Source organism: Streptomyces sp. NPDC019937 (assembly GCF_040631655.1).
Taxonomy (GTDB): Bacteria; Actinomycetota; Actinomycetes; order Streptomycetales; family Streptomycetaceae; genus Streptomyces.
The window spans coordinates 1-48,132 of record NZ_JBEYAL010000038.1; the positions used below are offsets into that span (position 1 = coordinate 1).

14 protein-coding genes are annotated in these 48,132 nt (G+C 74.1%); 7 read left to right on the plus strand and 7 right to left on the minus strand.

Going from position 1 to position 48,132, the window contains the following annotated elements; translation table 11 throughout:
- The 4 genes from ABZ562_RS31265 to ABZ562_RS31280 all read right to left on the minus strand — a co-directional run.
- On the minus strand, positions 1–2,258 hold a 2,258-nt coding region (locus tag ABZ562_RS31265), incomplete at its 3' end, for an AAA family ATPase (protein WP_361485981.1).
- Positions 2,255–3,415: an exonuclease SbcCD subunit D gene (locus ABZ562_RS31270; RefSeq protein WP_361485983.1), complete on the minus strand. Its 1,161-nt coding sequence runs from the start codon at positions 3,413–3,415 to the stop codon at positions 2,255–2,257. The genes ABZ562_RS31270 and ABZ562_RS31265, both read right to left, overlap by 4 nt.
- 142 nt (positions 3,416–3,557) lie before the next feature.
- Positions 3,558–5,288: a SulP family inorganic anion transporter gene (locus ABZ562_RS31275; RefSeq protein ID WP_361486088.1), complete on the minus strand. Its 1,731-nt coding sequence runs from the start codon at positions 5,286–5,288 to the stop codon at positions 3,558–3,560.
- Between the two features lie 284 nt (positions 5,289–5,572).
- Entirely contained in the window at positions 5,573–6,175 is a 603-nt protein-coding gene (locus tag ABZ562_RS31280; RefSeq protein WP_361486091.1) for a carbonic anhydrase, read from the minus strand.
- A gap of 175 nt (positions 6,176–6,350) precedes the next feature.
- Here ABZ562_RS31280 and ABZ562_RS31285 point away from each other — a divergent pair, with 175 nt between their 5' ends.
- Together ABZ562_RS31285 and ABZ562_RS31290 are read left to right on the plus strand one after the other, a co-directional pair.
- Positions 6,351–7,133 (plus strand): response regulator transcription factor, encoded by a 783-nt coding sequence (locus ABZ562_RS31285; protein WP_361485985.1) that lies wholly within the window; start codon positions 6,351–6,353, stop codon positions 7,131–7,133.
- On the plus strand, positions 7,130–8,623 hold the full coding sequence (locus tag ABZ562_RS31290; RefSeq protein ID WP_361485988.1) for a HAMP domain-containing sensor histidine kinase: 1,494 nt from the start codon (positions 7,130–7,132) through the stop codon (positions 8,621–8,623). The genes ABZ562_RS31285 and ABZ562_RS31290 overlap by 4 nt, the downstream gene beginning before the upstream one ends.
- Here ABZ562_RS31290 and ABZ562_RS31295 read toward each other — a convergent pair.
- The 3 genes from ABZ562_RS31295 to ABZ562_RS31305 all read right to left on the minus strand — a co-directional run bounded on the left by ABZ562_RS31295 (position 8,620) and on the right by ABZ562_RS31305 (position 10,107).
- Entirely contained in the window at positions 8,620–9,249 is a 630-nt protein-coding gene (locus ABZ562_RS31295) for a YigZ family protein (RefSeq protein WP_361485991.1), read from the minus strand. The genes ABZ562_RS31290 and ABZ562_RS31295 overlap by 4 nt on opposite strands.
- Positions 9,250–9,258: 9 nt before the next feature.
- Positions 9,259–9,576 (minus strand): hypothetical protein, encoded by a 318-nt coding sequence (locus ABZ562_RS31300; RefSeq protein ID WP_361485993.1) that lies wholly within the window; start codon positions 9,574–9,576, stop codon positions 9,259–9,261.
- Between the two features lie 123 nt (positions 9,577–9,699).
- Positions 9,700–10,107: a helix-hairpin-helix domain-containing protein gene (locus ABZ562_RS31305; RefSeq protein ID WP_361485995.1), complete on the minus strand. Its 408-nt coding sequence runs from the start codon at positions 10,105–10,107 to the stop codon at positions 9,700–9,702.
- Between the two features lie 375 nt (positions 10,108–10,482).
- Between ABZ562_RS31305 and ABZ562_RS31310 the strand changes: the two genes are divergently transcribed.
- The 5 genes from ABZ562_RS31310 to ABZ562_RS31330 all read left to right on the plus strand — a co-directional run.
- A complete protein-coding gene (locus ABZ562_RS31310) occupies positions 10,483–11,343 on the plus strand; it encodes a hypothetical protein (protein ID WP_361485997.1) in 861 nt (286 codons plus the stop codon).
- Positions 11,344–11,357: 14 nt separating this feature from the next.
- Complete coding sequence (locus ABZ562_RS31315; RefSeq protein ID WP_361486000.1) at positions 11,358–12,557, plus strand: copper amine oxidase; 1,200 nt, start codon at positions 11,358–11,360, stop codon at positions 12,555–12,557.
- 55 nt (positions 12,558–12,612) lie between these two features.
- A complete protein-coding gene (locus ABZ562_RS31320; RefSeq protein WP_361486003.1) occupies positions 12,613–13,998 on the plus strand; it encodes a serine hydrolase domain-containing protein in 1,386 nt (461 codons plus the stop codon).
- Positions 13,999–14,112: 114 nt separating this feature from the next.
- The gene (locus ABZ562_RS31325) at positions 14,113–32,775 is read left to right on the plus strand and encodes a non-ribosomal peptide synthase/polyketide synthase (RefSeq protein WP_361486005.1); all 18,663 of its coding nucleotides are present in this window, start codon (positions 14,113–14,115) and stop codon (positions 32,773–32,775) included.
- An 11-nt stretch (positions 32,776–32,786) separates the two neighbouring features.
- On the plus strand, positions 32,787–48,132 hold a 15,346-nt coding region (locus tag ABZ562_RS31330), incomplete at its 3' end, for a non-ribosomal peptide synthase/polyketide synthase (RefSeq protein WP_361486007.1).

Genomic DNA, 48,132 nt, shown 5'->3' on the forward strand with positions numbered 1-48,132 from the left:
GCCCGGTCGAGGGCCGCGCGGGCGTCGAGCCCGTCCGCGGCCGCGGCGCGGGCCTCGGCGTACGCGGTGCGCAGCTCGGCCAGGGCGCGGTCCAGCGCCTCCACCGCGCCGCCGTCCGCCCCGGCCTCCGCGCCCGCCAGCGCCTCCTTCAGCCGCTGCGACCGGCTCTCGGCCTCCTCACGGCCCGCCTCGGCCCGCTGGTACTCCTCCAGCGCGGCCTCCTCCGCCGTACGGTCCACATGCCCCGCCCCCGGGCGCGCCGGGCTCGGGTGCTCACAGCCCCCGCACACCGCGCACGGCTCCCCCGGGCGCAGCCCGGCCGCCAGCTCGGCGGCGATCCCGCGCAGCCGCCGGTCCTTGAGGTCCAGCCAGCTCTCCTGGGCGCAGGCCGCCCGCTCCCGGCACCGCAACAGCTCCTCCCGCGCCCGCTCCGCCAGCTCGGCGAGCCGGTCGCGCTCGCGGGCCGCCTCGAGCCGCCGCTCGGCGGGCTCGATGCGCGCGCCGAGCTGCTCGGCCCGGGTGGCGGCCTCCTGCGCTGCCTCGATGCGCGCCTGGTGCGCGCGCCGCGTCGACTCCCAGCCCGCGAGCCATTCGGCGGCCTCCTCGACGGCCTCGTCATCGGCCCGCGCCTCACGGTCCAGCTCCGCGATCTCCGTCGCCACCGCCCGGGCCCGGTCCTCGCCCCGCCGAGCCGCCGCCAACGCCCCCAGTTCCCCCCGCACCCACCGTTCCACCCGCGCCAACCGCTCGGCCCCCGCCTCGGCCAGCGGCCCCGCGCCGCCGCGGTCGCCCTCCTGCTGCGACGCGTCAGCCGCAGAGCCCCCGCGCGCGGCGGCCCCCACCGACGATCGGTCCGCGGCGGGCGGCTCGGGGTGGGCGGTGTCACCAGCCGGAGCCGCGCCGCGCGCGTGCGGCACGCCACGCGCCCCAGCTGTGTCCACGGCCCCGGCCTCCGGCGCGCCGTGCTGCTCCTGCCCGGCGGCACCCGCGGGCGAACCCGGGCCCTCCCCGGCAGCCGCCGTACGGCCCCCAGCGTCGGCCCCGCCCGACAACCCGGCGCCGCGCGCGGGCGGCACGCCGCGCGAACCGTTCCGCCGCCCGGCGGACTCGTCTGCCTTGTCGGCCCCGGACGGCCGCGGGGCCGGGACGTGGGCCAGGGCGTCCAACACCGGGTCGGCGGCCAGGTGGGTGCGGGCCTGGCGTTCGGCGGCGATGGCGCGGTGGTGGGCGTGGGCGGCGGTGGTGCGGAGGTCCAGGGCGGGGGCCACGGCGTCGGCGGCGCGGGCGCGCTCCAACAGGGCGTGCAGCCGTGTCCGTTCGGCCCGGCGCAGCTCCAGGTCGTCCGCGCGGCGCCGCGCCTCGGCGTGGCGGCGCTGGAGTTCGGCGCGCTCGCTCTCCGCGTCGGCCGCCCGCCGGGCGGTCTCGTGCACGGCTTCGGCGCGGCGCAGCGCGGACGCGGTGATGTCGCGCCGTTCGCGCGCGTCCGCGCGGGCGAGGGCGGCCCACTCCAGGACGGCGTCGGCGAGGCCCGGCGCTCCGGCGGCGGTCTCCGGCAGCGGGTGTGCGTCCAGTTCGGCGGAGCGGCCCGCGGCCTGGGCCATGCGGTGGGCCAGCGCGAGGAGCCGTTCGTCGCCGCCGATGACGCGCTTCTCGGCGGCGCGCCTCAGCTCGGCGAGCCGCTCTTCGACGGCGGCGAAGCGGCTGGTGTCGAAGAGCCGTCCCAGCAGCTTGGCCCGGGCCGGTTCGTCGGCGCGGAGGAAGCGGGCGAAGTCGCCCTGCGGCAACAGCACCACCTGGCAGAACTGATCCCTGCTCATGCCCAGCAGCTGTTCGATCTCCGCGCCGATCTCCTGGTGCGAGCGGCTGAGCGCCGTCCAGGTGCGGGAGTCGGCGTCGTAGGCGCGCAGCAGGCTCTGCGCCTTCTCCCGGGTCACCCCGGTGCCCCGCTTCTTGGGCCGGGGCTGCTCGGGCCGCCGGGTGATCTCCAGGCGGCGCTGCCCTACGGTGAGTTCGAGGACGACCTCGGTCGGGGTGAGCGGATCGGCGTGGTCGCTGCGCAGGGAGAGCCCGCTGCCCTGCCGGGCGCCGGGCACCTGCCCGTACAGGCCGTAGCAGACGGCGTCGAGGACGGACGTCTTGCCCGCGCCCGTCGGCCCGTGCAGCAGGAAGAGCCCGGCGGCCGACAGTTCGTCGAAGTCGACCTGCTGGGTGGCCCCGAAGGGGCCGAAGGCGGTGACGGTCAGCCGGTGGAGCCTCATCGCGGGTCCTCCCCCTCCACGCGGACGGCTTCGAGGGCGTCGCCGAGCAGCACGGACTCCCGCGCGTCCGGGCCCCGCCCGCCCCGTACGTGGGCCACGAAGTCCTCGGCGATCTCCCGGTCGGTGCGGCCGCGCAGCCGCTGGGCGTAGGAGGCGAGCGGGTCCTCGGGGGGCCGCTCCGGGTCGAAGACCAGGCTGAGGACGTGTGGGAAGCGCTCCGCGAGCCGGGCCATCGGCTCGTACGGCCGCGCCGGATCGGTGAGCGTGGCCTCGACCCAGGCCGTCTCGTGCCGGGCGAGGTCCGGGTCGGCGAGCAGGTCCTCGAGCCGCCCCCGGAGTCGGGCCAGCGGGCGGGGTACGGGGCAGTCGACGCGCTCGGCGGCACCGATCGCGCCGTCGGCGGCCAGCTCCACGAGCCACATCGACTTGCGGTGCGTGGCCTCGGAGAAGGAGTAGGCGAGCGGCGAGCCCGAGTAGCGGACACGCTCGGTGAGGGTCTGACAGCCGTGCAGATGCCCGAGTGCCACGTAGTCGACGCCGTCGAAGACCTCGGCGGGGACGGAGGCGACGCCGCCGACGGTGATGTCCCGTTCGCTGTCGCTGACCGCGCCGCCGGTGACGAAGGCGTGGGCGAGGACGACGGACCGGGTGCCGGGCGGCCGGGTGGCGAGGTCGGCGCGCACCCGGTCCATGGCGGCGCCGAGGACCGCCGGATGACCCCCCGCCGACGCGCCCAGTGTCTCGCGCACCAGGCCGGGTTCGAGGTAGGGCAGACCGTAGAAGGCGACGTCGCCGTGGCGGTCGGCGAGGACGACGGGGGTGCCGCATCCGGCGGGGTCGGTGCGCAGATGGATCCCGGCCCGCTCGATGAGCCCGGCGCCGACGCCCAGCCGCCGGGGCGAGTCGTGGTTGCCGGAGATCATGACGGTCGGCACGCCGAGCCCGGCGAGCCGGTGCAGGGCGTCGTCGAACAGCTCGACGGCGGCCAGCGGCGGTACGGCCCGGTCGTAGACGTCCCCCGCGACGAGGACGGCGTCCACCTCCCGCTCCCGTACGGTCGCGACGAGACGGTCGAGGAACTCCCGCTGCGCCGCGAGCAGGCTGACGCGGTGGAAGGACCGTCCGAGGTGCCAGTCGGAGGTGTGCAGAATTCTCACGTTTCGACTCCGACGCGCACGTTCGTCCTTCCTCCACCCCATTGGTCAGCAACGCGCCCGTACCGGATCAGCGCTACGGGCACCGACCACGTTAACCGCGATCGGTGCCCGGGGCCGCACGGACCTCGCTTTTGTACCCGTGTTACCTGCGCGTGCCGCCCCACCGGTGGTCGTCGAAGAGGTCGACGCCCTCGGGGTACCCGGTGCCGTAGTCCGCGCCGTAGGCGTGGTGGTCGTCCTGGTGGCCGTCCAGCGGGCGGGGGTCGAGGTAGTACCACTCGGCCGTGGGGCCGGGACCGGCGGACGGGTCGGCCGGCGCCTCCGGACCGGCGGACGGCTCGCCGGACCACGCGCCGGGCACCGCCGCGTCCGGCCGCGGCGCGGGTTCCTTGGCCGCCTTCGGCGCGTTCAGTTCGTTCGGCATCAGCAGTTCCACCCGTACTCCGGGCGTGGCCCGCTTCTGGGCGACGAACTCCTCGACCTGGTTGCGGCAGGCGTGGTCCAGATGGGTGACGCCCATCAGATCGAGCCGGATCCGCCCCTTCCCGGAGGCGCCGACGGCCTCGAGCGCGTCGATGAGCTTCGGCAGCCGCAGGAAGGTGGCGTTGCCCTTCATGACGACCTTGGCGCTGTCGCCCTCGACGACGTGCTCGACGGAGGTCTGCGACATCCGCAGCGCGGCCAGCACGATCCCGGCGGCGAGCCCGATCAGTACCCCTTCGAGCAGCGCGGTGGCGACGATGGCGAGCGTGGTGGCGGTCATCACGAAGAACTCGCCGCGGTCCTCGTGCCACATCTTCGGGAACTGCTCGGGGGCGAGCAGCTTCCAGCCGCTGTGGACGAGGACACCGGCCAGCACCGAAATGGGGATCAGGGCGAGGACGCTGGGGAGCAGCAGGGCGAAGGCGAGCAGCCACAGGCCGTGCAGCGTGCGGGAGAGCCGGGTCTTGGCGCCGGACTGGACGTTGGCCGAGCTGCGGGCGACGACGGCGGTCATGGGGAGCGAGCCGAGGAGGCCGCAGAGGGTGTTGCCCGCGCCCTGCGCGATCAGCTCGCTGTTGTACTGGGTGCGCTTGCCGTCGTGCATCCGGTCGACGGCGGCGGCCGTGAACAGGCTCTCCGCGGAGGCGATGACGGTGAAGGTGACGATGGCGGTGAGGATCGCGGGGTCGGCGAGCCCGGCGAACTGTTCGGGGCCCGGGACCTGGATGGCGGCCAGCAGATTGCCGACCTGGAGCGTCTTCACCTCGACGCCGGGGAGCGCGGCGATGACGATGCCGAGTCCGACCGCGACCAGCGCGGCGGGGATCTTCTTGACCGGCCCCGGCACCTTCTTCCAGACGAAGCTGAGGACGACGGTGGCGATGCCGAGCCCGGCGGCGATGGCCGCCTGCGGGTTCGCCAGGGTGTCGGCGATCAGCCCGGGGGAGGCGAGCATGTTCTCGATGGGCGTGCCGGGGGCCTTGTTGTCGGCCAGCGGATACGCCTGGCTGACCATCAGCGGCAGGCCGATACCGGCGAGCATGCCCTGTACGACGGCGACGGAGGTGGCCTGGAACATCCGGCCGAGGCGGATGAGCCCCAGCACGATCTGCAGGATTCCGGCGCCCAGCACGATCACGCCGAGCATGGCGATGCCCTGCGCCTCCACCGTCTCCGCGACGAGCGCGGCGAGTCCGGCGGCGGGCCCGCTCACCTGGAGGGTGCTGCCCGGGGTCATGCCGACGACGAGGCCGCCGATCACCCCGGTGATGATGCCGAGTTCGGCGGGGGCGCCCGAGGCGACGGCGACGCCGATGCACAGGGGCAGGGCCACCAGGAAGACGACGAGCGAAGCGCCGATCTCGGTGCCGAGGTTGGCCCCGGCGAACATGCCGCCCTTGGGGGCGCGCCCCTTGGCGCCGCCCCCGGCGCCGTCCCGCGCACCGGCGCCCGCGCGGGTGCCGGGTTCCGCCCCGGTGGCGGGGCCAGCACCGGCCCCGCCACCGGGAGTTCGAACCATCCCTTGTAACGTCTCGAAGCTTTCGGTACCCGGCCCGCTTCCGTCATCCGGTGAATGGGGCGGGGCATGGGCCGGGGATTGGGCCGGCCAATCGTCGACGTATATCGGCGCGGCCGCTCCCGTGGGCGCCCGGCCTCGCGCATGCCGTCCGGTCGTCATGGGTGCACCCGGAAATCGCCATCCGCTTCCATTTCCCACAACTCGGCGCTGTCGACCTGGTAGAACCAGCCGTGCAGCCGCAGCTGACCGTTTTCCCACCGGCGCCGGGCGGCCGGATATTCCTTGAGCGTTTCGAGCTGATTACGGACATTCAACTGGGCCAATTCCCGCAGGCAAGGGTCCTCTTCGGTGGAGCCGAGCCTCGTGGCCAGTCCGGGCCGGGCGACGTCGAGCCAGGCGCCGACTCCGGGCATCTCGGACAGATCCGTCCCGGAGGCCAGCGCGCCCATGGCGCCGCAGTGCGAATGACCGCAGACGACGACGTCCCGGACGCCCAGCACCTCCAGCGCGTATTCGATGGTGGCGACCTCACCGGATACCAGGTGCGTACCGTGCGGCGGCACGATGTTTCCCGCGTTGCGCAGCTCGAATATCTCACCGGGCCGGGCGCCCGTGATGAGCGCCGGAATGACGCGGGAATCCGAGCAGGTGATGAACAGGGCCTGTGGAGATTGCCCGTCGGCCAGTTTGCGGTATTCACCGCTGTCGAAATCGGCCCGGCGCCGGAACGAGCGGGCGTGTTCGAGCAGAGTCTGCATCATGCCTCCCTGACGGGTGTTTTCCACCGGATGCCAATCACCGTAGGGAGGCGTGCGCCAGGCGAGGGTTAAACGAACACTAGAGCATTGCAAGTTCTTCCTCAATATTCGGAACCGCACTCGCAACCTTACAAAAACCGGGACGGGCATCCGCCGCTGCGGTAGACAGGACCCCATGACCGTACGAGCGCTGCTGATCGAGGACGACGAGACGATCGCCGAGCCCCTTGTCGAGGGTTTACGGCGATACGGGCTGACGGCAAGTCACGTGGGTACGGGTACCGCCGGGCTGGAAGGGCCGTACGGGGACATCGTCCTGCTCGACCTGGGACTGCCGGACATGGACGGCATCGACGTCTGCCGCGGCATCCGGCAGGTCTCCGACGTACCCATCATCATGCTCACCGCGCGCGGTGAGGAGGCCGACCGGGTACTCGGACTGGAGCTGGGAGCGGACGACTACTTGGCGAAACCATTCAGCATGCGTGAGCTGATCGCCCGCATCCGCGCCGTGACCCGCCGCACCCAGCGCACCGAGCCCGCGCCCACCGTGCCCCTGGGGGCCGGGACCACCGTCGCCCCTCCCCCGCCGGTCTTCGAACCGGAACCGGCCCCCGCCCCGGCGCCGGTGCAGCACCAGACGCTGGAGGGACAGGAGCCGCTGATCGTGGACCGCAGGACCCGGCAGGTGTGGGTGGGCGGCGCCCCGGTCGCCCTCACACCGAAGGAGTTCGAGCTGCTGGCCCTGCTCACCGAGGATCCCGGCGCCGTGTACTCGCGCCAGCAGATACTCGACCGGGTGTGGGACCCGCACTTCCACGGGCCGACCAAGACCCTGGACGTGCACGTGGCCACCCTGCGCCGCAAGCTCGGGGACCCGGCCTGGATCCAGACCCTGCGCGGCGTGGGCTTCCGGCTCGCCGTGCACACCGGAATTCCGGAGGCCGCCCGGCCGTGACCCGTCGTCTGCTGCTCGGCTATCTGAGCCTCGCCGTCCTGGTCCTGCTGTGTTTCGAGATCCCGCTCGGCTACATCTACAGCCGGTCCGAGAAGGAGCGGGTCATCTCCGCGGCCGAGGACGAGGCCGAGTCTGTGTCCGCGTTCGCCTCCCTGTCCATCATGGCGGGCCGGGAGGAGCGGGAACTCCCCGCACGGGTCGTGCACTGCGCCCAGCGCATCGGCGGCGAGGTGCTGATCGTGGCCGCCGACGGCGGAGTGCTCGCCGCCTCCCATCCGCTGCCCGCCGATCAGGCGCGGGACGTGACGTCCCGGCCCGAGATCGCGGCGGCGCTGGGGGGCCATGACGCGGTCGACGTACGGACCTCCACCATCGGCGGGGTCAGCTATCTCTCCGTCGCCCTTCCCGTCACCCACGGGAACCAGCTCCAGGGCGCGGTCCGGCTCATCGTCCCCACCGACGCGGTGCACTCCAAGGTGCACCGGGCGTGGCTGCTGCTGGCCCTGGCCGGGCTGGCGATCCTGACCGGGGCCGCCGTGGTGGCGCTGGTCTTCGCCCGCTGGACCAGCCGTCCCATCGTGGAGCTGGAGCGCTTCGCGCACCGGCTGGCCGACGGCAAGGCCCCCACGCCCGCCCCGGTGACGTCCGGGCCGCCGGAGGTACGCAGCCTGGCGGCCACCTTCAACCAGACCGCCGCCCGTCTCGCCCATCTGCTGGAGGCCCAGCGCGGGTTCGCGGCCGAGGCCTCCCACCAGCTGAAGACGCCGCTCGCGGCGCTGCGGCTGCGCCTGGACAATCTGGAACCCGACCTCGCCGAGCACGCGCGCCCCCATCTCACCGCCGCGACGACCGAGACCGAGCGGCTGGCCCGGATGGTCGAGGGGCTGCTGGCGATGGCCCGGATGGAGGAGGGTGCCGTGACCCCGGAGCAGGTCGACCTGGACGAGCTGTGCACGGAGCGGCTGCGCACCTGGACCCCGCTGTTCGAGAAGCACCACGCCCATCTCGTCCTGCGCGGCGTCCCGGTCGGCCACGCCCTCGCGGTGCCCGGGGCGGTCGAGCAGATCCTGGACAATCTCCTGTCCAACGCGCTGCGTTCCTCGCCGCTGGGCAGCACCGTCGCCCTCGACCTCCGCCACCCCGCGCCTGACCGCCGCCATCTGCACCGGGACGGCCGCCCCACCTGGGTCGAGGTGCACGTCATCGACCAGGGTCCGGGTATGACCGCGGAGCAGCGCCGCCGTGCCTTCGACCGCTTCTGGCGGGCCCCCGACTCCCCCAAGGGCGGCACCGGCCTCGGGCTCTCGCTGGTCCAGCGGCTGGCCCACGCCAGTGGCGGCGAGGCCATGCTGAACGCGGCTCCCGGCGGCGGGCTGGACGCCGCGGTCCGGCTGCGCTCCCCGGTCAGGTTCGGTGGCCCGGGACGCCCGGCCAGAATGCAGCTGCGCCGCAAAACCGTCCCGGAGCCCACCGTCCAGGCCCCCGTCTAGGGGGCCTCTTCGTATGCCTCGCCGCCCAGTTCGAGACCGGCCGTCCCCGCGGTGGCGTCCGCCAGCCAGCCGCGGAAGGCCGCCACGTCCGCCTCGGGCAGCCCCACCTCGATGGTCACCGCCTCCGCGTACCGGACGTCCCGTACCACCCGGCCCGTCGCGCGCAGGTCGTTCTCCAGCTTTCCGGCCCGCTGGTGGTCGACGGTGACCGTCGCCAGCCGGAACCGCCGGCGGGTGACGGTGCCCACCGCGTCCAGCGCCTCGCCGACCGCTCCGCCGTACGCGCGGATCAGCCCGCCCGCGCCGAGCTTGACACCCCCGAAGTAGCGGGTGACCACGGCCACCGCGTACCGCACCTCACGGCGCACCAGCATCTGCAGCATCGGCAGGCCCGCGGTGCCGCCCGGTTCCCCGTCGTCGCTCGCCTTCTGTACGTCGCCGTCGGCGCCGATGACGTAGGCGAAGCAGTTGTGGTTGGCGGTGGGGTGTTCCTTGCGGATCCGCTGGATGACCTCCTGGGCCTCCTGCTCGGTCGCGGCGGGCGCGAGCGTGCAGAGGAAGCGGGACTTGTTGATCTCGACCTCGTGCACGGCTTCGCGCGCGACCGTCCGGTACTGCTCCTGCATGCGGCCAGCCTACGTCCCGGCCTCTTCGCGGGGGACGGGCAGGAGTGCGGCGTGGGCAGCCGCGGTGAGCACCACGGCGGCGAGGGTCCATGAGATCCAGTCGCCCGGGTCGGGCAGCCACTGCCGGCCCAGGGCGACGGGGTAGATGACCGCCGCGTAGACGGCGGGGACCGCGTGCCGCACGATGCCCTTTCTGGCGGCGCCGAGGAACAGCACCGGCGCCAGCAGCCCGGCGGAGAACACCACGCCCACGACCCAGAGCGCGCGGTGCCGCCGGCTGGTGTACATGGGGGTGTTTGAGGAGACGGTGGCGGGGAATTCGTTCACATTTACCTCTCGGCGGTCGGTGTACCGGTCATGGGTATGGACACGGACACAGGCACGGTTCGATCATTTGGCCGATTTCTCACTCCCCGAACTCCAGTTCCGATGGAATGTTCGAGGGGATCGCTAAACGCCCGGTTCGGAGCGGAGACAGCTGAGCGCGCGCCGCGCGCTCGCGGCTCCGATTCCCTCCAGATCGCGCAACTGCCGGGCGGAGAGACTGGACAACCGTTCGACGCTGTCGACACCGGCCCGCAGCAAGGTGTTGGCCAGCCGATGCCCGAATCTGTCATGCCCCAGAACATCGAAGAGTTCGCCGCCCTCACAGGAACAACCGGCCTCCCGGGCCGGCGTCCCCGGCCCCTTCTCCCGTGCGCTGCACGCGGAGCACACATCGATCACCCGGCCACCCCGGAGCGTCCTGGCCCAGCTCAGCGGGACCATCGCCGCTCGCGCCGCGCTCACGCTGTCGGCCGCGTCGGATGTACAAGTGGCGCCACAGATGTCACATCGAATGGTGATCAAATGGCTCATGTGAGCATGATGGCAGACACATCACCAACGGGCTTTGCACGTAGTCGCTTTGCGGCCTCTCCGCCGCGCGCACAGCATTCCCCGGATGTCGCGTCTCCCATCTCCGAAATCGTGGTACTCGGCGAATTGCTGCCCATCGGCACATGCGTTTTTCACGGTGCCTTCATTACAAATGCGACTGTTATCGCGCCCGGCGGGGTGAAAACGTGAGCCGACAGTGGACAGCGCAGAGTCCGGGGGGATGCGCGCGCTGAGTGCGGAAAGCGTGAGGAAGCGTCTCGATTCATGCGAATGAGGCGAATGAGACGCACACACCAGCGGTCACACCCCCTTGATGCCTGCCGGGTGCTGTCACGGAGCCCTGCCCGGGCTCACTTGACCGACAACGGGAACGGCTGGGTGATGACGATCAAGGCCACTGGGGACGGTGGGGCCGATGGGACGGGCCACCGGAAACGGGGATGGCGCGTATCCGCGGCCGTGGGCCTGGCGGCGGTGCTGACCGGCGGGGGGATCGTGGCGCTGAAGGCGACCGGATCGCCCGCGCCCGGCGACTCGGCCCCCGCGGCGAGCGTCGCCTCGCACACCGGGCCGCTGACGTCGAAGGAGACCCGGGAGGCGTCCCGGATCGCCGTCGGCGCCACCACCGGACAACGGCCCACACCCCGGGGCGGGCAGAAGAACACCCAGGACGAGAACGCCAAGGGCACCGAGGGCGGGGAGAAGAACGCCGCGGGCGGTTCCGGCGCCGAGGTGCTGGACACCCGCCGTCCGCCGCGCGCCAAGTCGGCCGCCGCCTCCGCCCCCGACAGCGAGGCCGAGGTCCAGCTCTACGACTACGCCTCGGACAGCCTGATCACCCGGCTCGTCGATCTGCGCTCCGGCAAGGTCGTGCGCTCGACCCGGCAGCACGACGTCCAGCCGCCGCCCACCCTGGCCGAGGTCCGGCAGGCGGTGAAGGTCATCCTCGCCGACCGCCGGCTCGGCGACGGAATGCGCGCCTCCTACCGGGCGGAGACCAAGAAGCGGCTGACCTCGCCCTCCCAACTGCGGATCCAGGGCATGTCGTTCCTCGGCACCCGTGCCAAGGGCGTCAAGGGCGCCGAGCAGGTGGCGCGGTGCGGCACCCACCGGTGCGTACAGCTCTTCGTGCGCATCCCGGGCGGCAAGTGGATCGACACCAGCAGGATCGTCATCGATCTCTCGGCCGGGCGCACCGCCGTCATCGGCCTGTGAGGGGAGCTCAGTTCGTGTTCAGTTCGTTTCGGCGTGCCCGTGTGCTCATGGCCGTGGTGGGTCTGCTGGCGCTGTGGGTGCCGGGTCCGGCGTCCGCCGCCCCCAGGAAGGCCGCGGCGACTCCCTCCTGCCCCGAGGCCGATCGCATCGACAAGACGCTGAAGAACGGCGCCCGCTGGCAGATGTGCTGGAACATCGACCGCAACACCGGTGTGGAGCTCAGCGATGTGACGTACACCCCCAACCGCGGCACCCCGACCCGCGTCCTGAAGAGCGCGTCGCTCGCCGAGGTGCACGTGCCCTACGACAGCGGCCAGCCGCGCTTCTACGACGTGTCGTCCATCGGCTTCGGCGACCTCGGGCAGGGCACGCTCACCAAGCTCTCGAAGGACGACTGCCCCACGGGCAAGCTCTGGAACTACCAGGACACCCCCGTGATGTGCAGTCAGGAGCAGCCGCGGCCGTTCGCGTACAAGAGCGCGGTGGAGAAGAGCGTGCGGCACGGAAGCGATCTGACCGTGTTCTCGGTGTCCGAGATCGGCTGGTACGACTACATCATGGAGTGGCACTTCGCCGACGACGGTGCCATCACCCCGCGAGCGGGCGCCACCGGATCCCTCTCGCCGTTCGCGTTCTCCGACGCGGCCCACGGCTGGCCGACGGGCGTGGGCTCCCAGCGGTTCAGCGAGAACCACACGCACAACATCTTCTGGCGACTGGACTTCGACGTGAACGGCCAGTCGAACAACGTCGTGGAGCAGTACGACTTCGAGGGCAGCGGCACGGCCGAGCGCACCATGAAGCGCACCGTGCTGTCCAAGGAGACGGGGGCGGACCTGGCGCCCGCCCGCTTCTGGCGGGTGGTGAACCCGGCGGCCGAGAACGACGACGGCCACCCCATGTCCTGGGAGATCGACAATCACGACAGCGATCAGTACCGGGGTCCGGGCGATACCGAGAAGTTCACGCATCACGACGTGTATGTCACCCAATACCGGGAATGCGAGCGGCTGGCCTACGGCAACACCGCGAAGGGCTGCGCCGCCTCGGTCGACAAGTACACCAATGGCGAGAAGGTCACCGACCCGGTCGCCTGGGTCAGCGTCGACTACCACCACGTGCCACGGGACGAGGACCAGGACCCGATGCCCACGCACTGGCAGAGCTTCCGGATCGTCCCCCGGGACGTCACGGCGGCGAGCCGGCTGCCGTGATCGACCGGGTCCGCCCCGTCCCCTCCAACCGTCCATCCGCGGCAAGGAGTGCCCAGTGTTACACCGGCCCACGAGAACGTCCGGCGACGAGCGGCGGCCCACGGCCCGCCACGACCTCCAGGACCGCCTCCACGCCCTGGCGCGGGCCCATCAGGTGCCCGGAGCCCAACTCGCCGTGCACAGCGGCGGAACCACCCGCGCCGTGCATACCGGAGTGCTGGACTCCATAACCGGGGAGCCGTTCACCGCCGACACGGCGGTGCCCATCGGCTCCCTCACCAAGTGCTATACCGCCACCGTCGTCATGCTCCTGGTCGCCGACGGCGACGTGGAGCTGGACGACCAGCTCGGCGACCATGTGCCGGAGCTGCGGCGGGCCGGGCCGCCGTGCACGGTGCGGCAGGTGCTCAGCCACACCGCCGGGCTCGCGTCCGGGCCCGACTCCGACCATGTCGCCGCGCTGACCACCGCGCGCTATCTGCAGGCCCACTGCACCGACGGCACGCTGGTGATGGCCCCGGGCACCGACTTCTCCTACTCCAACGCGGGCTATGTCGCGGCGGGCCGGCTGATCGAGACGGTCACCGGGATGAGCTGGCAGGAGGCCGTACGGTCCATCCTGCTGGAGCCGCTGGGCACCGTGCCGTCGTTCATCGGCGCGCCCGGTACGCCGGGGCGGCGGGCCGCTCGCGGCCACTCGGCCAACAAGGCGTCGGGCCGGACCCGGCCGGTCCACCAGAACCTCGCCCCGGCGGAGGCCGCGGCCGGTGCCCTGATGGCCGGCGCGCGGGACCTGGTGGCGCTGGCCCTGGCCCACACCCACGAAGGCCCGGACGGGCTGCTGCCGCCGGAGCTGGCGCAGGAGATGCGGCGGCCGGTGCCCGGTGCCGACCCCGGTGTCCTCGCCGACGGCTGGGGGCTGGGGTTCGCGCTCTTCCAGCGGGACGCGGCCACCTGGTTCGGGCACGACGGGAACGCCCAGGGCACCTCCTGCTACCTGCGGGCCGATCCGCGCACCGGCACCGTGGTCGCCTTCACCAGCAACTCCAACAGCGGCGCCGACCTGTGGCACGAACTGTCCGGCGAGCTGGAGGAGATCACCGGCATCCCGGTCCCCGGGGCGCCGGCCCGGCCGCGTCCGGCCACCCCCATGACGCCTCCGGCCTCCCCCACGGCCGCGACGGCGCAGTGCACCGGGATCTATCTCAACGGCGATGTCGAGTACCAGGTGACGATGAGCGACAGCGGCACGCTCGCCCTGTCCGTGGACGGTGACGTCCCCGCGCCACTGGTCTGCCACGAGGACCTGACCTGCGACCTGGTGGACCCGTCCTCCGGACGCCGGATTCCCGGTGGCCGTTTCGTGCGCGACCCGCGCACCGGAGCGGTCGACCGCATTCAGCTCTCGGGCCGGATGGCCCGTAAGAGCGCCCTCGTCTGAGGTTCTCCACCGCACTCCCCACCACGGCCGTCTCCCCCGCCTCGCCACGGCCGCGCGCGGCGCCTCATCACCCGAGTTCCACCCCTTTCAACCGCTCTGAAGGGCCGCACCGACATGATGGACCACTACGACAACGCATCGGATCCGGCGTCCTCGCCCCAGGACACCCCGGGCCTGCCTCCCGCGGCGTGGAACGCCACGTCCCGGGCCGCCTCCCGCAGCCCCCTGGGTGAGCTGTTCGCGTCCCGGGCGGCCCGTACCCCACGGGCCGCGGCGCTGGTGGCCGGGGACCGGACGTGGTCGTTCGGTGAGGTCGACGCCTGGGCGAACCGGCTGGCCCACCACCTCATCGGGCGCGGTGTGGGGCCCGAGCGCGTGGTGGCCCTGGTCCTGCCGCGCTCGGCCGAGCTGGTGGTGGCCGAGCTGGCGGTCGCCAAGGCCGGGGCCGCGTTCCTGCCCGTGGACCCCGCGCACCCCGAGGAGCGCCGGGCGATGATGCTGGCCGACGCCCGGCCCGTGGTGGTGCTCGACGATCCGGAGCGCATCCGGGCCGTGACCGGCCCCGAGCACGCGCCCGGCGACGCGGACCGGCTCGCCCCGCTGCTGCCGGAGCATCCGGCGTACGTCATCTACACCTCCGGCTCCACGGGTGTGCCCAAGGGCGTGATGGTGCCGCACGCCGGTCTGGGCAACTTCTCGGCCGCCACCGCCGACCACTACCGCGTCCGGCCGGGCGACCGGGTGCTGCAGTTCTCCTCGCCGAGCTTCGACGCCTCCGTACTGGAGCTGTGCTCCTCCCTGCTCGCCGGGGCGGCGCTGGTGGTGCCCCCCGAGGGCCCCCTGCTGGGCGCCGAACTCGCCACCGTGCTGCGGGAACACCGGGTGACCCATGCCCTGATCCCCCCGGCGGCGCTGGCGACCGTACCCGCGGAGGAGGTCCACGACGGGCTGCCGGAGTTCCGCACCCTGATCGTGGGCGCGGAGGCGTGCCCCGCCGATCTGGTGGACCTGTGGGCGCCGGGCCGGCGGATGGTCAACTCCTACGGGCCGACCGAGGCCACCGTCGTGGCCACCTGGACGGACGCGCTTCAGGCGGGCTCCGGCACCCCGCCGATCGGCCGCCCGCTGCCGGGCACCCGGGTGTACGTGCTGGACGAGGCGATGCGGCCGGTGCCGGTGGGAGCCACCGGCGAGCTGTTCATCAGCGGCGCGGGCGTGGCCCGGGGCTATCTCGACCGCCCGGGGCTGACCGCGGACCGCTTCGTCGCGGACCCCTTCGGGCCGCCCGGCGCCCGCATGTACCGCACCGGCGACCTGGCCCGCTGGAACGCGGACGGCGAGGTGGAGTTCCTCGGCCGGACCGACCACCAGGTCAAGGTGCGCGGCTTCCGCATCGAACTGGGCGAGGTGGAGGCCGCGCTCGCCCGCCACCCGGACGTCCAGGCCGCCGTCGTCACCGTCCGGGAGGACGAGCCCGGGCTGAAGCGGCTGGTCGGCTATGTGGTGCCCGCCGCCGGAGGGTCGAAGCCCCGGGCCGCGGAGCTGCGGGCCGCGGCGGCCCGGCTGCTGCCCGCCCACATGGTGCCGTCCGCCTTCGTCGTGCTGGACGCGTTCCCCCTCACCCCGCACCGCAAGATCGACCGGCAGGCGCTGCCCGCCCCGTCCGCCACCGCCGAGGGGCACTCCCGCCACATCGCCCCGCGCACCCCCGCCGAGGCCACCCTGGTCCGCGTGTGGACCGAGGTGCTGCCGGTGGACGCCGTGGGCGTCGAGGACGACTTCCTGGGGCTCGGCGGCGACTCCATCCTCGGCGTCCGGCTGCTGTCCCGGATCCGGGCGGAGCTGGGCGTGGAACTGTCGCTGCGCGAACTGCTCGACGCCCGGACCGTGGCGCGGCTGGCCTCGCGGCTGCCGGAGGACACCGCCGACGCGACGGAGGCGCCGATTCCGCCCGCGCCCCGCGACCAGCGGCTGCCGCTGTCCGCCGCCCAGCGGCGGCTGTGGTTCCTGGACGACCTGACCTCCGGCGGCACCGAGTACAACACCGGGGCCGGACTGCGGCTGAGGGGCCCGCTCGACACCGGCGCCCTGAGCCGCGCGCTGGCCACCCTGACCGCCCGGCACGACGCGCTGCGCACCACGTTCGTCACCGTGGACGGCCACGGTGTGCAGCAGGTCGCCGAGCACGGCACCGTACCGCTGGCCCACGCCGACCTCGGCGAGCTGCCCGCCGCGGAGCGCGACGCCGCCGTCGAGCAGCTGCTGACCGACGAGCTGAACCGGCCCTACGACCTCGCCGAGGGCCCGCTGACCAGAGCGCTGCTCATCCGGCTCGCCGACGACGACCACGTCCTGCTGCTGGCGCAGCACCACATCGTCACCGACGGCTGGTCGGTCGGGATCCTGGTCCGCGAACTGACCGCTTTGTACGAGGCGGAGGTCACCGGCGCCGACGCCGGCCTCGCCGAACCCGCGCTGCAGTACCCGGACTTCGCCGTGTGGGAGCGGAACTGCCCCACCCCGCCCGGGCAGGACACCGATCTGAAGTACTGGCGGGACCGGCTCTCCGGGATGCAGACCCTGGAGCTGCCCACCGACCGCCCGCGTCCCCCCGTGCGCACCACCGCCGGGGCGGTGCACCGGCGCGAGCTGCCCGCCGATCTGGTGGCCGCCCTCGGCCGGCTCGGCCGGGAACGGAACACCACGCTGTTCACCCTGCTCGCCTCGTCCGTCGCGGTCCTGTTCTCGCGCTACTCGGGGCAGCGGGACGTGGTCTTCGGCACCGTCACCAGCGGGCGCCACCGCAAGGAGCTGGAGTCGGTCGCCGGGTTCTTCGTCAATACGCTGGTGCTGCGCGCCGACGTCGACGGGGACAGCACCGTCGAGCAGTTCGTGGACGCGATGCGCGAGACCGTGCTGGACGCCTTCAGCCACGACCGGCTGCCGTTCGAGCGGGTCGTCGAGGAGCTGGCTCCGGGGCGCGACGCCAGCCGCAACCCGCTGGTGCAGGCGCTGGTCGTCCAGCAGAACGCCATGGTGCCCGCCCGGGAGGCCGGGGGCCTGACGATCGCCGAGCACTCCCTGCCGCGCCCCGCCGCGCGATTCGACCTGGTGCTGGAGTTCCTGCCCCGGGACGACGGTTCGCTGGGGCTCACCGTCGAGTACAACTCCGATCTGTTCGACGCCCGGACGATGGAACAGATGGCCGGGCATCTGCACCGGCTGCTGACCCGGATGGTGGCCGACCCCGGCACCACCCTGATCGAACTGCAGATGCTGAGCGACGCCGAATGGCACCAGCTGCTCGACGCCTGGAACGGCACGGGCCAGGCCGCCACCGAGGCGACACTGCCCGAACTGTTCGCCGCGCGGGCGGCCTCGCAGCCGCGGGCGACCGCCGTGACCTGCGGGGAGACCCGGCTCTCCTACGACGAGGTGAACCGGCGCGCCAACCAGCTCGCCCGGCTGCTGATCGACCGTGGCGTCGGACCCGAGGGGCTGGTGGCGCTGGCCCTGCCGCGCTCGGCCGACCTCGTCGTCGTCCTGCTGGCGGTGCTCAAGGCGGGCGCCGGATATCTGCCGGTGGACCCCGGATACCCGGCCGACCGCATCGCGTTCATGCTGCGGGACGCCGCGCCCTCGACCATCCTCGCCACCGGGGAGACGGCGGGCAGCCTGCCCGGCGGGGCCGAACCGCTGGTGCTGGACGACGCGGCGGTCCGCGCGGAGCTGGCGCGGCGGGCGGACGGCGACATCACCGACGCCGAGCGCACCGGACCGCTGGACCCGGCCCACCCCGCCTACGTCATCTACACCTCCGGGTCCACCGGTACGCCCAAGGGCGTGGTGGTCGCCCATCGGAGCGTGGCGGGCCTGGCCGCCTGGGCCGAGACCGCGTTGGGGCGGGAGCGGCTGACCGGGGTGGTCGCCTCGACCTCGCTCAACTTCGACGTGTCCGTGTTCGAGATCCTCTGCCCGCTGCTGGCCGGGGGCAGCATCGAGGTCGTCCAGGATCTGCTGGCCCTCGCCGACCCCGCCAACCGGCCGCGCGCGACCGGGCTGATCAGCGGCGTGCCGTCGGTGTTCGCCCGGCTCCTGAGCGGGGACGCCGGGCAGACCGACGCCGGGTACATCGACGCGGGGCGCATCGACGCCGGGACCGTCGTCCTGGCGGGCGAGGCCCTGCCCGCCCAGACCGTACGGGACATCCGGGCGACACTGCCCTCCTGCCGCATCGCCAACATGTACGGGCCGACCGAGGCGACCGTGTACGCCACCGCCTGGTTCGCCTCGGGCCCGCTCCCGCGGCAGGCGCCGCCGATCGGGCGGCCCGTCGCCGACACCCGCGCCTACGTCCTGGACCCGACGCTGCGGCTGGTGCCACCCGGGGTGACGGGCGAGCTGTACCTCGGCGGCCAGGGGCTGGCCCGGGGCTACCTCAACCGGCCCGGGCTGACCGCCGACCGCTTCCTCGCGGACCCCTTCGGGGCGCCCGGCAGCCGGATGTACCGCACCGGTGACCTGGTGCGCTGGGGCGGCGACGGCCAGCTGGAGTACATGGGCCGGGCCGACGACCAGGTGAAGATCCGCGGCTTCCGCATCGAACTGGGCGAGGTCGAGACGGCGTTGCTGCGCCACCCCGGCGTCGCCGAGGCCGCCGCCGTCGCGAAGGAGACCGGCGGCCACAAGCGGCTCATCGCCTACGTGGTGCCCGCGCCGGGCGCCACACCGGACCCGGCCGCGCTGCGCACGTTCCTCCAGGGCAGCCTGCCCGACTACATGGTGCCCGCCTCGGTCCTGGTCATGGAGCGGATGCCGCTCAACCCCAACGGCAAGCTGGACCGGAGCCGTCTGCCCGACCCGGACTGGTCGCAGTCGGCGGCGCCGGGCTACGTGGCGCCGCGCACCGCGACCGAGCGGACCCTCGCCGCCGTCTGGGCCCGGATCCTCCATGTGGAACGCATCGGGGTCGAGGACAACTTCTTCTCCCTCGGCGGCGATTCGATCCTCAGCATCCAGGTGGTCTCCCAGGCACGGCAGGCCGGGCTCTCCGTCACCTCCCGCGATGTCTACCGCCACCAGACGATCGCCGCCCTCGCCCTGCACCTGGACTCCGCGGCCGCGGCTCCGCAGGCCGGCGCCACGGACGGCGAGGCGGCCACCGGGGATCTGCCGCTGACGCCCATCCAGCACTGGCTGTTCGAGCACGACCCCGAGCGGGCCGGGCACTTCAACCAGACGATCTCCCTCGTCCTGCCCGAGGACGTGGACACCGACGCGCTGCGCGGCGCCCTGGAGACGGTCGTGGCCCACCACGACGCCCTGCGCTCCCGCTTCCCCCGCGAAGCCGGCGGCCGGCACCAGCACATCGACGGCGGCGGGAGCGCGGACCTGCTGCGCCGCCACACCGGCGACGGCGAGCCGCACCTCGGCGGCTTCGACCTGACGGCCGGGCCGCTGCTGCGCGCGGTGCTCGAGGCGGACGCCGGGCCCGGAGGGCAGCCGGTGCTGCACCTCACCGTGCACCACGCCGTCGTGGACGGGGTCTCCTGGCGCATCCTGCTGGAGGACCTGGACAGCGCGTACCGCGGCCTGGCGCTGCCCGCCGCGTCCTCCCCGCTGCGCCGGTGGGCCCGGCGGCTGAACGACCACGCGCGCGGCGGTGGGTTCGACGCCGAGGCGGCGTACTGGACCGAGCTGGCCGGTGCCTGCGATCCGTCGCTGCCGGTGGACCTGGACGGGGCGGCCGGGGCGAACACCTACGCCTCGGCCCGGTCGGTCACCGTCACGCTCGACGAGGACGAGACCACCGCCCTGCTCCAGACGCTGCCGGAGGTTTACCGCACGCAGGTCAACGACGTGCTGCTGAGCGCGCTGGCCCGGGTGCTGGGCCAGTGGACCGGGCGCGCCCGGGTGCCGGTGGACCTGGAGGGCCACGGCCGCGAGGAGATCTTCGAGGAGGTGGATCTGTCCCGTACGGTCGGCTGGTTCACCACCCGCTTCCCGGTGGCGCTCGACCTGACCGGCCTTCCCCTGGACGCCTGGGGGGACGTACTCAAGTCCGTCAAGGAGCAGTTGCGGGCCGTGCCGCAGCGCGGCCTGGGCTACGGGGCGCTGCGCCATCTGGCCCGCCCCGAGGGCCTTCCGGCCGGTCCCACGGCCGGGGTCAGCTTCAACTACCTGGGCCAGTTCGAGCTGCCGGGCGACGGCGACGGGCTCTTCCGCGGCCTCCACCGCGAACTGGCCCTGGACGCCGACCCGGAAGGCCTGCGGCCGCATCCGCTGGAGGTGGTCGGCCGGGTCGAGGACCAGCGGCTCGCGTTCACCTGGTTCTACTCCGCGAATCTGCACCGGGAGGAGACCGTCGGCGAGCTGGCCGGGGAGTTCCTGCGGGCGCTGCGCGCCATCGCCGGGCACGCCGCCGCGCCCGGCGCGGGCGGCCGCACCCCGTCCGACTACCCGCTCGCCTCCCTCGACCAGGCCACCGTGGACCGGCTGGTGGGCGACGGCAGCGCGGTGGAGGACGTCTACCCGCTCACCCCCACCCAGGCGGGCATGCTGTTCCACGGGCTGTCCCAGGACGACCGGCGCGCCTACTTCCAGCAGCTCACCTTCGTCCTCGACGGGGTGTCCGACCCCGGGGCGCTGGCCGACGCCTGGCAGCGGGTCACCGACCGCACGCCGGTGTTGCGCAGCCGCGCCGAGTGGGACGGGGTGCCCGAGCCGCTGCAGGTGGTGGAGCGCGGGGTCCGGGTGCCGGTCACCCAGCTCGACTGGCGCGGGCTGTCCGAGACGGAGCGCCGGGAGGAGGCGCGGCGGTTCCTCGCCGAGGACCGGGAGAGGGGTCTGGACCTGGCCGTCGCGCCGCTGATGCGGCTGGCGATCGCCCGGCTGTCCGACACCGAGGTCCAGGTGGTGTGGACGTTCCACCACCTGATCCTGGACGGCTGGAGCCTGTTCCAGGTGCTGTCCGACGTCTTCGCCTGCCATGCGGCCGGGGCGGGGGCCGCGCTGCCCAGCCGCCGCCCGTTCCGCGACTACGTGGCCTGGCTGCGGGACCGCGACTGGGCGGAGGCCGAGGAGCACTGGCGCGCCCGGCTCGGCGACCTGTCGGAGCCCACTCCGCTGCCCTTCGACCGGGAGCCCGCCGAGACCCATCACGCGGAGTCCACCGCCGATGTGCGGGTCACGCTGCCCGCGGACGCGTCGCGCGGGCTGGCCGAGCTGGCCAGGGGCGCGGGGCTCACCATGAACACCCTGTTCCAGGGCGCCTGGACGCTGCTGCTGTCCCGGTACACCGGCCGCGCGGACGTGGTCTTCGGGACCACGGTCTCGGGCCGTCCGCCGGAGCTGCCGGGCGCCCCGGCGATGACCGGTCTGTTCATCACCACCGTGCCGACCCGGCTGCCCGTCCCCACCGACGGCACCCTGCTGTCGTGGCTGCGGGAGGTGCAGGAGCGGCAGACCGAGGACCGGCGGTTCGACTTCGTACCGCTGACCCGGCTGCGGTCCATGACCCGGCTCGAAGAGCGGGTGAACCTCTTCGACAGCATCGTGGTGTTCGAGAACTACCCCGTCGGCGGGGACCTCGCCGCCGCGCACGGGCTGGCGCTGCGGGACCTCGACGGTGTCGAGACGACGAACTACCCGCTGAGCCTGGTGGTCTACCCCGGCGAGGAGATGGCGCTGCGGCTCGGCTACGACCCGTCCCTGTTCGACGCGGCGACGATTGGGCGCATGGCCGAGTACCTGTCGGTGCTGCTGACGAACATGGCCACCGGCGCGGACCGGGCGCCCGCGCGCCTTCCGGTGCTCGGCGACGCCCGGCGCGACCAGGTGCTGCGGGAGTGGAACGACACCACGGCCCCGCTGTCCGAGGGGTCGGTGGCCGACCTCTTCGCCGCCCAGGTGCGGCGCACACCGGACGCGCCCGCCCTGGACGGCGACGGCGGTCCGGTGAGCTACCGCGAGCTGGACGCGCGCGCCAACCGGCTGGCCCACCGGCTCATCGGGCTCGGGACCGGGCCGGAGCGGCCGGTGACCGTGCTGATGGACCGGTCGGTGGAACTGGTGGTCGCCCAGCTGGCCATCGTCAAGGCGGGCGGGGTGTACGTACCGCTGGACACCCGTGCGCCCGAGGACCGGCTCCGGGTGGTGCTGGCCGAGGCGACGGCGGACGTCCTGCTGACCGACCGCGCCTGGAAGCGGACCGCCGCGGCCCTCGGGCACGACGGGCGCACCCTGCTGGTGGCGCCCGGTGCCCAGGGCGGCGACGAGCCGTCCGGGCCGCCCGCGGTGGAGATCTTCCCCGACAACACGGCCTATCTGATGTTCACTTCGGGCTCCACGGGACGGCCCAAGGGCGTCGCGGTCCGGCACCGCGATGTGACCGCCCTCGCCCAGGACCGCGCCTTCGCGCGCCACGACCGGGTGCTGGTGCACTCCCCGCAGGCGTTCGACGCCTCCACCTACGAGGTGTGGGTGCCGCTGCTGCGCGGCGGCACGGCCGTCCTGGCGCCGGTGGGCGACGTGGACGCCGACGCCGTACGCCACGCGATCACCGGGCACGGGGTGAGCTGCCTGTGGCTGACCGCCGGTCTGTTCCGGCTGCTGGCGCAGGAGGCGCCGGACTGCCTGCGCGGCGCCCGGGAGGTGTGGACCGGCGGTGAGGCGGTGCCGCCCGCGGCGGTGCGCCGGGTGCTCGACGCCTGCCCGGACCTGACGGTGGTCGACGGCTACGGGCCCACCGAGACCACGACCTTCGCCACCCGGCGCTTCTTCCGCGCCGGTGAGGACCTGCCCGGCACCCTGCCCATCGGACGCCCGATGGACAACACCCGCGTGTACGTCCTGGACGGCGCGCTCCAGCCGCAACCGCCGGGCATCCCCGGCGAGTTGTACATCGCGGGCGCCGGGCTCGCCCGTGGCTACCGGAACCGGCCGGGGCCCACGGCCGAGGCCTACCTCGCCGACCCCTTCGGGCCTCCCGGCTCCCGGATGTACCGCACCGGGGACCTGGTGTCCTGGACCGCCGACGGCGAACTCGCCTTCGTGGGCCGCTCGGACGACCAGGTGAAGATCCGCGGCTTCCGTATCGAACCCGGCGAGATCGAGGCCGCGCTCACCCGCCACCCGTCCGTCGCCGAGGCGGTCGTCGCGCTCGCGCGGGACGGGGAGCGCAAACTCCTGGCCGCCTATCTGGTCCCGGTGCGCGGCGAAGCCGTGCCCGAACCGGAGGAGCTGCGGTCCCTGCTGGGCCGGGAGCTGCCCGACTACATGGTGCCCGCGGTCTTCATCACCCTGGACGAACTGCCGCTCACCGCCAACGACAAGGTGGACCGCCGCCGGCTTCCGGCGCCCGACTGGGCCGCGGCCACCGCGGGCGCGGAGTACGTGGCGCCCCGCACCGACACCGAGCGGATCCTCGCGGAGATCATGGGTCCGCTGCTGGGCCGGGAGCGGGTCGGCGTCGAGGACAACTTCTTCATGCTCGGCGGGGACTCGATCCTCAGCATCCAGGTCGCCTCGCGCGCCCGGCAGGCGGGGCTCTCGGTGACGCCCAGGGAGCTGTTCCGGCACCCCACCATCGCCTCGCTCGCCACCGTCGCCACCGCCACCGCCCGGCCCGCCGCCGACGCGGGACCGGTGAGCGGCGAGGTGCCCCTCACCCCGATCCAGCACTGGTTCCTCAGGTCGGGCAGCCCCCGGCCCGAGCACTTCAACCAGTCGGTCCTGGTCGAACTCGACCGGGACCCCGACCCCCGGGCGCTCCGTCAGGCCCTGCGGGCGCTGCTGGTCCACCACGACGCGCTGCGGATGGCTTACGAGCGCCGGGCGGACGGCACCGTACGGCAGTACTGCCCGCCGCCGGACGAGACCGGCTTGGACCCGCTGCGGGAGGTGGACCTGTCCGGGCTCGCGGAGCCGGAGCGGCGGGCCGCCGAGGAGGCGGCCATGGCCGAGGCGAACGCCGGTTTCGCCCTGGACTCCGGGCCGCTGCTGGCCGCCCGGCTGTTGCGCCCGGGCCAGGGCTTGCGCCCGTCGCTCTTCCTGACCGTGCACCACCTGGTGGTCGACGGCGTCTCCTGGCGGGTGCTGCTGGAGGACCTGGAAACCGCCTACCGCCAGGCGCTCGACGGCGCCCCTGCCGACCTGGGCGCGCGCACCACCTCCGTACGGGACTGGTCCCGCCGGCTCACCGAGCACACCACGGCGGGCGGCTTCGACGCCGAACTCCCGCACTGGACGGCGGTGGCCGCCGACTGCGCCGCCGGGATTCCCGTCGACGGCGAGGCCGAGGGCGGCAACACCGTCGCGGGCATGCGGTCGGTGACCGTAGCGCTGGACCGGGAGCGGACCACGGCCCTGCTGCAGCAGGTGCCCGAGGTCTACCGCACCCGCGTGGACGACGTGCTGCTCTCGGCGCTGGGCCGGGTGCTGGCCGAGTGGACCGGGCGGCGGCGGGTCGCGGTCGACCTGGAGGGCCACGGCCGGGAGGAACACCTCCTCGACGGCGTGGACCTGTCCCGCACCGTCGGCTGGTTCACCACCATGTTCCCGGTCGCGCTGGACATCCCGGAGGTCCCGGGCGGCGGCTGGGGCGAGACGCTGAAATCCGTCAAGGAGCAGCTGCGGGCGGTGCCCGGCAAGGGCATCGGCTACGGCGCGCTGCGCCATCTGGCCCCGGACGCGCCGCTCGCGGACGCGGCGGAGCCCGACATCAGCTTCAACTACCTCGGCCAGTTCGACTGGTCGGACGCGGGCGGGACCACCGGCGACGCCCTGGTCCGCACCGTGCGGGGCGGCCTCGGTGGTGACGCCGCGCCGGACTCGCCCCGGGCGCACCTGCTCGACATCGTGGGCCGGGTCGAGGGGCGCCGCCTGGAGATCACGTGGTACTACGGCTCCGGGACGCACTCCGAGGAGACGGTGGCCCGGCTGGCCGGGGACATGCTCCGCGCCCTGGAGGACATCGTCGCCCACTGCGCCGACCCCGCCGCGGGCGGCCGCACCCCGTCGGACTTCCCGCTGGCCCGGCTGGACCAGGCCGCGGTGGACCGGGTGGCCGCCGACGGGCGGTCGGTGGAGGACATCTATCCGCTGACCCCGATGCAGGCCGGAATGCTGTTCCACAGCCTCGTGGACCCGGCGTCCGACGCCTACTTCAACCAGGTGCAGCTGCGGCTGACCGGGGTGACGGACCCGCGGGCGCTGGCCACGGCGTGGCAGCGGACCACGGACGCCAACCCGATCCTGCGCACCCACCTGGTCTGGGCGGACACCCCCGAACCCCTCCAGGTCGTGACGCGCCGGGCCACCCTGCGGATCACCCACCACGACTGGACCGGACGGTCCGGGGAGTGGCGCGAGGCCGAGCTGAACAGGCTGCTCGCCGACGACCGGGCCGAGGGCATCGACCTCGGCAGCGCGCCGCTGACCCGGCTGGCCCTGATCCGGCTGTCGGCCGACGAGGTGCGGCTGATCTGGACGTTCCACCATGTGCTGCTCGACGGCTGGAGCGCGGCGCAGGTCTTCGACGAGGTGTGCGAGCGGTACGCGGCGCTCACCACCGGGCGCGGCGCCGACGTGCCCGCCCGGCGGCCCTTCCGGGAGTACCTGGGCTGGCTCGGTGAGCAGGACACGGCGGAGGCCGAGCGGTTCTGGCGCGAGGCGCTGGCGGGCTTCACCGCCCCCACCGAGCTGCCCCGCGACCGGCCCGCGGCCGAGGCGCACCGTTCGGCGTCGTCGGGCTCGCACCGGGTCACGCTCGGCGCCGAGGAGTCCGCTCTGCTCCGCACCGTCGCCCAGCTGGGCGGGCTGACGATGAACACGGTGGTGCAGGGCGCCTGGGCGCTGCTGCTGTCCCGCTACAGCGGGGCGGACGACGTGGCGTTCGGGACCACGGTCTCGGGGCGGCCCGCCGCGCTGCCGGGGGTCGAGTCGATGGTCGGGGTGTTCATCAACACCCTTCCCACCCGGGTCCGGGTGGACGGCCGGAGCTCGCTGCTGAGCTGGCTGCGGGAACTCCAGGCGGCCCAGTCGGAGTCCCGGCGCTTCGAGTTCGTGTCCCTGGCGCAGCTGCAGAGCTGGAGCGAGGTGCCCGGCGGCGTCGGCCTCTTCGACAGCATCGTGGTCTTCGAGAACTACCCCTTCGACAGCGAGGCCATCGCCGCGCACGGGCTCGGCATCCACCAGGAGCGGGACCTGGAACCGACGAACTACGCGCTCAGCGTCGTGGTGGCGCCCGAGGAGCGGCTGTCGATCTCGCTGGACTACGATCCGGCCGCCTTCGACGCCGCCACGGTCGAGCGGCTGGGCGGGTGCCTGCACGGGCTGCTGGCCGAGATGGCGGCCGATCCGGAACGGCGTCTTGAGGAGCTGCCGCTGCTCGGCGCGGCGGAAACCCGCCGGATCCTGGACGAGTTCAGCGGTCGTATCTGCCCGGCGCCGGGCGCGGTCCTGCCGGAGCTGTTCGAGGCGCAAGCGGCCCGTACCCCGGACGCGGTGGCCGTGCGGGGCGCGGGGACACAGCTGACCTACCGGGAGCTGAACGAGCGCGCCAACCGGCTCGCCCGGCTGCTCATCGGCGCGGGAGCCGGCCCCGAGCGCTTCGTGGCGCTGTCGCTGCCGCGTACGCCGGAGCTGGTGGTGGCCCTGCTGGCGGTGCTCAAGAGCGGCGCCGGATACCTCCCGGTCGACCCCGCCTACCCGGCCGAGCGCATCGCGTTCATGATCGGCGACATCGCCCCGGACATCGTCCTGACCACGCGGGAGACGGCTCCCCGGATCCCGGCCGGGCCGGGCCACCGGATCCTGCTGGACGACGCGGAGACCGGCCGGGCGCTGGCCGGGCTGGGCGCCGGGGACGTCGGCGACGCCGAGCGCGTCGCGCCGCTGGTCGCCGGCCACCCGGCGTACGTCATCCACACCTCCGGGTCGACCGGTACGCCCAAGGGCGTCGTCGCCACCCACCAGGGTGTCGCCGCGCTGGCCGCCTGGGCGGGCGAGGAGTTCGGCGCGGCAGGGCTCTCCCACGTCGTGGCGTCCACCTCGCTGAACTTCGATGTGTCGGTCTTCGAGATCATCTGCCCGCTGCTGACGGGCGGCTCCCTGGAGATCGTGGCGGATCTGCTCGCCCTGGCCGAGCGGCCGGAGCCCTGGACGGCGTCCCTGATCAGCGCCGTGCCCTCGGCCCTCGCGCAGGTGCTCGGCAAGGGCGGCGTCTCCGTCACGGCCGACACGGTGGTGCTGGCGGGCGAGGGCCTGGCGGCCCGTACGGTCCAGGAGGTCCGCGACGCCATCCCGGGCTGCCGGGTGGCCAACATCTACGGGCCCACCGAGGCCACCGTCTACGCCACCGCCTGGAGTTGTGACCCCGCCGACCCCGGCCGGACCCCGCCGATCGGTTCCCCGGTCGCCGCCACCCGGGCCTACGCGCTGGACGCGCGGCTGCGGCCGGTGCCCGTCGGGGTCCCCGGCGAGCTGTACCTGGCCGGTCCTGGCCTGGCCCGGGGGTACTCCGGCCGTCCCGGACTGACCGCGGACCGCTTCACGGCCGACCCCTTCGGGCCCGCGGGCAGCCGGATGTACCGCACCGGCGACCTGGTGCGCTGGGACGCGGAAGGGCAGCTGGAGTACCTGGGCAGGACCGACGACCAGGTCAAGGTACGCGGCTTCCGGATCGAGCTGGGCGAGGTCGAGGCCGCCCTCGCGCGCCACCCCGAGGTCGCCGAGGCGGCCGCGGCGGTGGTCGACACGGACGGCCACAAACGGCTGGTCGGCTATGTCGTCCCGGCTCCGGGGACGACGGCGGTCGATCCCGCCGCGATGCGCGCGTTCCTCGCGACGAGCCTGCCGGACCACATGGTGCCCGCGGCCGTCGTCACCCTGGAGCGGCTGCCGCTGGGCACCAGCGGCAAGCTCGACCGGCGGGCGCTGCCCGCCCCGGACTGGGCCGCCCCGGCCGCCGGCCATGTGCCGCCCCGGACGGAGACCGAGAAGGCCCTCGCCGGGATCTGGGCCGAGGTCCTGGGGGTGGAGCGGGTCGGCGTCGACGACAACTACTTCACCCTCGGCGGGGACTCCATCCTCAGCATCCAGATCGTCTCCTCCGCCCGCCGGGCGGGGATCGAGCTGACCCCGCGCCATCTGTTCGTCCACCAGACCGTCGCGGACCTGGCCGCCGCCGCCCGGGACGTCCCGGCCACGGCGGTCGCGGCCGAACAGGGGCCGGTCGTCGGCGAGGTGCCGCTCACCCCCGTCCAGCACTGGCTGTTCGCCACCCTCCCGGACACCCCCGGCCACTTCACCCAGTCGGTCTCCGCCGAGCTGGCCGGGCCGGTGGACGAGGCCGCGCTGCGCGCCGCCCTGGACACGCTGGTCGACCACCACGACGCGCTGCGGCTGCGCTTCGAGCCCATCGGGAACGGCCGCTGGCGCCAGCACAGCGTCCCGCCGGGCGGCGACGGGCCGGTGCTCGACGTCCACGACCTGTCCGCCACCGGCCCCGGGTCGCACGAGGCGGCCATGCGGGATGCGGAGATGCGCGTCCGCGCCGGATTCCGGCTGGAGCAGGGGCCGTTGTTCAAGGCCGTGCTGTTCCAGCGGGGCGAGGGGCAGCGCCCGGTCCTCGGCCTGATCGCCCACCATCTGGTGGTCGACGCGGTCTCCTGGCGGATCCTGCTGGAGGACCTGGACACCGCCTACCGGCTGATCGGCGCCGGGCGGCCCGGGAGCCTGGGCCGCAAGACCACCTCGTTCCGCGCGTGGTCGCGGCGGTTGAGCGAACACACCGTCGCCGGGGGCTTCGACGCCGAACTCGGCCACTGGACCGCCGCGCACGGCTGCCGCGGGCTCCCCACGGACGCCGAGGGCCCCAACACCGCCGCCAGTGAGGAGACGGTGACGGTCCGGCTGGACACCGAGGAGACCCGGGTCCTGCTCCAGGATGTGCCCGGCGCCTATCTGACCCGGATCAACGACGTGCTGCTGTGCGCGCTGGGCCGGGTGCTGAGCCGCTGGACCGGTCAGGACCGGGTGCTGGTCGCCCTGGAGGGACACGGCCGCGAGGAGATCTTCGAGGGCACCGATCTGTCCCGTACGGTCGGCTGGTTCACCTCCATGTTCCCCGTCGCCCTGGACGGCGGCGCCGGAACCGGTCTCGAGGAGGCGCTGAAGACCGTCAAGGAGCGGCTGCGGGCGATCCCCGGGAACGGGCTGGGCTACGGGGCGCTGCGCCATCTGTCCGGCGCGGCCGCGCCCGATCTCCCCGCGGATCCGCAGATCAGCTTCAACTATCTGGGCCAGCTCGACTGGGACCTGCCGGACGGCGGTCTGCTGCACTCCCTGCGCAGCGGGCTCGAGGGCGATATGAGCCCGGAGGCGCCCCGGCCGCATCTGCTGGACGTGGTCGGCCGGGTGGAGCGCAAGAAGCTGGAACTCACCTGGTCCTACTCGCGTCACCGGCACCAGCGCGGCACGGTGATCCGGCTCGCCGAGGAGACCCTGGACGAGCTGCGCGCGATCATGCGGCTGTGCACGGAGGGGGAGGCGGGCGGCCGCACGCCCTCGGACTTCCCGCTGGCCGCCCTGGACCAGGAGACCGTCGACCGGCTGGTGGGCGACGGCCGGGACGTGGCCGACATCTATCCGCTGACGCCCACCCAGAGCGGGCTGGTCTTCCACGGGCTGGCCCAGCGGGGCCAGGGGCTCTATGTGGAGCAGGCGACCTTCATCCTGGACGGCGTCCGGGACTCCCGGGTCCTCGCCGCCGCCTGGCAGCACGTCGTCGACCGCACCCCGGTGCTGCGCAGCGAGGTCGTGACGCAGGGGGTGCCCGAGCCGCTGCAGCTCGTGCGCCGCGGCGCGACCGTACCGGTCGAGGAGCTGGACTGGAGCGGTCTGTCGGAGGACGAGCGCCGGGCCGCGCTGGAGCGGCTGCTCGACCAGGACCGCGAGCGGGGGCTCGATCTCGCCACGGCGCCGCTGCTCCGCGTCACCCTGGCGCGGCTCTCTCCGACCGAGGTGCAGGTGCTGTGGACCTTCCACCATGTGCTGCTCGACGGCTGGAGCGTCTTCCAGGTCCTGACCGACGTCTTCGCGGCCCATGCCGCGCTGGCCGCGGGTGAACAGCCCCGGCTCCAGGCCCGCAGGCCGTTCGCGGACTATGTCGCCTGGCTCGGCCGGCAGGACCGCGCGCAGGCCGAGGCGCACTGGCGCAAGACACTGACGGGGTTCACCACACCCACTCCCCTCCCCTACGACCGCAAGCCGACCGCGGAGGCCGCCACCCGGTCCTCGCGGTGGCTGTCGCAGCGGCTCGGTGAGCAAGAGACCGCAGCCCTGGAGGACTTCGCCCGGCGGCACCGGCTCACTCTCAATACGATCGTCCAAGGCGCTTGGGGATTGCTCGTATCTCGCTTGAGTGGAGAGTCGGACGTCTGCTTCGGGGCGACCGTCTCGGGACGGCCGACCGAACTGCCCGGCGCCGACAGCATCACCGGCATCTTCATCAACACCCTGCCGGTGCGGCTGCGCGTAGCCGAAGCCGCCGAAGGCCCGGAGGGCGCCCTCACGGTCCCGTGGCTGCGGGGGCTCCAGACCGACCAGGCGGACGCGCGCGGCTTCGGCCACGTCCCGCTGTCCCAGCTCCAGGGCTGGAGCGAGGTGCCGGGCGGGGCGGACCTCTTCGAGAGCCTGGTGGTGTTCGAGAACTACCCGATCAACAGCTCCGCCGCCGCCGAGCACGGGCTGCGGGTGCGTGAACTCCAGGCCCTGGAGTCCACCAACTACGCGCTGACCGTGGTCGTCTCGCCCGGCCCCGAGCTGTCCGTCGAACTCGGCTACGACCCCCGGCTCTTCGAGGAGACCACCGCCGAGGGGCTGGCCGCCCAGCTGACGCACGTCCTCGGCGCGCTCGCCGCGGCACCCGACGATCAGCGGCTGGACCGGATCGACACCCTGCCCGCCGCGATGCGCGAGCGGCTCCTGGTGGACTGGAACGACACCGCCCGGCCCGCCCCGCCGACGACCCTGGCGGACCTCTTCGAGGCCGCCGCGGACCGTCACCCCGACGCGCCCGCGGTCCTCGCCCCCGGCGTCGAGCTGTCCTACGCGGAGCTGGATGCCCGGGCCAACCGCCTCGCCCACCGCCTCATCGCGCACGGCGTGGGCCCCGGGCGGATCGTCGCCCTGGTGCTGCCCCGGTCGGTGGAGATCGTCGTCGCCCAGCTCGCGGTGGCCAAGGCGGGCGGCGCCTATCTGCCCGTCGACCCCGGCTATCCCGCCGAGCGCATCGGCCTGATGCTGGAGGACTCCGCCCCGCACCTCACCCTCCGCGACATCGGCGAGGACACCGGTGGCCCCGCGCACCGGCCCACCGACCGGGACCGGTCGCGTCCCGTCGATCCCGACGACCCGGCCTATGTGATCTACACCTCCGGGTCCACCGGCACCCCCAAGGGCGTGGTGGTCACCCACCGCGGGATCGGGAACTTCGCCGCCGCCGAGGCCGAGCACTACGAGGTGCGGGAGGGCGACCGCGTCCTGCAGTTCGCCTCCCCCAGCTTCGACGCCTCCGTACTGGAGCTGTGCATGGCACTGCCCACCGGCGCCGCGCTCGTGGTGCCGGAACCCGGGCCGCTGCTGGGCGAGCACTTGGCGCGCGTGCTCCGCGAGCAGCGCGTCACCCACACCCTCATCCCGCCCGCCGCGCTGGCCACGCTGCCCGCCGGAACCGAGAAGGAGCTGCCCGGACTGCGCACGCTGATCGTGGGCGGGGACGCCTGCGGCGCGGAGCTGACGACCCGCTGGGCCCCCCACCACCGCATGGTGAACTCCTATGGGCCCACCGAGGCCACCGTGGTCGCCACCTGGTCCGACCCGCTCGTCGCGGACGGCGCCCCGCCGCCCATCGGCCGGCCCGTCCCCAACACCCGGGTGTATCTGCTCGACGCGCGGCTGCGCCCGGTGCCCCCAGGGGTGCCAGGTGAGCTGTGGATCAGCGGTCCGTCGCTGGCCCGCGGCTATCTGAACCGCCCCGGGCTGACCGCGTCCCGCTTCCTCGCGGACCCGTTCGGGCCCGCCGGATCGCGGATGTACCGCACCGGCGACCTGGCCCGCTACGACGCCGAGGGCCGCATCCACCACCTGGGCCGCACCGACCACCAGATCAAGCTGCACGGCTATCGCATCGAGGCCGGTGAGGTGGAGACCGCCCTGGTCGGCCACCCCTCGGTCGCCGAGGCCGTGGCGACGGTCCGGGAGGACGAGCCCGGCGTCCGCAGGCTGGTGGCGCACCTCGTGCTCGCCCCCGGTGCCGCCGCCCCGGCCGACGCCGAGCTGCGCGCCGAGCTGGGCCGTACCCTGCCCGGCTACATGGTGCCGTCGGCGTTCGCCGTCCTGGACCGCCTCCCGCTCACCGAGAACGGCAAGACGGACCGTGCGGCGCTGCCCGCCCCCGGCCCGGCCGCCGCGGCACCGGCCGCCGGCCATGTCGAGCCGCGCACCCCCACGGAGGAGGTCATCGCGGAGATCTGGTCCGAGGTCCTGGGGGTGGATCCGGTCGGCGCCGAGGACGACTTCTTCGCCCTGGGCGGTGACTCGGTCCGCAGCCTGCTGATCGCCTCCCGGGCGGGTGAGGCGTTCGGTCTCGACCTGACACCGCGGGACATCATGACCGCGCACACGGTCTCCTCCCTCGCCGAGCTGGTCGAGGAATACATCCTGCGCGAACTCGAAGACGCCGCTTCGGGCGGCAGCGACCACGACGAACGGTGAGGACAGACAACATGACGTCTTCGAGGAACAGCCGCGCCTCCGCCCTGCCCGAGGAGATGCGGGAGGCCCTGCGCCGCCGGCTCGCGGGCAAGGCCGGACGCCCCGGGACCGGGATCCCCCGCGCGGACCGCACACGGCCCCTTCCGCTGTCGTTCGCGCAAACGCGGCTGTGGTTCCTGCACACCCTGCAGCCGGACGAGGCGGGCTACAACAGCGCGGTCGCCCTGCGGCTGACCGGCGCCCTGGACACCGCCGCGCTCTCCCGGGCGCTGGACGCCCTGGTGGAGCGCCACGAGGCGCTGCGGACCGTCTTCGATGACGGTGACGGACAGCCGTCGCAGGTGGTGCGCGAGGCCACCGCGGTGCCGCTGCCGGTGGCCGACCTCACCGGCGACCCCGGGGCGCTGGAGGACACGCTGCTCGCCGAGTACTCCCGCCCGTTCGACCTGCGCACCGGGCCCCTGCTGCGGGCGCTGCTGGTGCGGCTGGCCGACGAGGAGCACGTCCTGCTGCTCACCGCCCATCACATCGTCACCGACGGCTGGTCCATGGGCATCCTGCAGGACGAGCTGTGCGCGCTGTACGGGGACGGGCCGGCCGGCCTGCCGCCGGTGCCGGTGCAGTACCCGGACTTCGCGGTGTGGCAGCGCGAGCGGCTTTCCGGGGCCACCCTGGACAAGCAGCTCGACTACTGGAAGGGGCGGCTCGCGGACACCGTCCCGCTGGAACTGCCCACCGACCGCCCCCGGCCCAGGTCGCGCACCTCGGCGGGCGCGGTGCACGAGTTCACCGTGGACCGCGCGGTCGCGGCGCGGCTGAAGGAGCTGGCGGCGGAGCGGCGCACCACCCTGTTCACCGTGCTGGTCGCCGCGTGCCAGGGGCTGTTCGCCCGCTGGTCGGGGCAGGACGACATCGCGCTGGGCACCGTCACCTCCGGCCGTGGCCGCACCGAACTGGAGCGCGCCGTCGGGTTCTTCGTGAACACCGTGGTGCTGCGCTCCGGGGTCGACGTCGCGCGTTCGTACCGCGAGCTGATCGACGAGGCCGGTACGACGGTCCTCGACGCCTTCGCGCACGACGAGACGCCGTTCGAGCGGCTGGTGGAGGCCGTGGGGGCGCGCCGGGACGCCGGGCGGAACCCGCTGTTCGACGTGATGGTGCTGCTCCACAGCGCCCCGAGCGGCGCGCCCCGTCCGGCCGGTCTGACGGCGACGGGCGTCGATGTGCCCAGGCGGTCCTCGACGTTCGACCTCAGCGTGGAGTTCGTGGAGGACGGCGGGGAGCTGCGGGGGCTGCTGGAGTACAGCACCGAGCTGTTCGACGCGCAGACCGCCGAGCGGATGGCGGGGCATCTGCTGGTGCTGCTCGACGCGGCGAGCGCCGAGCCGGACCGGCCGGTGCGGGAGCTTCCGCTGCTGACGCGGGAGGAGCGGCGGCAGGTGTCGGCGTGGGGCCACGGTCCCGCGCTGGACGTGGAGCCGACGACGTTCCCCGCCGTGTTCGAGGCTCAGGCGGCCCGTACCCCGGCGGCGACGGCGCTGGTCGCCGGGGAGGTGAGGTACGACTTCGCGGCGCTCAACGCCGCCGCCAACCGGCTGGCGCACCGGCTGATCGGGCTGGGCGTGGGCCCCGAGCGGATCGTCGGGGTGAAGCTGCCGCGCACCGCCGACATGGTCGTGGCGATCCTCGCCGTCCTCAAGGCGGGCGGCGTCTATCTGCCCATCGACCCCGAACTGCCGCAGGAGCGCGTCGCGTTCCTGCTGGAGGACGCCCGGCCGATGCTGGTGCTGGACGAGGAAACCGTGCGCGCGGTCCCGGCCACGCTGCCCCAGGCCGACCCCACCGACGCCGACCGGATCGGCACGCCGCACCCGGACGGCGCGGCGTACATCATCTACACCTCCGGCTCCACCGGCCGCCCCAAGGGGGTGGCGGTGACGCACCGGGCCATGGTGAACCTGCTCGTGGGCCACCGCCACGGTTTCGTGGCCGAGGCGGGCGGCGGTCCGCTGCGCGCCGCGCTGACCGCGTCGTTCTCCTTCGACACCTCGCTGGAGGGGCTGCTGCTGCTGGCCGACGGCCATGAGCTGCACCTCATCGACGAGACCACCCGGCTCGACCCGGCGGCGCTGGTGGACCACATCGCCGGGCACCGGATCGACTTCCTCGACCTCACCCCGTCGTATCTGCGGCAGCTCCTCCCGGCCGGACTGCTCACCGATTCCCGGCACCGGCCCCGGGTGCTGATGCTGGGCGGTGAGGCCATCGGCCAGTCGCTGTGGCGCCAGCTGGCGGAGGCCCCCGGCACCACGGCGTACAACTTCTACGGCCCGACCGAATGCACCATCGACGCGCTCGCCGCCCGCATCGGCGGTGGCGGGCGGCCGGTGGTGGGGCGGCCGCTGGGCAATCTGCGCGCCTATGTGCTCGACACCCGGCTCCAGCCGGTCCCCGCCGGGGTCGCGGGAGAGCTGTATCTGGCCGGGGACCAGCTCGCGCGCGGCTATCCGCACCGCCCGGGCCTCACCGCCGAGCGGTTCGTGGCCGATCCGTTCGGGCCCGCGGGCGGCCGGATGTACCGCACCGGCGATGTGGCCCGCTGGACCGCCGCCGGGGAGCTGGACTACCTGGGCCGCGCCGATGACCAGGTGAAGATCCGGGGCCACCGGATCGAACCGGGCGAGATCGAGGCCGCGTTGCTCGATCTGCCGTCCGTCGCCGAGGCGGCCGTGGTCGCCGTGACCGACGACCGCGACCACGCGCGGCTGGCCGCCTACTACGTACCGGCCGCCTCCGCCGAACCGCCCACCGCGCAGGAGCTGCGGGCGGCCCTGAAGCGCACGCTGCCGGGCCACATGGTGCCCGGCGCGTTCGTCGCCCTGGACGCCATGCCGCTGACCACGAGCGGCAAGCTGGACCGGCGGGCGCTGCCCGACCCGCGCCCCGACGCCGACCGCCGGGAGCACGCCCACACGGCTCCGCGCACCCCGGTGGAGGAGGAGCTGGCCCGGATCTGGGCCGAGGTGCTGGGCGCCGGGACGGTCGGGGTGACGGACAACTTCTTCGAGCTCGGCGGCGACTCCATCCTCAGCATCCAGGCCGTCTCCCGGGCGCGCCAGGCCGGGCTGCGGCTCAGCTCCCGGGACGTGTTCCTGCACCAGACCATCGCCGACCTGGCCGCCGCCATCACCCCGCGCACCGCGCCCGGTACGGACGAGGGCACCGCCGCCGCCGAGCCGACGGGCCCGGCGCCGCTGACCCCGATCCAGCACTGGTTCTTCGCCACCCACGGCCCGCTGCGCCACTTCACCATGTCGATGGTCGTGGACCTGCCGTACGAGGTGGACGAGACCGCGCTGAACACCGCCCTGGAGTCGGTGGCCGCCCACCACCCGGCGCTGCGCACCCGGTTCGTGAACGAGAGCGGCGAGTGGCGCCAGCACGCCGACGCCCCCGTGGCCGGTCCGCTGATCCGCCGCCACGACCTGTCCGGGCTGGAGGGCGACGCGCTGCACGCCGCGGCCGAGGCGGCCGCCGGGGCCGCCCGCGCCGAACTCGACCTGACCACCGGCGCGTTGCTGCGCGCCGCCCTGATCCTGCGCGGCGCGGGGGCCCGGCCGAAGCTGTTCCTGACCGCACACCACCTGGCCGTGGACAGCGTCTCCTGGCGCATCCTGCTCGGCGACCTGGAGACCGCCTACCGGCAGGCGGTGGCCGGGGACACCGTCGAACTCGATCCGGTCGGGACCCCGTTCACCCAGTGGGCCCACCGGCTGAGCGGCCATGTGCTGGCCGGGGACCTGGACGGCGATCTGCCGTACTGGGAGGGCGTGGCGCGCGCGGGCGGCGCGGAGCTGCCGGTGGACCGCCCGGGCCGCGCCACCGCCGGCACCACCCGCACGGTCCGGGTGCGGCTGGACCGCGACACGACCGACGCGCTGCTGCGCCGGGTGCCGGGGGTGTACCGGACGCAGATCAACGACGTCCTGATGAGCGCGCTCGGCCGGGTGCTCGCCGACTGGACGCACACCGACCGGGTGCTGGTGGCGATGGAGGGCCACGGCCGGGAGGAGATCGACGACACCGTCGAACTGTCCCGCACGGTCGGCTGGTTCACCACCCAGTACCCGGTGGCGCTCACCCTGCCCGACGGTGGCTGGGGCCCGGTCCTGAAGTCGGTGAAGGAGCAGCTGCGGGCGCTGCCCCGCAAGGGGCTGAGCTACGAGGCGCTGGCCCACTTGAGCGCCCCCGGCTCCCCCGCCCGCGCGCTGCGCGACGCCACGCTGCCGGGCATCTGCTTCAACTACCACGGCCAGTGGGACTCCGTCGCCGGCGACGACGCGTTCACCCTCACCGGCGAGACCCTGGGCCAGGACCTCGCCGCCGACGAGCCCTCGACGTATCCGCTCGACGTCTCGGGCGTGGTGGCCGCCGGGGAGCTGGAGCTGACCTGGCTGTACTCCGACCGCGTCCACGACGGGGCCACGGTGCGGCGGCTCGCGGACGGGATGCTGGCGGCGCTGCGGGAGATCGTCGGCCACTGCGCCGAGCCGGGCGCGGGCGGCCGTACGCCGTCGGACTTCCCGCTCGCCCGGCTGGACCAGGCGGGCGTGGACCGGCTGGTGGGCGACGGGCGCGGAATCGAGGACGTCTATCCGCTGACCCCGCTCCAGGAGGGCATGCTCTTCCACCGCCTGGTGGGCGAGGGGAAGGACGTCTATCTGGACCAGGCCACCCTGACGCTGGCCGGGGTGAGCGACCCGGAGGCGTTCGCCCTCGCCTGGCAGCGGACGGTCGACCGTACGCCGGTGCTGCGCAGCGGCGTGGTGTGGGAGGACGTCGAGCGGCCCGTGCAGTTCGTACGCCACCGGGCCGCCGTGCCCATCACCCAGGTGGACTGGCGGGAGCTGCCGGAGGAGCGGCGCGCGGCCGAGCTGGACCGGCTGCGGGAGCGGGACCTTGCGCTCGGCCTGGATCTGACGGAGCCGCCGCTGATGCGGCTGACCATCGTGCGGCTGCCCGGCGACCGGGTGGAGCTGATCTGGACCTCGCACCATCTGATCCTGGACGGCTGGAGCCTGGCGCAGGTCTTCACCGAGGTGTGCGAGCGGTACGCCGCGGCCGCCCAGGGAGAGGGCCCGGCGCTGACCGCCCGGCGGCCCTTCCGCGACTATCTGCACTGGCTGGACCGCCAGGACGGGCGGGAGGCCGAGGAGTACTGGCGGGCGCTGCTCGCGGGAGTCAACGCGCCGACTCCGCTGCCGTACGACCGCAAGCCCCTGGAGTCGCACCGGGCCGGTTCCTCGGCGACGGTGGCGGTGGCGCTGGGGACCGGTGTCTCGGCGGAGCTGCGCGCGGCCGCCCGGCGCCACGGCCTGACCGTCAACACGATCGTGCAGGGCGCCTGGGCGCTGCTGCTGTCGCGGTACAGCGGCGAGGCGGACGTGGTGTTCGGCACCACCGTCTCGGGCCGCCCGGCCGAGCTGGCCGGGGTCGAGTCCATGGTGGGCATGTTCATCAACACCCTGCCCACCCGGGTACGGGTGGACGGGGCCCGGAACACCGCCGAGTGGCTGCGGGACCTCCAGGTGGCGCAGGCCGGGGCGCGGGGCTTCGAATCCGTATCGCTGTCCCAGCTGTCGGCGTGGAGCGAGGTCCCGGCCGGTACGCCGCTGTTCGACAGCATGGTGGCCTTCGAGAACTACCCCTTCGACGACTCCTCGGCGCGCGAGGCCGGGCTGCGGATCCTGGACGTCCAGTCGACGGATGCCACGAACTTCCCGCTGAGCCTGCGGGCGCATCTCTCCGACCGGCTCGGCTTCGACCTCGGCTATGACCCGGAGCTGTTCGACGCCGGGACCGCTAAGGCCCTCGCCGACCGGCTGTGCCAGGTGCTGACCGGCATCGCGGCCGACCCCGACCGTCCGCTGCGGGCCCTGCCGTGGACGACGGCCGAGGAGCGGCGGCGGATCCTGGTGGAGTGGAACGGCTCGGCGGAGGAGGTGACGGAGCGGACCGTGGTGGACCTGTTCGAGGAGCAGGCCGCCCGCACCCCGGACGCCACCGCCGTCACCTGCGGCGCGGAGTCGCTGTCGTACGCGGAACTCGACGCGAGCGCGGGCCGGTTGGCCCATCGGCTCGCCGCCGGGGGCGCGGCGCGGGAGCGGTATGTGGCACTCGCCCTGCCCCGCTCGCTCGACATGATCGTGGCGATCGTGGCCGTGCTGAAGACCGGGGCGGCGTATCTGCCGATCGATCCGGACCAGCCGGCCGGGCGGATCGCCCATATGCTCGCCGACGCCGAACCCGTAACTCTGCTGACCACCGCCGGCCTGGACGAGCGGATCGCGGCGGACACCGGCGTGCCCCGGCTGTGCCTGGACGACCCGGCCGTGGCCGCCGATCTGCGGCAGCGCCCGGCCACCCTCCCGGCCGCCGCCCGGCCGCTGCCGGACAGCCCGGCCTACGCCATCTACACCTCGGGGTCGACCGGTAGCCCCAAGGGCGTGGTCATCCCGCACGCCAATGTGGTGCGGCTGTTCTCGCAGACCCGCCAGTGGTTCTCGTTCGACGCTTCGGACGTGTGGACGCTGTTCCACAGTTACGCCTTCGACTTCTCCGTCTGGGAGATCTGGGGGCCGCTGCTGCACGGCGGCCGCCTCGTGGTCGTCCCGTACGCGGTCTCGCGCTCCCCGCAGGAGTTCCTGCGGCTGCTGGAGGACGAGCGGGTGACGGTGCTCAACCAGACGCCGTCGGCGTTCTACGCGCTGATGCGCGCGGACGAGGAAAACGCTGAGAGCCCCGGGGCGCGGCTTTCGCTGCGCCGGGTGATCTTCGGCGGTGAGGCGCTCGACCCGCGCCGCCTGGAGGGCTGGTACGCACGCCACGCGGACACCGCGCCCGTGCTGGTCAACATGTACGGGATCACCGAGACCACCGTGCACGTCACCCACACCGCCCTGGACCGCGCCACCGCGGCCCGCGCCGCCGGCAGCGGTATCGGCACCGGCATCCCCGACCTGCGGATCTACGTCCTCGACGACGCCCTCGAACCGGTGCCGCCGGGCGCGGTCGGCGAGCTGTACGTGGCGGGCGCGGGGCTGGCCCGTGGCTATCTGCGCCGCCCCGGGCTGACCGCGTCCCGTTTCGTCGCCGACCCGTTCGGCCCGCCGGGCAGCCGGATGTACCGCACCGGCGACCGGGCCCGGTGGAGCGCGGACGGCGAGCTGGAGTATCTGGGCCGCGCCGACGACCAGGTGAAGATCCGCGGTTTCCGGATCGAGCCCGGTGAGATCGAGGCCGCCCTGACCGCGCACCCGGCAGTGGCGCACGCCGTGGTGATCGCGCGGGAGGACCGGCCCGGGGTGCGGCGGCTGGTCGCGTACACCGTGGCCGGTGCCACGGCCGAGCCGCCGTCCGCCGCACGCTTGCGGGAATTCCTCGGCCGCTCCCTGCCCGAGCACATGATTCCGGCCGCCTACGTCCCGCTGGACACCCTGCCGCTGACCGTCAACGGCAAGCTGGACCGGGCCGCGCTGCCCGCCCCGGGCGCGGACGGCCTCGCCACCAGCGGCGAGCGGATCGCCCCGCGCACCGAGGCGGAACGCACGGTGGCCCGGGTGTGGGCCGAGGTCCTGGGGGTCGAGGAGGCGGGGGCCGGGGACAACTTCTTCGCCCTGGGCGGCGATTCGATCCTCGCCATCCGGGTGGCCTCCCGGCTGCGTACCGCCTTCGGCACGGACGTCTCGCCACGCACCCTGTTCACCCACGCCACCGTCGCCGCCCTGGCCGCCGCCTTGAGCACCCCGGACGGCGCCGCGCCGCGCGGTGCGATCCCGGCCGTGGAGCGGGGCGGGGACCTGCCGCTGTCGTACGCGCAAGCGCGCCTGTGGTTCCTGGACGGCTTCGACGACCGCGACACCGAGTACGTGACCCCGTTCGCGCTGCGGCTGCGCGGGCGGCTCGACACCGCCGCCCTGCGCACCGCGCTCGACGGCCTGGTGGCCCGGCACGAGCCGCTGCGCACCACGTTCGCCGAGGTGGACGGCCACGGTGTGCAGCGGATCCACGACCCGTACCGGGTCGAGCTGCCGCGCCACGACCTCACCGCCTTCCCCGCCACCGAGCGCGAACGGGAGCTGGAGCGGCTGCTCGTACGAGAGGGCGCCACCGCCTTCTCCTTGCGCACCGGTCCGCTGCTGCGCGCCTCCCTGATCCGGCTGGACGACGAGGAACACGTCCTCACCCTCACCATGCACCACATCGTCACCGACGGCTGGTCCACCGCCGTCCTCAGCGACGATCTGAGCGAGCTGTACGCCGCGGCGGTGGCGGGCCGCAGCCCCGAACTGCCCCCGCTGCCGCTGGGGTACGCCGACTACGCGGCCTGGCAGCGCGATCCGGACGGCGGGGCCGCCACGGTGGAACCGCAGCTGGAGCACTGGCGGAAGACCCTGGCCGGCCTGGCCCCGCTGGAGCTGCCGACGGACCGGCCGCGCCCGGCGGTGCAGACCAAGAACGGTGCGCTGCTGGACTTCACCCTCGACGCGGGTCTGGTGGACCGGCTCCGCGAGACCGGGCGGCGGAGCGACGGCACCCTCTTCATGACCCTGCTCGCCACCTGCCAGGTGCTGCTGGCGCGCTGCTCGGGGCAGGAGGACATCGCGGTGGGCACCGTGACCTCCGGCCGGGAGCGGCCGGAACTGGAGCGCCTGGTCGGGATGTTCGTGAACACGCTCGTGCTGCGCGGCCGGGTGCGCGCGGACCGCCCGTTCGGCGAACTGCTCCAGGAGGTGCGCGACACCGTCCTTACCGCCTTCGCCCACCAGGACGTGCCGTTCGAGCGGATCGTCGACACCCTCCAGCCGGAGCGGGACACCAGCCGCACCCCGCTGTTCCAGGTGATGGTGGCGCTGCACAACCTGGGCGGCGAGGTGCCGAGCCTGCCCGGGCTCGCCGTGGAGGCCGTGCGCATCCCGAGCCGAACCGCCGCCTTCGACCTCGGCTTCGACTTCGTGGAACACCGGGGCGCCCTGACCGGGTTCGTGGAGTACAACACCGATCTGTTCGACGCCGCGACCGTGCGGCGGATGGTCCATCAGCTGCGGCTGCTGCTGGAGGCGGTGGCGGACGACCCCGGCCGCAGGGTGGGCGAACTCCCGCTGCTGACCGCGCGGGAGCGGCACACCGTGCTGGAGGAGTGGAACGACACCGCGCTGCCGGTGGCGGACACCACCTTCCCGCGCCTCTTCGAGGAGCGGGCGGCCCGCACCCCGCAGGCCACCGCGCTGGTCGCCGCCGACGCCACCTACGACTTCGCGGAACTGAACGCCCGCGCCAACCGGCTGGCCCACCATCTGATCGCGCTCGGGGCCGGCCCCGAGACGGTGGTGGCGGTCCGGCTGCCGCGCACCGCCGAGCTGATGGTGGCCCAGCTCGCCGTCCTCAAGTCGGGCGGCACGTATCTGTACGTCGATCCGGAGCTGCCCGCCGAGCGCGTCACGTTCCTGCTGGAGGACGCGGTGCCCGCGGTGGTCCTCACCCCCGAGGCGCTGCGCGACGCGCCGCTGAGCGAGCTGCCCGCCACCGACCCCACCGACCGGGACCGGCGCTCCCCGCTGCGCCCCGCGAACACGGCGTACATCAACTACACCTCGGGTTCCACCGGCCGCCCCAAGGGGGTCGCCGTCGAACACCGCCAGCTGGTCAACCTCTGCCACGACCACCTGGCCGCGCTCATCGGGCCGCACGCCGCCGAGGCGGGCCGTCCGCTGCGCGCGGCGCTGACCGCGGCGTTCTCCTTCGACACCTCCTGGGAGGGCGCCGTGTTCCTGGCCGCGGGCCAGGAGGTGCATCTGATCGACGACGCGGTACGGCTCGACCCCGCCTCCCTGGTCGAACTGATCCGCGCCCGGGCGCTGGACTTCCTCGACCTCACCCCCTCGTATCTGCACGAGCTGATGGCCGCCGGGCTGTTCGGCGGCCGCCACCGGCCCCGGATCGTCATGGTGGGCGGCGAGGCGCTGGGGGCCGCCCTGTGGCGGGAGCTGCGCGCGCTGCCCGGCGTGGCGGCGTACAACTTCTACGGGCCCACCGAGTGCGCCGTCGACGCCGTGTACGGGCGCCTCACCGACCTCGGGGACCGTCCGCTCATCGGGCGCCCCGGCCACAACCTGCGGGCGTACGTCCTGGACGAGGCGCTGCGCCCTGTACCCCCCGGGGTGCCGGGCGAACTGCACCTGGCCGGTGCCCAGGTCGTGCGCGGCTATCTCGGCCGGCCGGGGCTGACCGCGCGCCACTTCGTCCCCGACCCGTACGGCCCGCCCGGCTCCCGGATGTACCGCACCGGCGACCGGGCCCGCTGGACGGCGGACGGGGTGCTCGAATTCCTCGGCCGGGCCGACGAACAGGTCAAGATCCGTGGCTTCCGCATCGAGCCCGGTGAGATCGAGGCCGCCGTGCTGGACCATCCGGCGGTCGAGGACGCCGTGGTGGTGGTCCGGGAGGACACCGGCCACCGGCGGCTGGTGTGCTACCTCGTGGCCACCGGGGCGGACGGCGCGCCCGGCGCGGCGGAGCTGCGCACCCGGCTCAAGCGGACCCTGCCCGACTACATGGTCCCGGCGGCCTTCGTGCCGCTGGACCGGATGCCGCGTACGGATGCCGGAAAGGTCGACCGGCGGGCGCTGCCCGCGCCGCCCGCGCAGCCGGACGCGGAGACCGCGTACGTGGCGCCGCGCACCGAGACCGAAACCGTGCTCGCGCGCGTGTGGTCCGAGGTGCTCGGCTCCCCGCGGATCGGCGTGGAGGACAACTTCTTCGCCCTGGGCGGCGATTCGATCCTCAGCATCCAGATCGTCTCCCGCGCCCGCCAGGCCGGGCTGCGGATCACCTCCAAGGACATCTTCCGCCACCAGACCATCGCGGAACTCGGCTTGAGCATCGGGTCCGCCCCGGAGCGGGACCCGGCTCCGGCCGGTCCGCCGACGGGCCCGGCCCCGCTGACCCCGATCCAGCACTGGTACCTGGACGGGCGGCGGCCCGGCGATCCGCACCACTTCACCATGACCCACCGGCTGCGGCTCGCCGACGACCTCGACGAGACCGCGCTGCGGCGGGCGGTGGACACCCTCGTGGCACACCACGCGGCGCTGCGCACCCGGTTCCTCGTCATCGACGGTGAGTGGGCGCAGGAGGTCCTGCCCGCCGCGCCGGGGCCGGCCATCGAACGGCACGATCTGTCCGGCCTCGGCGACGAAGCACAGGCGGATGCCGTACGAGAGGCCACGGTCGCGGCGCAGACCGGGCTGGACATCTCCGAGGGCGCGGTGCTGAAGGCCCTGCTGTTCACCTACGGTCCGCGGCGGGCGCCCGAACTGGTCGTCACCGTGCACCATCTGGTGGTCGACGGCGTGTCCTGGCGCGTCCTGCTCGGCGATCTGGAGACCGCGTACGACCAGGCCGTATCCGGAGCCACGCCCGCTCTGCCCCCGGCGAGCAGCGCCTACGCACACTGGGCGGCCCGGCTGGCGGAGCACGTGCGCTCCGGCGGGCTCGACGGCGACCTGGAGTACTGGACGCGCACCGCGCGCGCCACGCCCGCTCCGCTGCCCGTCGACCGCCACGGTGCCAACACCCAGCGGACGGCGGCCACGGTGACCGTCGCCCTCGGCCGCGCCGAGACCGAGGCGCTGCTGCGGGACGTCCCGGAGGTCTACCGCACCCAGATCAACGATGTGCTGCTCAGCGCGCTCGGCCGGAGCCTGGCCCGCTGGACCGGTGGCGACACCGTGCTGATCGGGGTGGAGGGGCACGGCCGCGAGGACCTGTTCGATGAGCTGGACCTCTCCCGTACGGTGGGCTGGTTCACCGCCGAGTTCCCGCTCGCGCTGACCGTCGCGCCGGGCGCGGACTGGCGGGACACGCTGCGGTCCGTCAAGGAGCAGCTGCACGCCGTCCCGCACCGCGGGCTGAGCCACGGGGCGCTGCGCCACCTCTCCCCCACCGCGGGCGAGGCGCTGCGCGGCGGTCCGGCGCCGCAGATCGGGTTCAACTACCACGGCCAGTGGGATGTCGCCGCGGCCGACGAGGCCACCGGCCTGTACCGGGCCGCCCTGCCCACCACCGGCCGGGACGCCCCGGACGGCGAGACCCGTACCTATCTGCTGGAAGTCACCGGAGCGGTCCAGGGCGGCCGGCTGGAGCTGGGCTGGACCTATCCGGCGCTGATGTACGACGAGGCGACCGTGCGCCGCCTCGCCGAGGACGTCATGGCCGCGCTGCGGGAGATCGTCGCGCACTGCGCGGAGCCCGGCGCGGGCGGCCGCAGCCCCTCCGACTTCCCGCTCGCCCGGCTCGACCAGCGCCAGGTGGATCTGATCGCGGGCGACGGCAGGGACGTGGAGGACATCTATCCGCTGACCCCGTTGCAGGCGGGCATGCTCTTCCACGGCCTGGTCGACACCGGCGGCGCCTACTTCGACCAGATCGCGCTGCGCATCGGCGGCATCGCCGACCCGGACGCCTTCGCCGCCGCCTGGCAGCGGGTCGTGGACCGGACACCGGTGTTGCGCAGCGAAGTCCGCTGGGAGGGTCTTGAGGAGCCCGTCCAGGTGGTGCGTCGCCATGCCGCGCTGCCCACCGCCCGGCACGACTGGCGGGATCTCTCGCCGGACGGGCGACAGGCCGCGCTGGAGCGGCTGCTCGCCGAGGACCGGGCGGCCGGGATGGAGCTGACGGCGGCCCCGCTGAGCCGGATCGCGGTGGCGCGGCTGACCGACGACGAGATCATGCTGGTGTGGACCTCGCACCATCTGATGCTGGACGGCTGGTCCACCGGGCAGATCTTCGCCGAGGTGTGCGAGCACTACGCGGCGCTCACCGAGGGCCGCGGCCTGAACCCGCCCGCGCGCCGCCCGTTCCGGGACTTCCTGCGCTGGCTGCGGGAGCAGGACCAGGAGCGGGCCGAGCGGCACTGGCGGGACGTCCTGGCGGGCTTCACCGCCCGGACCCCGCTGCCGTACGACCGGCCGCCGAGGGAGGCGCACCGCGCCGTCTCCGGCGCGCTGACCCGGCTGGAGCTGACCGGGGAGGTGTCCGCGCGGCTGCGCGAGACGGCCCGCGGCCATGGGCTGACGGTGAACACGGTGGTGCAGGGCGCCTGGGCGCTGCTGCTGTCCCGGTACAGCGGCGAGCCGGACGTGGTGTTCGGCACCACCGCCTCGGGCCGCCCGGACGGGCTGCCGGGGGTGGAGACGATGATCGGCATGTTCATCAACACGGTCCCCACCCGGGCCGTGGCCGACGGCGGCCGCGATGTGGCGGGCTGGCTGCGGGAGCTGCAGGACCAGCAGAGCGAGTCCCGCCGCTTCGACTCCGTCTCCCTCTCACGCATCCAGTCCGTGAGCGAACTGGCCTCCGCCGAGGCGCTGTTCGACTCCATGGTGGTCTTCGAGAACTACCCGTTCGACGAGGAGTCGGCGGCCGGTGCCGGGATCGCGATCCGGGAGGTGCGGGCCGAGGACGCCACGAACTTCCCGCTGGTCTGCCGCGCCTATCTCGGCGACCGGCTCGGGTTCGACATCGCCTACGATCCCGCCCTGTTCGACGCGGCGACGGCGGAGCGGGCGGCACGCCACCTGGGGACGCTCCTGACCGGCATCGCCGACGGCGCCGGGCGCACCCTGGACGATCTGCGGCTGCTGACCGGGCCCGAGGAGCGCCGGGCGGTGCGGGAGTGGAACGACACCGCCCGGCCGCTGCCCACGGACTCGCTCGCGGAGCTGTTCGCCGAGCAGGCCGCGCGGACCCCGGACGCCATCGCCGTCACCGACGGCGACACCGCCCTCGGCTACCGCGACCTCGACGCGTGGTCGGGCCGGCTGGCGGCGGTCCTGGCCGAGTCGGGGGTGCGCGCCGAGGACCCGGTGGCGCTGCTCATGGACCGGTCGGCCGCACTCGTCGTGGCGCAGCTCGCGGTGGTCAGGGCCGGCGGGGTGTACGTCCCCGTGGACACCCGCGCACCGCGCGCACGGCAGCGGGAGCTGCTGGAGCGGACGGGCGCGACGGTGGTGCTGACGGCGGACGACGTGGCCGCCGCGCGCGACGGCGAGCGGACGCCGCCCGCCGTGCCGGTGGACCGGGACAACCTGGCGTACGTGATGTTCACCTCCGGGTCGACCGGGGTGCCGAAGGCCGTGGGGGTGCGCCACCGCGATGTGGCGGCGCTCGCCTTCCACCGGGCGTTCGCGAGCGGCGGCCACGCACGGGTGCCGCTGCACTCCCCGGTGGCGTTCGACGCCGCCACCTACGAGGTGTGGGTGCCGCTGCTGCGCGGCGGCCGGGTGGTGGTGGCCCCGCCGGGCGAGCTGGACGCGGCGGGCCTGCGGCGGCTGGTGGCCGGGCACGGGGTGACGGGCCTGTGGCTGACCGCCGGGCTGTTCCGGCTGCTGGCGCAGGACGACCCGGAGTGCTTCGCTGGGCTGCGCGAGGTGTGGACCGGTGGCGATGTGGTGCCCGCTGCGGCCGTGCGCCGGGTGCTGGCGGCCTGCCCCGGGCTGACCGTCGTGGACGGCTACGGGCCGACCGAGACGACGACGTTCGCCACCGCCTTCCCGATGGCCGAGGCGGACGAGGTGCCCGAGGTGGTGCCGATCGGCGGGCCGCTGGACAACACGCGGGTGTACGTGCTGGACGCGCGGCTGCGGACCGTACCGCCGGGTGTCGTCGGTGAACTCTTCGTCGCCGGTGAGGGCGTGGCCCGCGGCTATCTGGGCCGCCCGGGTGCGACGGCGGCGGCCTTCCTCGCCGATCCGTACGGGCCCGCCGGGGAGCGGATGTACCGCACCGGCGACCTGGCGCGGCGGCGCCCGGACGGCACGGTGGAGTTCGTCGGCCGCGCCGACCAGCAGGTGAAGGTCCGGGGCTTCCGGATCGAGCCGGGCGAGGTGGAGAGCGTACTGACCGCGCATCCCGGGGTGGCGGACGCCGCGGTGGTGGCCCGGGAGGACCGCCCCGGGGTGAAGCGGCTGGTGGCCTATGTGGTGCCGGAGGGCGGCGACGGGGGCGTGGACGGCGCGGAGCTGCGCGCCCATGTGGCGGCCGGGCTCCCGGACTACATGGTGCCCTCCGCGGTGGTCCCGCTGGACGCGCTGCCGCTGAGCCGCAACGGCAAGCTGGACCGTACGGCGCTGCCCGCCCCGGATTCCGCCCCCGACCGGGCCGCCTACGTGGCCCCGCGCGACGAGGCCGAGCGGCGCGTGGCGCGGATCCTGGCCGAGGTGCTGGGGGCCGAACGGGTCGGACCTGGTTCTACCACCGCGACAGCGTCCAGGAGCTCCACGCCCCGGCGTGGACCGG

Coding starts and splice junctions, on each gene's coding strand:
- ABZ562_RS31325 (WP_361486005.1), top strand. CDS start 14,113: ATGATGGACCACTACGACAACGCATCGGATCCGGCGTCCTCGCCCCAG.
- ABZ562_RS31295 (WP_361485991.1), bottom strand. CDS start 9,249: ATGCAGGAGCAGTACCGGACGGTCGCGCGCGAAGCCGTGCACGAGGTC.
- ABZ562_RS31280 (WP_361486091.1), bottom strand. CDS start 6,175: ATGCAGACTCTGCTCGAACACGCCCGCTCGTTCCGGCGCCGGGCCGAT.
- ABZ562_RS31285 (WP_361485985.1), top strand. CDS start 6,351: ATGACCGTACGAGCGCTGCTGATCGAGGACGACGAGACGATCGCCGAG.
- ABZ562_RS31305 (WP_361485995.1), bottom strand. CDS start 10,107: ATGAGCCATTTGATCACCATTCGATGTGACATCTGTGGCGCCACTTGT.
- ABZ562_RS31275 (WP_361486088.1), bottom strand. CDS start 5,288: ATGTTCGCCGGGGCCAACCTCGGCACCGAGATCGGCGCTTCGCTCGTC.